Origin of the sequence: Oceanobacillus sp. Castelsardo, assembly GCF_001659985.1 — a bacterium.
In the GTDB taxonomy this organism is placed as follows: domain Bacteria; phylum Bacillota; class Bacilli; order Bacillales; family Amphibacillaceae; genus Oceanobacillus.
Window position 1 is genome coordinate 57,672 of the sequence record NZ_LYCS01000001.1, and the last position, 57,671, is coordinate 115,342.

The following is a 57,671-nucleotide window of genomic DNA, read 5'->3' on the forward strand; positions in this document are numbered from 1 at the left end:
AAAAAGAAGGATTTAATTTAACCTATTTTCCTTTTTTTGTTAAGGCAATATCGGATGCTTTAAAAAAGTACCCACAAATTAATAGTACATGGCAAAATGATAAAATTATTCAAAGGAAAGACATCAACCTTTCTATTGCAGTGGCTGTGGAGGAAGAATTATTTGTTCCTGTCATAAAAAATGCGGATGAAAAAAGTGTTAAAGGAATAGCCAAAAACATCCATGACTTAGCTAAGAAAGCTAGAAATCACAATCTATCAGTAAACGATATGGAAGGTGGAACTTTTACAATTAATAACACAGGAATTTTTGGTTCTGTTCAGTCGATGGGAATTATCAATTATCCACAATCCGCTATTCTACAAGTAGAGTCCATTGTGAAGCGTCCAGTGATTATAAATAATATGTTTGCTGCACGTGATATGGTTAATTTGTGCTTATCACTTGACCATCGCATTCTTGATGGTCTTGTTTGTGGAAAATTTCTAGCTTTTATTAAAGAGAGATTGGAAAATATGAATGAAGACAATATTAATATATACTAGATATATCTTCTTTACAGTCTAAATTTATTGAAATTAAACTTCAAAGTTGGTAATCTAAAAATATGAAACACTTTACTATTAAAGGAGTAGGATACGATATGGATTTTAATCTATTTATGAATGACATAGTTAATGCAGCACGAGAAGATATAATTGAAGCAGGTTATCAAGAACTAAAAACTCCTGAAGAAGTAGATGCTTCCCTAACCAAAGAAGGAACAACTTTAGTTATGATTAATTCTACATGTGGCTGTGCAGGCGGTGTCGCTCGTCCTGCAGCTAGAAATGCAATTCATTATGATAAAAGACCTGAACATTTGGTAACTGTTTTTGCTGGTCAGGATCCTGAGGCAACAGAAAAGGCGAGAGAGTACTTTGAAGGTTATCCACCATCTTCACCTTCATTTGCATTATTAAAAGATGGCAAGATTCTAAAAATGGTAGAACGTCATGATATTGAAGGTCACAGCCCAATGGAAGTTACGACTAAACTACAACAATTATTTGAGGAATATTGCGAAGAGGTTTAATTTTAACTGAGGCTGTTCTTACATAAGGCAGCCTCTTTTATCATGAAAAGAACCGACACAATTATTTTGGGTCGGTTTAGAAATTTACAAAGTATGCTAATCCCGCTGTTAAACTTGAAAGTACCATAGCAATAATCATAATATAAATAACGAATTTTTGTCGACTTTGACGTTTTGATTTTCTTTTGGGGGCACTTTTTTTTACGTTTGTTGCCAAGTTAAAAACCTCCTAAAGTTAATAAAGACTATAAATATTTTATCGTGAATTAAACTATTGGACAAGTATAAATGTTTTTGGTGGACATTTCGAAAAAAATATCTGAAAATAGATTATATAATTATAATTTCACAAATTATGGATGGGGGTATTGCATGTGGGTTTAGATAAAGAAAATTCAAATGCAAATGAAAGATGGGAGAAAGCTGTTTCTAAGGCAACTTCGCGATTTCCAGAAAGAAAAGAAACATTTACAACATCTTCAAATATAAAAGTGGATCGATTGTATCAACCAAAAGAAGAAGTAAATGAGGAATTAGGATATCCGGGAGAGTATCCTTTCACAAGAGGAATTCAACCAACGATGTATCGTAGTAGATTTTGGACGATGCGACAATATGCAGGATTCGGATCAGCTGAAGAAACAAATAAACGATTTCGTTACTTACTTGAACAGGGGCAGACAGGGCTGTCTGTTGCATTTGATTTACCGACACAAATAGGCTATGATTCTGACGATGTTATGTCGGAAGGGGAAGTTGGTAAAGTTGGGGTAGCCATCGATACATTAGAAGATATGGAAAAATTATTAGATGGAATTCCATTAGATAAAGTAAGTACTTCCATGACAATAAACGCACCTGCATCTGTTTTACTATGTATGTATCTTGCTGTGGGGGAGAAACAGGGAGTACCTTTTGAGAAAATTACTGGTACGATACAAAATGATATCTTAAAAGAATATATTGCTAGAGGAACTTACATTTTCCCACCAAAACCATCTATGCGATTAATTACGAATATTTTTGAATTCTGTAACCAATATGTACCGAAATTCAACACAATAAGTATCTCAGGATATCATATTAGGGAAGCTGGTTCCAATGCAGTTCAGGAAGTAGCATTTACCATTGCTAATGGTATGGCATATGTGGATGCTGCCATTGAATCAGGATTAAAAGTAGATGATTTTGCACCACGATTAGCATTCTTCTTTAATGCCCATAATAACTTTTTTGAAGAAGTAGCTAAGTTTCGGGCCGCAAGAAGAATTTGGGCAAAGATTATGAAAGAACATTATCAGGCAAAAAATCCAAAAAGCTGGAAACTAAGATTCCACACTCAAACAGGTGGTTCTACATTAACTGCACAGCAACCGGATAATAATATTGTACGGGTAGCGATGCAAGCGCTATCAGCTGTTTTAGGTGGAACACAAAGTTTGCATACAAATTCCCGAGATGAGGCCCTATCCTTACCAACAGAAGATTCGGCTAGAATTGCACTACGAACGCAGCAAATTATTGCTCATGAAAGCGGTGTAGCCGATACCATTGATCCATTAGCTGGGTCATACTATGTTGAAAATTTAACTGATGAAATAGAGAAAGAAGTAAATAACTATTTAGATAGAATAAAAGAAATAGGTGGAGCAGTACAAGCAGTAGAAGAAGGTTATATGCAAAGAGAAATTCAACATAATGCTTATGAAATTCAAAAGAATATTGAAAAAGAAGAAGAAATTATTGTTGGATTAAATAAATTTGCGTTGGATGAGGAAATCGAACCAGACCTTATGAAAGTGGATGAAGCATTAGAAAGAAATCAAATTGAATCTCTAACATCGATTAAAGAGAAGAGAAATAACGAAAAAGTAAATGAAGCCTTAGCTGCACTTAGAGAAAATGCAAAAGATGAACATTCTAATTTATTACCTTTCATTTTAGATGCAGTAAGAGTATATGCTTCTGTTGGAGAAATTTGTAACATATTACGCGAGGAGTTCGGTGAATATAAGGGAGTTTAAAAAGGGGGAAAAACAAATGGGGAAAAAAATACGTGTACTAGTTGCAAAACCAGGGCTTGATGGACATGATCGTGGCGCATTAGTAATCTCTCAAGCTTTAAGGGATCATGGGATGGAAGTTATTTATACAGGACTAAGACAGTCACCTTTACAAATTGCTCAAGCAGCAATTCAAGAAGATGTTGATGTAGTGGGTTTATCTTCTCTTTCAGGAGCTCATAGAACTTTATTTCCAAAAGTAGTGGAAGAATTAGAGCAGAGGGGTGCTGGCGACATCCCTGTTGTAGGGGGAGGAGTTATCCCGAGTGTGGACATTCCTTATCTTTTAGAAAAGGGTGTAAAACGGATATTTACTAGTGGTTCATCTACAGATTTGCTAGCTAATTACATAAAAGAATTAGTAGACCCACAGACTAAGCCTGTTATGGCACCTAAAAAGATAGCTCATATTGGGATAGCGGTAGAGAGCATTGAACAAGCATCTACCTTTTATCTTGATTCGCTTGGGCTACAATTAGAAGGCGTGGAAGAAGTTCAGAGTGAAGGTGTAAAAGTAGCGTTTATTAAAATAGGTGAAACTCGTTTTGAGTTATTAGAACCAATTAATGAAGAATCTCCTATTCGTAAATTCCTCGATAAAAAGGGAGAAGGATTACACCATATCGCATTAGAAGTAGATGATATACATGCTCGACTGGAACAGCTTAAAGTGAATGGAGTAGCATTAATTAATGAAGAGGCAAAATTAGGTGCACATAATAGTCAGATTGCTTTTATTCATCCTAATGCGGCAAGTAAGGTACTTTATGAATTATGTCAATATCCAGAGGGGAGTGAATCCTAATGGATATTTATGATAAAATTAATGAATTATATGACAAACGAAGGCAAGTAGAACTTGGCGGTGGAGATGAGCGTATTGAAAAGCAACATGCCAAGGGGAAAATGACTGCTAGAGAAAGAATTGAATATTTACTTGATAAAGGCACATTTGTTGAACTGTATCCTTTCATCGAAACACGTGCTTCTGATTTCGGTATGAATAATAACTCTGCTAAGGGTGAAGGTGTTGTTACTGGTTACGGTAAAGTAAATGGAAAACCTGTCTATTTATTTGCCCAAGATTTTACTGTTTACGGTGGAGCATTGGGGGAAATGCACGGTCAAAAGATTGCTGCAGCAATGGACTTAGCTGCAAAAAATGGGGTACCTTTTATCGGATTAAATGATTCTGGTGGAGCGCGTATTCAAGAAGGTGTTTCATCACTAGATGGATATGGTCAAGTATTTTACCGAAATACAATATATTCCGGTGTAATCCCACAAATTTCTGTCATTATGGGACCAAGTGCTGGTGGTGCTGTATATTCTCCTGCTATAACAGATTTTGTCATTATGGTAGAAAAAACGTCACAAATGTTTATTACTGGGCCAAAAGTTATTGAAACAGTAACAGGGGAAAAAATTTCCTCAGAAGACTTAGGTGGAGCATTCGTCCATAACGCGAAAAGTGGAAGTGCGCATTTTAAGACTCCATCCGAAGAAGAAGCATTAGAGTTAGTTAGGAAGTTGATTGACTATCTTCCTTCCAATTACAAAGAAAAACCTGAAAAGAAATCATACGAACAAACAGATGATGAATCTAGACCGGATTTGACGGATATTGTTCCATATAACGCTGTTCGACCTTATGATGTGAAAAAAGTAATTGAGCAAGTAGTCGATCAAGATAGTTTTTTAGAAGTTCAACAAGATTTTGCTAAAAATATTGTAGTTGGTTTTGCGCGTATTAAAGGGGAAATAGTCGGACTAGTATGTAATCAACCGAAATATTTAGCTGGCGGACTTGATATTGATTCAAGTGATAAAGCGGCAAGATTCATTCGATTCTGTGACTCATTTAATATTCCATTGATTACGTTTGAAGATGTAACTGGTTTTTTCCCTGGTGTAAAACAAGAACATGGAGGTATTATCCGTCACGGTGCAAAAATTCTTTACGCATATTCAGAAGCAACTGTTCCGAAAATCACGGTTATTACGCGTAAGGCATATGGAGGGGCGTATGTAGCTTTAAATAGTAAGTCTATTGGTGCTGATCTAGTCTTTGCTTGGCCAAACGCTGAAGTTGCAGTTATGGGACCTGAAGGGGCGGCAAATATTATCTTTGCAAAGGAAATTGCAGAAAGTGACGAACCGGAAAAAGTTAGACAGGAAAAAATAGATACATATAGGGAAAAATTTGCAAATCCTTATGTCGCTGCGGGTCTAGGAATGATTGACGATGTAATAGATCCTAGGGAAACTAGAATTAAGTTAATCCAGGCATTAGAAATGCTGAAAAATAAACAAGAAGAAAGACCAAACAAAAAACACGGAAATATTCCGTTATAATTTCATGAAAAGATATCTCTTTTTTGGGGATATCTTTTCATTTCTTGTAGTAAATGTAGTAACCTAATAATTAGGAGGTTATATATATGACAATAATGGTAAACGAAAAAAGATTAGTTGATGAATTTTTTGAATTAGTCAAGGTTGATTCCGAAACGAAAAACGAAGAAAAGATTGCTGAAGTGCTTAAGAAAAAGTTAACTGAATTAGGCGTAGAAGTATATGAGGATAATAGTAAAGAAACCACAGGCCATGGAGCCGGTAATTTAATTTGTACATTAGAAGGAAATAAAGAGGGGGTTGATCCAATTTATTTTACTTCTCATATGGATACAGTAGTACCTGGTGTGAACATAAAGCCATCCATTAAAGATGGATATATTGTTTCAGATAGTACCACTATACTTGGTGCAGATGATAAGGCTGGATTAGCTGCTATTTTAGAATCCATTAAACTTTTGAAAGAAAATAAAGTCTCACATGGGGATATTCAATTTATTATTACAGTTGGAGAAGAATCCGGATTAGTAGGCGCGAAGGCTATCGACAAAGAATTAATAAAAGCTAAATACGGTTATGCTTTAGATAGTAATGGAGAAGTTGGTGACATTATAGTAGCAGCTCCGACACAAGCAAAAATTTATACCATCATTAAAGGGAAAACCGCACATGCGGGCTTGGAACCCGAAAAAGGTGTTTCTGCCATAACGCTTGCTGCAAAAGCTATTTCGAAAATGCCACTAGGACGTATCGATGAGGAAACAACTGCCAATATTGGAAGATTTGAAGGTGGAAAACAAACGAATATCGTTGTGGATCACGTAGAAATCTTAGCAGAAGCTAGATCATTAAATCCAGAAAAAATGGAGAAACAAGTTGCTAAGATGAAAGAAGTGTTTGAGAAAACGGCAGAACAATATGGCGGATCAGCTGATGTAGATATACAAATCATGTATCCTGGCTTTAGTCAGGAAGCAGGCGATCAAGTAGTAGAAGTTGCAAGAAATGCAGCTAAAACAATTGGCCGTAATAGTCAATTGCATAAAAGTGGTGGGGGCAGTGATGCGAATATCATTGCTGGTTTCGGTATTCCTACTGTAAACCTTGCTGTTGGCTATGAAGAAATCCATACAACCAATGAGCGTATATCTGTAGAAAACTTGGTAAAAATAACGGAATTAGTAGTATCGATTATAAAAGAAGTTTCGAAAGATTAATCTTTCGAAGCTTCTTTTAAATTTGTAACAGCCAAATCGAGCTAATATACAGTATTGGCGAACTGAAAATACTTTTTCCTTCATCATGTTATTTGCATAAGGCTTGGCAATAACAAGTTTTCTAAGCAGTAAGGAAAGTATAAAATCTTTCCCGTCTGGGGCTCCGGTTACTCGCCCCACCGTAAAGATATGCATAAGTGCAACTAAGGCATCGCCAAAAGGCTTGTCGAATGCCAAGTTTTCTAATAAATTGTGCTATAATAAATGGGATTAAGCAAATAAGGATGTTATAACTATGTCAATTCCTAAACAGAGTAAAAGAAGAATAATATTCCATATAGATATGAATTGCTTTTATGCATCTGTGGAAATGGCTTTTAATCCAAAATTAAAAGGGAAACCACTTGCTATTGCGGGAAACCCAGAGGAAAGAAAAGGGATTATCGTAACGAGTAGTTATGAAGCAAGGGCAAAAGGGGTTAAAACGACAATGAATGTTTGGAAGGCGAAAAAACTTTGTCCTGAACTTATTGTCATGAAACCAAATTTTGAACGATATCGAAATGCATCCAAAGAATTATTTAAAATACTTTCTGAAATTACTCCATATGTACAACCTGTTTCTATTGATGAAGGATATATGGATGTAACAGGTATTTCTTGGAAAGGAACACCACCAGAATTAGCCGGGTATTTACAAAATAGAATTTTAAACGAGCTTGATCTACCATCAAGTATTGGGATTGCGCCAAATAAATTTCTAGCAAAAATGGCTTCAGATATGAAAAAACCTTTAGGAATTACAATACTAAGGAAACGAGAATTAGATAAAACATTATGGCCTTTACCTGTTCAAGAAATGTATGGTGTTGGTGAAAAAACTGCAAAGAAATTACAATCAATAGGAATTAATACGATTGGTGACTTAGCAAAAAAAGACACATATGAATTAAAACAAATTTTTGGTATAAATGGGGAAAGATTAAAAAACAGAGCAAATGGTATTGATTCAAGACCAGTTGATCCAGACGCTATATATGATTTTAAAAGTATAGGTAACTCGCAAACATTGCCGCAAGATACTACTGATGTAAAAGAAATAAATAAATTAATGAATTATTTAGCGGATAATGTTGAAAAGAGAATGAAAAGAAAAGATGCAGCCGGAAAAACGGTTCAACTAATGATTCGCTACTACGATCGTAAAACGATAACTAGGAGTAAGAAATTACAAAATTATATCGATTCTAAATCTGATATTTTATTTATTGCTAATGAGTTATTAGAAGAACATTGGAATCATGAGCCAATACGACTTATCGGAATTACTGTGCAAGATGTTGAAAATAAACAAAATATAGGTCAGCAATTAGATTTATTTACGTACGAAAGTGAAGCAAATAATGAAAAACTCCATCATACCATTCATCAATTAACTGAGAAATTCGGGAAGAATGTTTTTAAAACTTTAAAAGATAATGTTATAGAGGATGGTTTACAACAGCCGCGTACAAGTTTTCAGAAAGACTTTTTAGATGACTATAAAAGGTAAAAAAGTCCAACTTTTAGTTTGGACTTTTTTAGTGTGTTAATTTTTTTACAACAGAATTAGATATCTTTCCTTTTGGATAACGGAATGGTAAATCAAATTTAGTTGTTTGTTTTAATATCCCCTTTTGATGAGAAAAAGTATCAAAGCTATATTTTCCGTGATAAGTGCCCATACCACTAGTTCCTATACCACCAAATGGTAGATGTGGGTTCGCTAAATGGTAAAGTGTATCATTTATAGAACCACCACCAAATGGAACATATTCAATCACCTGCTGTTGTGTTTGTTTGTCTTCTCCAAAATAATATAATGCCAAAGGACTTTCTTTTGTTTTAATTTGGTATAAAGGGTCTTCTAAATTCGAAAAAGGTATCACAGGTAAAATCGGACCAAATATTTCATTTTGCATAACAGGATCGTTCCACGTAATTTTATCTAAAATAGTTGGTTCTATCATTAATGTATCCCTATCATAATTTCCACCATGTATGATTTCTCCGTTTGTTAAGAATGAAACTAAACGATTGAAGCTTTTTTCGTTAATGATTTTAGTATATTCATTACTTTTACTATAAAAAGCTCGTATATATCTTTTAGCAGCTTTTAAAAATTTAAATTTAACTTTTTCATGTACATATACATAGTCAGGTGCAACACAAGTTTGACCAGCATTTGTAAATTTCCCCCAAACAATTCTTTTTGCTGCTAAATTTACATTGGCATCTTTATCTACAATTGCAGGGCTTTTCCCACCTAATTCAAGTGTAATTGGGGTTAGGTGTTCACTTGCTGCTTTCATTACGATTTTCCCAACCTTAGAACTTCCTGTGAAAAAGATAGTGTCAAACTGATGTTTTAATAATTCTTCTGTTTCTTCTTTTCCACCTTCGATTACAGTGAAAAATGAACTATCAAAGTACTCTTCCACCATATTCGCAATTAAAGAGGAGGTCTCCATAGCTAATTCTGAAGGTTTTATAATAACACAGTTTCCAGCTGCGATGGCACCTATTGCTGGAGCCAAAGCCAACTGCAAAGGATAATTCCAAGGTGAAATAATCAATGCAACACCATATGGTTGATTAATAATATAACTTGAAGAACCTTTATGGGTGATAGGGCTCGTAACCTTTTTTGGCTCCATCCAACTTCTAAGATTTTTTATCGCAAAATCAATTTCAGAATAGAGAAAGCCTAATTCAGTAATGAGGGTCTCATGTTTTGATTTATTTAAATCGTTTTTTAATGCTAGATAGATATTTGCTTCATTTTTTTTGAGCATTTGTTTTAAGTTTTCTAATTGTTTTTTGCGAAATTCGTATGTTACGGTATTCCCATTTAAAAAATAGGTTCTTGCATTAGATATGATTATCTTCTCGGTTGTTTCCATAAAAATACTCCTCTTTTAATTGTTGATTACTATCCTTGAAAAATCGAATGCTATCTTGGTATTTGGAAAAACATCTTTTGCTTCATTCAATAGTTGAGTATCACTTTCTTTTTGATAGCGTGATGAAATATGTGTAAGAATTAATTTCTCTATTTCACCTTGTTTTGCAAGGATCGCAGCCTGTTTTGTTGTTGAGTGATAGTATTCATAGGCAAGGTCTGATTTTTCTTGATCGAAGGTAGCTTCATGAACCAAAACATTAGAGTGTTTCACAAATTCTATATGTTCCTCTCGATAACGGGTATCGCCAAGAATGCTTATAACTCTACCTCTTTTAGCAGATCCAATAAAATCAGCACAATTTATCACTGTTCCATCTTCTAGATTTACTTGAGGATTATTTTTTATCTGTTTATAAATCGGACCCGGCATAATTCCGATGTCTTTTAACTTATTAACGAGTAATTCCCCGGGTTTATCTTTTTCAGTAATCCGATATCCATAGCTATCGATTCCATGATCCAATTTTTTAGCATAAACCGTAAAGTCATCATTATCCAGTATTAAACCTTCTTTTATTTCTACAAAGGAAATAGGATAGGTAAGATGGGATGAACTAATTTTTAGGCTAGTTTCCACATATTCTTTAATTCCACTTGGGCCGTATATCGTTAATTCCGTATTGCCTCCTTGAAAGGAGCGGCTACTTAACAGGCCCGGTAATCCAAATATATGATCCCCATGAAGATGTGTAATAAAAATTTTATTTATTTTCCTTGGTTTTATAGATGTATGTAGAATTTGATGTTGAGTTGCTTCACCACAATCAAACAACCAAACACTATTAATTTCCTGTAGCAATGATAATACGATACTAGTTACGTTACGTTCTTTAGAAGGGACTCCTGCACCTGTCCCAAGAAATAGTAATTCCATTTTCTAATCTTCCTCCGACTTTATTTCCAACCACGTTTATATGGAATGGGAGCTTCTAGGTTCGATTTTAATTCATCTGCAGCAGTTTTTGCCCAATAAGGATTACGTAAAAGTGCTCGTCCAATAAAGATTAAATCAGATCTATTGTTTTGTAGTATTTCCTCTGCTTGTAAGCCAGATGTGATAAGACCGACAGCCCCGGTTGCAACATCTATCTCGTGTTTAATAATTTCTGCTCGTTTTACTTGATATCCCGGGAAAGTTGGGACACGGTTAGGAACGACGCCACCTGAACTACAGTCGATTAAGTCTACTCCTAATTCTTTTAATTTGTTTGTAAAATAAAGAATGTCCTCCAACGAATTTCCTTGAACGTCATATTCATCTGTAGAAATTCGCACAAATAATGGCCCATCCCATTCTAATTTTACACCTTGAATGATTTCTTTTAAAAATAAAAATCGTCCTTCTTTATTCCCACCAAACTTATCTGTTCGTTTGTTAGTTAATGGTGATAAAAACTCATTAACTAAATAACCATGAGCCCCATGTATTTCTATAATGTCAAAATTTGCCTCTTTTGCGCGCATAGCTGCTTGTTTAAAAGCTTGGATAGTATGCTCGATATCTTCTTTCGTCAGTTCAAGAGGCTTTCTATACTTTTCACTAAACGAAATTGGGGAAGGGGCATAATTAGGTATAGAATCTACTTCTGATTTTCTTCCTGCATGTGCTAATTGAATTCCCGATTTTGCCCCATAGGTATGGATCTGTTCATTTAATAGCTTAAATCCTTCGATATGTTCATCAGACCATATTCCTAAATCTTGATCAGTGATACGTCCCTCTGGAAGGACACCAGTAGCTTCTATCATGATTAATCCGACTTGCCCTACGGCTCTAGAAACATAATGTGTATAGTGGAACGGGGTAAGCATTCCGTCTTTATTATCGGAAGAGTACATGCACATTGGTGACATAACAATTCTGTTTTTTAGTGTTACATTCTTTATTTGAACGGGGGAAAATAATTTAGACATAGTCATCCTCCTATATTTTTTATTCTATAAGATAATGCTTTATCGGGTACATCTGTAAAAATACCGTCGCAACCCAAATGAAAACACTGTTTCATGGAAGGGTATTTATTAATGGTGTATACCCGAATTTTCATATCCTTTTTACGGCTTTCATTCATAAGTTTATCATTTAACAATTTATATTTAACATGGATGGCATTCGCACCTAAATCTTCAGCATAGGTTACGAGTTTATTATTTTGCTTAGAGGTTAAGTAGGCGACTTCTATCATTTGGTTGACTTCCTTCAGACGCTTTACACTCTCTGAGTTGAAAGTAGAAATAGTGGTGCGGTCTAGTAACTGGTGTTCTTTAACCATCTCGAATACTATCAATTCTAGATGCTTATAATCTATTTTATTATTTTTTAACTCAATATTTAAGTATAACGGCTTAAATTTTATCCAATTTAAAAGTTCCTCTAAAGAAAGGATTGGCGTATTCTTATATTTTCTTGAAAACCATGCTCCCGCATCAAGCTCCCGTATTTCTGCAAATGTAAAATCTTGAACAAACCCTGTTCCATTTGTAGTTCTTTTTACGTTTTCATCATGAATAAGAATTGGAATTCCATCTTTTGTAAGTTGAACATCTGTTTCTATTCCATCCGCTTTCATTTCATATGCTAAGTTAAAGGCTGGTAGTGTATTTTCTGGAGCATATTTACTTGCTCCTCGATGTGCGTATATTTTTGTCATTATTTTCATAACCCCTTTTAGTTAATTGTTCTTCCATTTTATGAATTATGTATGAAAAGCGGACCAAATAATTACTTTAAATATAAATAGTGATATAGTAAATAGGAAGGTGGGATAAATAATGAAACTAAAAATTACAAAACAAGCATTAAACAAGTTAAATGAAGTTAATACAGATAATATGAAATATTTACTACTTTTCTATGATCGTGATGACTGTGGTTGTGGTGTAAATGGTGTTCCAACTATTCGCTTAACGAACGAAAAAAGAGATTATTATGATATAGTAATAAATGATGATATGCCTACATTTGTACCAAACCAGCAAGCTGTGTTTTTTAATAAAGAGTTAAAATTGGAATATCGTAATGGGTTTTTCCAATTACTTAGTAAAGAAGAGACATTAAATGCTTTTATATCACTTCAAACAGTCTGTCCTATAAATAAATAGGTTGATACTTATTCGTATCAACCTATTTATTTTTTTCGCGTAGCCTGTATCATCTATGTTCTTTATACTGAATAGGTTTGGTAATAGCTTTTAATTCTTCATAGATATCATTAGGTAATTCACTTTCTATGTTTATATTTATGTTCTCATTTATTTGCTCGATGGAACTTGCACCGAATACCGTGGATGTTACTGCAGGGTGTTTTAGAACATATTTTAAAGCTAATTCATGCGCACTATATTGATTACCTGCTAATTTCGTTAGTTTTTTAGACATGTTTAGTAGTTCTTCATAAGTGTAATCAAGATAACCTTTATTTCCTTTTTTATTTATTTGCTCGGTTGATCGATTACTTAACATACCTTTAGCAAGTGGTCCCCTAGCCAGAACACTTATTTGATTTTTATGTAATAAATCAAGAGTATCTTCCTCTGGCCTACGATCAAATAAGTTATATTGTGTCATTACTGCATCGATAGAAGAATATTTAACGAATTCGCGGATAACGTTAGGACGAATAGATGAGATACCATACGCTCGAATAATCCCTTCTTTCTTTAATTGTTCAAATGCTTCAATCGTTTCGGAAAGTGGGTCTTCCAAGGTACCACCGTGCAACATGTAAAAATCGATGTAATCTGTTTTTAATCTTTTTAAGCTTTCTTTTACCTCTCTTAAAATATAATCTTTGGATGGATCCCAAAACCAATCCTTTGTTTCTTTATTAAAATGATTTCCTACTTTTGTTGTTAAAATAATATTTTCTCTTTGATTATGGATAATTTCACCAATCATTTCTTCATTCAAGCCGAAGTCGTATAAATCGGCTGTATCGATGTGGTTAATTCCTTTATCAATGGCCAAATCAATTATTTGTTTTGCTTCATTTATATCCGTTCCAAGTGACATGCCACCTAGGGTTAATTCTGAAATAAATAAATCAGATTTTCCCAATTGATTCTTCTTCATTTAATCCCTCCAAATAAACCCGCTAATCTTATATTAATATATTTAGTTGAAGGAAGAAAGGAAATGAATTCAACTTTAAAAAACCTACTATTAATCAAGACCTCTCCGTGTTAAAGCTAATATTTATTTAATATGTGGTCATTAGTATATAAATAATAAAATTTAGTATAAGGAATGGTTATGATAAAATAGAAGTAATGATGATTTAAAGGAGAAAATGCATGAAAAAGTTTGAAGAGAAAACAATAAAGTCTGAGAAGATTTTTGATGGAAAAATCGTTCAATTACAAGTAGATGAAGTTCAATTACCAAATGGTAAAACATCCCAACGTGAGATAATTAAACATCCCGGGGCAGTAGCAGTAATTGCAATCACAAAAGAAAATAAAATTGTATTTGTGGAACAATATCGTAAACCACTTGAAAAATCTTTAATTGAAATTCCTGCGGGTAAATTAGAGCCGGGAGAAAATCCGATGATTGCAGCGATTAGAGAACTAGAAGAAGAGACTGGATACTCAACAAATAGTTTATCATTTGTTACTTCCTTCTACACTTCACCAGGGTTTGCTAATGAATTACTTCACATTTACATTACGAATGATATTAAAAAATTAGATAACCCAAGACCGGCAGATGATGATGAATTCGTAGAGTTGGTAGAATTAACTTTAGATGAAGCGAAACAATATGTGGAAGAAGAGCGAATTCATGATGCAAAAACAGCATATGCTGTTTTATACTTACATGCATTAGAAAGAAGGTAAAGTTTTGAATTCCTATTTTGCGGATTTGCATATTCATATTGGAAGGGATATGTATAATAAACCGGTTAAAATTACCGGGGCAAAAAGTTTAACTTTGACTAATATTTTACAAGAATCCAGTAGAAATAAGGGGATAGATCTTGTAGGTGTTATTGATTGTCATGCCCCAAATGTACAGCAGGAGATTAAAGAGTTAATTAGTGAAGGAAAAGCAAGAGAACTTGAAGATGGTGGTATCCGTTTTGAAGAAGTAACGTTGTTAATGGGATCTGAAATTGAAATTTATGATGAGAACTGTAAAGGTCCGATACACGTATTATGTTTTTTTCCGAACTTAGAAAATATCTCTCTTTTTTCTGAGTGGCTTACAACTAAGATGAAAAACATTACATTAAGTTCCCAAAGATATTATGGAACTGCTAGAGAACTTCAATATAAAGTGAAAGAATTGGAAGGAATATTTATACCAGCTCATGTTTTTACCCCTTTTAAAAGTCTTTATGGGAAAGGGGTAAATCAATCTTTAACAGAGGTGTTCGATCCTGATTTAATTGATGGAATTGAATTAGGATTAAGTTCAGACACTTATATGGCAGACCATATAAAAGAACTTCATTCGTATACGTTTGTAACGAATTCAGATGCTCATTCTCTTCCTAAAATAGCTAGGGAATATCAAGAAATCATAATGGAAAACGCGACTTTTAAAGAGTTTCATTGGGCATTGAATGAAGTAAATGGGAGGAAAATCAAGCAAAATTACGGGATGGATCCTAGACTAGGTAAATATCATATGACAGTTTGTAATAACTGTTTTACAGAGCTAAACCCTGATAGTACAATATGTCCGAATTGCGAGTCGAAAAAAATTATTAAAGGGGTTTCTGACAGAATTCAAGAACTATCAAATGTTGAAGAATCTAATAGGGAACGACCGCCATATTTATATCAAGTGCCTCTAGAATATCTACCAAAATTAGGTCCAAAAACGTTTAAAAAATTATTAGACCGATTCGGTACGGAAATGAATGTTATTCATTACGCAAGTTTTGAAGATTTACTAGAGGTAGTACCTGAATCAATCGCGCAATCTATCATATCTATGAGAGAAGGTAAACTTCACGTAAAGGCTGGTGGTGGCGGTAAATATGGCACTGTCTCAAATGAATAGAATATAGAATTTATGAATAAAAAAGAGATTTTGGTATTTTTAATCGGAATTCTTCATAGTTTTTAATATAAGAGGTTGTATAAGTATCAACTTTGAAATGGAGGATTCCGATGAATAATAGAGCCGTATTAATTCAGCACATGAAAGACTACGCGACCATATATTTGTTTATGGTAATTTTATTTTTAACTGGTATAATTTTTGGTGCTATTATAGTAAACAGTATGAACTTTGTTCAAAAGCAAGATTTATTTTTTTACCTAGAACGATTTTTCCTTCAAATAATAGAAGGTCAATCCATAGAAAAAACGCTCATATTAAAAGAAAGCTTTTTTTATCATTTTAAATATTTAGTAATATTATTTTTACTAGGTTTATCGGTAATTGGACTTCCTATCGTATGGGTTCTTTTATATGTAAAAGGTCTTGTTGTAGGGTTTTCTGTTGGTTTTTTAGTAAATCAAATAGGTGTTAAGGGGTTAATCTTAGCTTCCTTATCCATCGCACCACAAAATTTAATTATTATTCCAGTTTATATTATCGCTGGTACACTTTCGATGATCTTTTCGCTAAAATTATTAAATAAATTATTTTCAAGAAGACCATCTGGACCGATATTCCAGCCGTTTGGTAAATATTTATTATCATTTACGCTTTTATTAGTAGTTGCTATCGTTGCTTCAGGGGTAGAGGCCTATGTGGCGAATGGCTCTATGGAATCATTTATAAAAAAGTTTTATGAAAAATGATTATTAAATTATAATTATTTTAAATATCTACTAATAATATTTTTGACACGCCTTTTCAGAGTGCATATAATAAAATAGATGGTAAGAGGGGAGCGACGAGTTATGGAACATCGGATTGAGCGAATAAAAAAACAGCTGCATTCTCAAAGTTATAAATTAACTCCACAAAGGGAAGCGACTGTCCGTGTTTTGCTTGAGCGTGAAGAGGACCATCTAAGTGCAGAAGATGTTTATTTATTAGTTAAAGAAAAAGCACCTGAAATTGGCTTAGCAACTGTTTATCGTACGTTAGAGCTACTATCAGAATTGAAAATTGTTGATAAGATTAATTTTGGTGATGGGGTTTCCCGATATGACCTAAGAAAAGAAGGGGCTAAACATTTTCATCATCATCTCGTCTGTGTCGAATGTGGGTCAGTAGAGGAAATAGAGAATGACTTATTAGAAGATGTAGAGAAAATTGTACAAAGAGATTGGGGATTTCAAGTTCAAGACCATCGTTTAACATTTCATGGAATATGTAAACAATGTCAAAAGTCAGCGGTAAAAACAACATAATAAGAAAAATGAAGCCTTTTTTTCGATAAGAAAGAGGGCTTTTGTTTTGGACAAGTATTAAGTATTACTAAAGCTTATTATTTTAATATTTGTAGAAAAAAAGATACATTAAAATTAAGTACTATTTAAAAATTTAGATATCTATATGTATATTATGATTTGAAATTGGCATATCTTTAAGTAGGAAGTAACTTTAAAAAGAGGGGATATGCCATATGAAACAATTGATATGGGATACGTTGAAAGTTTTTGTAATCTTTACTATATGTACTTGTCTGTTTTATTTTGGATTAAAGATGATGCATGCAGAATATGAAAATTATCATAAATATGATCAACCTGATGGACCTTCTGTAAAGGTTTTTAATTCAAATGAGGAGATTATAGAGAAAATGAATCTATTTTTTAGATTAGGGGAATAAAATATGTTAAATGATGCACTAGAAGATTATTTTCATTTTTTACAGATTGAAAGAGGGCTTTCTGAAAATACACTAAAGTCATATAGACGAGATTTAAAAGACTATACTAATTTTTTAATGAAGAAATTAGAGGTTAAATCCTGGAATAATGTTACTAGAATTGAAATTATTCATTTTCTATATGCTTTAAAAGATGGGGGCAAATCCACTTCCACTATCTCTAGACATATATCATCTATTCGTTCTTTTCATCAATTTTTAATGAGAGAAAAGATAGTTAACCAGGATGCTAGCTTACATATTGAAACGCCAAAAAAAGAAAGAAAACTTCCTGATGTTTTATCCCAAAAAGAAGTAGAACAACTACTTTCTATTGATACGAAAACCCCTTTAGCATATCGTAATAAAGCAATGTTTGAATTGATGTATGCAACAGGGCTTAGGGTTACTGAATTAGTTACTTTGAATATTAGTGATTTGCATTTAACAATGGGTTTTGTTCAATGCTTTGGTAAAGGATCAAAAGAAAGAATTGTACCTATTGGAGACGTAGCAATACACGCAATAGAACAATATTTGCAACATGGCAGAGGCAAATTATTAAAACAAAATTCTACTTCAACACTATTTTTAAATCAGCATGGAAGACCATTAACTAGACAAGGATTTTGGAAAATATTGAAGAAGATAGCTTTAGAAGTTGGTATAAATAAAGAAATAACCCCACATACATTAAGGCATTCTTTTGCTACGCATTTATTAGAAAATGGAGCGGATTTACGAATCGTTCAAGAGATGTTGGGTCATGAGGATATTTCCACTACACAAATCTATACTCATGTCACAAAAACTAGATTAAAAGATATGTATAAAACCTACCATCCCAGAGCGTAAAAATCTAGATCTTATACATATATAATTTGGAAAACGGGAATATAGTATTGGGAGGTATTTTAATGTCTAATTTTAATCGGATATTTCTATTAGTTATGGATTCAGTGGGTATCGGTGAAGCTCCAGATGCGGAAAAGTTTAATGATAAGGGTGCGGATACTTTAGGACATATTGCGGAAGCGATGAATGGACTTCATATGCCGAATATGGGTGAATTAGGATTGAGTAATATTCGTGAGATAGAGGGAATAGAAAAAGTGGAAAAACCTAAAGCTCACTTTACGAAAATGGAAGAAGCGTCAAATGGTAAGGATACTATGACTGGTCATTGGGAAATTATGGGGTTAAATATTAAACAACCTTTCCAAACATTTCCTGAAGGGTTTCCAATGGAACTTGTTCAATTATTGGAAGAAAAAACGGGAAGAAAAATTATTGGAAATAAACCCGCTTCTGGTACAAAAGTAATTGAAGAGCTTGGCGAGGAACATATGAAAACGGGTTCTTTAATTGTATATACTTCTGCAGATTCTGTGCTACAAATTGCTGCACACGAGGAAATTATTCCAATTGATGAACAATATCGAATCTGTCAAATTGCACGGGAACTGACTATGAATGAAAAATATATGGTTGGACGAGTTATCGCCCGTCCTTTTATTGGGAAACCTGGAGCATTTGAGCGAACGTCTAACCGTCATGATTATGCCCTTAAACCATTCGGTAGAACAGTAATGAATGAATTACAAGATAATGGGTTTGACGTTATTGCTCTTGGAAAAATCTCAGATATTTACGACGGAGAAGGGGTAACAGAGGCTATTCGGACGACAGATAACGATGATGGAATGACAAAACTCATCGAATCCTTAAAGAAAGATTTTAATGGGCTAAGTTTTCTTAATCTAGTCGATTTTGATGCTAGATATGGGCATAGGCGTGATCCGATAGGGTATGGTAAAGCTCTAGAGGACTATGATAAACGCTTGCCGGAAGTCTTTGCTTTAATGAAAGAGGATGATTTACTTATTATTACAGCCGACCATGGGAATGATCCTGTTCACCATGGTACTGACCATACAAGAGAATTTGTTCCATTACTTATTCACCATAAAAATATTAAGCAAGGAAAGGCATTACCTGTTCGGAAAACTTTTGCAGATATAGGTGCAACTGTAGCAGAAAACTTTCAAGTAAAAATGCCAGATTATGGAACAAGTTTTTTAAATGAAATTAAATAGAAGGGTCTGATATAGGATGAAAAATGTTATAAGTGAAGCTAGTTCATTTATTTTGAATAATACTACGAAAAGACCAATTATCGGACTAATCCTTGGTTCCGGTTTAGGTATTCTTGCCGATGAAATCAAAAATGCTATTTCTATACCTTATGAAGAAATCCCACATTTTCCAGTTTCAACAGTTGCAGGTCATAAAGGGCAATTAGTAATCGGAGAGCTAGAAGGAAAAGAAGTTATCGCTATGCAGGGGAGATTTCATTACTATGAAGGCTATTCTATAAAAGAGGTCACATTCCCTGTTCGTGTCATGAAGGAGTTAGGGGTGCAAACATTAATCGTTACAAATGCAGCTGGAGGAATAAATGCAAATTTTAAACCAGGAGATTTAATGGTAATAACGGACCACATTAATAATATGGGAAATAACCCTTTAATAGGTAAGAATGACGAAAATTTAGGTCCTCGTTTTCCTGATATGTCCGAGAGCTACCATCCGTCATTAATTAACCATGCGGAAACATGTGCAAATAAATTAAATTTAACCATTCAAAAAGGCGTGTATGTTGGTAATACGGGCCCTTCTTATGAAACACCTGCTGAAGTACGAATGCTAAGAACGTTAGGTGGGGATGCAGTTGGAATGTCTACTGTGCCAGAAGTAATTGTTGCTAACCATGCCGAAATAAAGGTTCTAGGTATTTCGTGCATCTCGAACATGGCTGCCGGAATTTTGGATCAGCCATTAACACATACAGAAGTGATAGAGACAACGGAAAATGTAAGAGAAGATTTTTTAAGATATGTTAAGAAGATAATTGAAACGCTACTACAATAAAGTTCACCCCCCAAACTGAATTTATGAAATAGAATCCCAAAAGTAGTGAAAAGAGTACAAAAGTATTTGTGCTCTTTTTTTGTATATTTCGATATGAAGATGGAAAAAATAAAAGTATATTGAGTTTGGAGGTAAAGCTATGAAAAAGTGTATTCTCATTATTAGTATGATTTTTTCTATATTCATATTAGGATCATCAGTCTTTGCAGAAGAAAAGTCAGAATCGGAAGAAGATAAAAGTGAATCCATAAATCTAGCTCCTGATGCAAAATCAGCTATCTTGATAGAAAGAGATACTGGGACTGTTTTATTCGACAAAAATGCTCATGATGTCCTTCCACCAGCTAGTATGACAAAGCTAATGACATTACTGCTAATTATGGAAGCAATAGATCAGGGGGACTTAAAAAAAGATGAGATGATTCGAGTAAGTGAACGAGCAGCATCTATGGGAGGTTCGCAAATATTCCTTGAAGCAGGAGAAGAAATGTCTGTCAATGACTTATTAAAAGGAATAGCAATTGCTTCCGGAAATGATGCTAGTGTTGCTATAGCTGAACGACTTGCAGGAAGTGAAGAAGCATTTGTAAAAAAGATGAATGAAAAAGTTAAAGAACTTGGTCTGAAAAATACGAAATTCCAAAATACGACTGGTTTACCGAGTGATGACCATTACAGCACCTCATATGATATGGCTATGATTGCAAAAGAATTATTAAAATATGAGGATATTACAGATTATACATCAATTTATGAAGATTATTTAAGAAAAGGAAAAGAAAATGAATTTTGGCTCGTGAATACGAATAAGCTAGTCAAATTTTATCCCGGGGTTGATGGATTAAAGACAGGTTATACAAACGAAGCAAAATACTGTTTAACCGCAACAGCAGAAAAGAATGATATGCGTGTCATTGCAGTTGTAATGGGTGCAAATACAACGAAAGAAAGAAATGCAACCATTTCAAGTATGCTTGACTTTGCGTTTAATCAATATGAAACGCAACAATTATTCAAAAAGGATCAGGTTGTTTCAAATCTAAATTTAATTAAAGCAGAAGAAAATGATATTGAAATTATTGTTCCTGAATCAGTAAGTACATTACATAAAAAAGGGGAATCTACAGAAGAAGTAAAGACAGAAATTAAATTAAAAGAAGATTTTGCTTTACCTATAAATAGAGGAGATGATGTAGGTACATTAACCGTTAAAAATGGAAATGAAATTATTTTAGAAGTTCCACTGACGGTAAATAATGATGTCACTAAAGCATCCTATTTAACTCTGTTAAAACGCACATTGCAAGAAATGGCGAAATATTAACAAAACCTTCTAACTTAGGCGAATAAGGACTTCTTTTGTCATAAAGCAGGAATTAGCCCTCGTCATCAAGAAGAAGAAATACAGAAGAGTGTAAGGAGGAGATTATTAGAATGGGGCTGCATTCAGTTTTTGATGTAAAAGAAGATGTATTAATTGTTAGACTATCGGGTGAATTAGACCACCATGAAGCAGAAAGCTTACGAGATAAGTGGAAGGATATGATGTATAAAAGTCCTATTAAACATGTCATTCTAAATTTAGAAAATGTTTCCTTTATGGATAGTTCAGGTTTAGGGGTTATTTTAGGTCGATATAAAGAGGTTTTACAATTAGGTGGAGAGATGGTCGTCTGTTCCATTTCTCCATCGGTTAAACGTTTGTTTGAAATGTCTGGATTATTTAAAATTATTCGTTTAGAAGAAAATGAAGCATTTGCGTTAGAAACTTTGGGGGTGGCTTCATGAGGAATGAAATGGTTGTTGAATTTTCTAGTAAAAGTGAAAATGAGGCATTTGCAAGGGTTACGGTTGGCGCTTTTATTTCGCAGTTAGACCCTACGATGGATGAATTAACAGAAATCAAAACGGTGGTTTCAGAAGCAGTAACGAATGCCATTATACACGGATATAACAATGAGCCTAATCAAAAAGTAATGATTAAATGTGTCATTGAAAATGACGAAATTGAGCTAACGGTGAAAGACTTTGGAATAGGAATTGGTGATATTGATCAAGCGAGACAACCTTTATATACTTCAAAACCTGAATTAGAACGGTCTGGAATGGGCTTTACTATTATTGAAAATTTCATGGACTCTGTTAAGGTCACTTCTTCAAAAACTGACGGGACTACACTTTACATGAGAAAGCAACTAGCAAAAATAAAGACGGTTTATAATTAGGATATGGGCCTATGAATGTAAATGTAAAAAAGACGAAGGGTGAAGAAACCTTAACGGATGAACAAGTAAAAGATTATATTTTACAGAGCCAACAAGGCAATAGGGAAGCAAGGGATATATTAGTAGAAAAAAATGTCCGGCTTGTTTGGTCAGTTGTTCAGCGTTTTATTAATAGGGGTTATGATCCAGATGATCTATTTCAAATAGGAAGTATCGGGTTAATAAAGTCAATTGATAAATTTGATCTTTCCTATGACGTTAAATTTTCGACCTATGCGGTACCGATGATTATTGGGGAAATTCAACGTTTTATTAGGGATGATGGCAGTATAAAGGTTAGTCGCTCTTTAAAGGAAATTGGGAATAAAATAAGGAGAAAGAAGGACGAATTAACGAAGCAACTAGGTAGGTCACCAACAGTGAATGAAATTGCAGAAGCTTTGGAAATAACACCAGAGGATGTTGTTCATGCACAAGAGGCATCTAAATCTCCGCATTCTATTCATGAAACCGTATTTGAAAATGATGGGGACCCTATTACACTATTAGACCAAATAGCAGACAATGATACAAAATGGTTTGATAAACTAACATTGCAAGAAGCAATTAAGAATTTAAATGAACGTGAACGACTTATTATTTATTTACGATATTATAAAGATCAAACCCAAACCGAAGTTGCAGAAAGGCTAGGTATCTCTCAAGTACAAGTATCTAGACTTGAGAAAAAGATATTAAAAGAAATGAAAGTAAATATGGATTTGTAGAAAAAGCTTTTAAAAACCATCACTATAATGTGGTGGTTTTTTTCTGTACATTGTTATGATAAAAAGTTTCTACTTGGCAATACTAAACATACAGTTCAGTTATTTAAGGATGGGATGACCTTGACGAACATAGTGTATTTACGGATGAAAAAAAATGCCAACTTCCCTAACTTATGTGAAATTTTCCTAAAAGACATAGCTCATGTTTCAACAGCTGACACTTCTTTAAAGAAAAAATTAGAGAATATACCAATTTATCGCCTAACAAAAAAGGATAAAAATTTGGTGGTTATCGATAGCATCTTAATTATAGAACATTTAACCAAAAATTATGAGGATATTGAGATTCAACTTGTAGGACCAAGTCAAACCATTGTTAGAGTGATTTCGTATAAAAAGTCTAATTCTATTTTCCTCATAGCATGTGTATGGCTTATATTGTTTATCGGAACTGCGATGACTATAGTGAATTTTCATTATGATGTTAGTATGCAGGAAGTGCAACAAAAGCTTCACCTTTTAATAACCGGTGAAGAAAATGAATTCCCATTGTGGATTCAAATACCATATTCCATCGGATTAGGCTTAGGAACCATCCTATTTTTTAATCACTGGTTTAATAAACGCTTTAATGAAGAACCAAGTCCACTGGAAGTTGAAATTTTTAACTACCAACAAGATCTCGATAATTATTTAAGTCATAAAGAAAATAGTTTTAATGTTAGAGAACCTTCTAATTAATTTTGTTCAAGTATTTATTGGGTTTAGTGGAGGTCTTGCGGTAGGTGGTGGATTCGTTGCCTTTATAACGGTATTAGGAGTTATCCCAAGGTTATTACAACTAACAAAATCTTATAAGCTAATCAAATTTTATACCGCTTGTGTGGTTCTTGGTTTAATGATGGGATCATACTTATCCTTTGCCAAAATTAATCTAAATCAATCCTTTATCATTTTAGTCGTATGGGGATTATTCCATGGAATATTCAATGGAATGCTTGCCGCTGCACTAACAGAGGTATTAAATGTTTTTCCGGCTATAATGAGAAGAATACGCATGGAAAATAGTCTCCTTATCCTATTAATGGCAATATTATTTGGTAAGATAGTTGGATCATTATTTCAGTGGACTATTTTGGTTAGGTTGTAATGAGAGTGGAGTGTGGATACAATGAAGAAAAAAAAAGATAAAGTTCCTGTATCGGCTAATATAATACGTAACCAAGAATACATGGAGAAAAGAGTAGGTCTCAATGTCTCTTTCGATGTTGGTTTTCGAGAAATCATTATATTAAAAAAGAAAGTTCAACTTTATTACGTTACAGGATTGTGTGATACGTCAGTAATACAGGAAATTTTGGAAATGATCATTGAAATTAATGATGATGAAAGTAATAAGAAAAAGTTACCGGAAATTATCGAGAACCGCTTAGTTCATCAACAGGTGGAAGCTGTAGAAACGATGGATGAGGTTGTCGATCAGATATTATCAGGATTAATTGCTTTTTTTGTAGATGGTGAAAAGCGAGCCTTTATCGTTGATGGTAGAACTTATCCAGGAAGAAGCCCAGAAGAACCAGACACGGAGAAAGTAATTCGGGGTTCAAGGGATGGGTTTACTGAAAATATTATCGAAAACACTGCCTTAACACGTAGAAGAATACGCGATGAACGTTTACGTCACGAGATGCTAAAAGTTGGGGAAAGGTCAAAAACAGATATATGTATTAGTTATGTTCAAGATATTGCGGATCAAGATTTGGTTGATTTAATCAAGGATAAAATTGAATCCATTGAAGTGGATGGAATATCTATGGCTGATAAAGCTATCGATGAATTTTTTATTGATCGCAAGTGGAATCATTATCCTTTAGTGCGGTATACGGAGAGGCCAGATGTTGCTGCAAGCCATTTATTAGAGGGGCATGTGATTATTATGGTAGATACTTCCCCAAGTGTCATTATTATACCAACAACGTTCTTCCATCACTTGCAGCACGCAGAAGAATATCGACAAACTCCAGCAGCTGGGACGTTTATACGATTTATTCGCTATTTAGCGGTATTTTTGTCTATGTATCTTTTGCCAATATGGTTACTGTTCGTCTTAGACCCTACGTTATTACCAAAGGAACTATCTTTTATTGGACCAAGTGAAGAAGGTAATATTCCAATATTAGTTCAAATCATTTTGGCAGAATTGGGTATTGAATTTTTAAGAATGGCTGCAATTCATACACCAACACCATTAGCAACTTCTATGGGGCTGATAGCGGCAGTATTAATTGGACAAATCGCAATCGATGTAGGAATGCTTAGCCCGGAAGTTATCCTTTATGTAGCAATAAGTGCGATAGGGTCATATGTTACTCCTAGCTATGAGCTTAGTATTGCGAATAAATTAACGGGACTATTCTTAATTTTAGGAGCAGGTTTCTTTGGCGTGAAAGGATTTGTTATTGCATTCTTAATCCATCTGTTGTATATGGTAAACCTGCAATCACTAAAAACACCTTACTTATGGCCGTTTCTACCTTTCAATGCAAAGGCAATGATTAATATCATCTTTAGAATTCCTGTTCCTTATGCTAATGAGAGGCCGAGAATTGTCCATCCTAAGAATAATTATAGACAACCAACGAAAAAGAGCTAACCCTATTGTTAGCTCTTTCGTTTTTTGTCTATATATGTTAAAGTATTTTTATATTTTTACGAATAATCGGGGGAATTAAACTTATGATTACGGAATATCATCCTTTTCCTATAAATGAAAATGGACATCTTGTAATAGGTGGTATAGATACAATCGAATTAGTAGAAAAATATGGAACACCCTTATATGTTTACGATGTCTCCATGATAAGAAAAAATGCAAGATCATTTGTGGAAACCTTTGAAAGATTAGGTGTGCAAGCAAAAGTTGCATATGCAAGTAAGGCTTTTTCGTCTATTGCCATGGTACAAGTAGCAAAGCAGGAAAAATTGTGTCTTGACGTAGTTTCTGAAGGAGAATTGCACACAGCTTTACTTGCGGATTTTCCGGTAGAAAAAATTCATTTACATGGAAATAATAAAAGCTTAGACGAAATTAGAATGGCAATAAAGTATGATATTGGCTGTATTGTTGTCGATAATTTTTATGATATAGAATTGATTGAACAAGTAACAAAGGAGTACGGTAAAAAAGTTAATGTATTAATACGTGTGACTCCAGGGGTCGAATCCCATACTCATGAATACATTATGACGGGAAATGAAGATTCAAAATTTGGATTTGACTTGCAAAATGGTCAAGCAGAAGAAGCATTTAAACGACTATTAAATCACGAAACCATTCAATTTAAAGGCCTCCACTGTCATATTGGTTCGCAAATATTTGAAACAGATGGATTTAAGGTTGCAGTAGATCTATTATTTGAAGAATTAGGTAAGTGGAAGGAACGCTATGATTATACACCTGAAGTTTTAAATTTAGGTGGGGGGTTTGGGATTAGATATACGAAGGAAGATCAGCCTTTACCGTATAATATTTATGTCGAGGAATTAGTAAAATCAGTAAAAGGCCAAGTAGATTTATTAAATATACCTATGCCAGAAATTTGGATTGAGCCTGGTAGAGCAATCGTTGGAAATACAGGTATTACACTTTATACCATTGGTTCCATGAAAGATATACCTGGTGTTCGTAAGTATGTATCAGTTAATGGTGGGATGACTGATAATATAAGACCCGCATTATACCAAGCAAAGTATGATGCAGTAATTGCTAATAAAGCAAATCGGCCTGTAATAGAAGAAGTGTCTATTGCGGGGAAAGCATGTGAATCGGGAGATATGTTAATTTGGGATTTATCTGTACCTAATTTAGAACATGGTGATGTATTGGCAGTGTTTTCAACAGGTGCGTATAATTATTCTATGGCCAGTCATTATAATAGAATTCCTAATGCAGCAGTAGTTTTCGTAGAGAATGGCGTAGATAAATTGGTTGTGAAACGCGAAACGTTTGAAGATGTTGTGAAAAATGATTTATCCTATCTATAATACGGGTGACAATTCTTTCCTATCAATAAAATTAATGATAGAATAAGCATTATTAATAAAGTTTGTTCAAAAAGTCCGGTTTAACAGTTTAACCTCCTTTTTGAACAAAGTCTAAAGGTGAAGGAGATTTTAAAATGGCTAAAAAAGGATATATTTTAATGGAAAATGGAAATAAAATTCAATTTGATCTATTTCCGGAAGAGGCACCTGGTACAGTAGCAAACTTTGAAAAACTAGCTAATGAAAACTTTTATGATGGTTTAACTTTCCACCGTGTCATTCCTGGTTTTGTTAGTCAAGGTGGTTGCCCTATTGGTAATGGAACTGGAAATGCTGGATATACGATTAAATGTGAAACAGATAATAACCCACATCGACACGAAGAAGGTTCATTATCAATGGCGCATGCTGGAAGAGACACTGGAAGTTGCCAATTCTTTATCGTACACGAACCTCAACCACATTTAGATGGAGTCCATACCGTATTTGGAAAAGTAACTTCTGGAATTGAACACGCTAAAGCAATGAAAAATGGAGATGTCATGAAAGAAGTTAAAGTTTTTACTGAATAATTTATTGTGATGAATTTAATCCAGGTATTATTCTTTTTAGTATTGATTATTGCACCATTAAGTACGTTTTTTCATGAAATTGGCCATGCTATCGCAGCAAGAACGCTTAAAGCTAGTGAGATTACGTTGAAAATGGGTATAGGCAAAAGAATATTAGCAATAACACTACTGGAATTAAACATCGAAATCTATTCTCTCTTTTTTATAGGTGGGCATACAGTAAGTAGTCGACACCCGTACTATAAAAAGGGAGAATTAATTTATATATCATTAATGGGTCCACTTTCAAATGGTATTATTGCGTTATTTTTATGTTTATATTTACGTAATGAGGTAAATTTATACATAGAGCTAAGTTTTTGGTTTAATATTTGGTTGTTTATTATGAATATAATCCCTATACGCTTGAATAATAAGTACACAGATGGTTATATAGTGTATAAATTAATAACTGAAGGGCAAAAATAGGTAGATACAAATTCTTTTTTACTTCTTAGGTTCATTTGACAAAAAGCATATTTAATGCAATAAATATATATATACTTTTCAATAGTCGTAATATGGCTTTAAGAAAAATAACTCTATTAGTCTTTATAAGAGGGGTCTTTATGTTAATTCGTTTTAAAAAGAATATGGAAAAAATTGCCATGGGATTATTGTCATTTATGCCAGATGTAAAAAATGATGTGAAAAAGTTACAGAATACAATTAAAGAATATGAAACCAATCCAAATTGGAACCTTTATTTATGGAAAGAGGACGATGATGTTCTAGGTGCAGCTGGTGTTCGGTTAGATAATGAGCGTATTATTATACAACATGTTTCAGTTAACCCATCCCATCGAAATCTAGGGATAGGTAAGAAAATGATAAATGAACTAATTAAACTTTATGAAGGAGAACATACTGTTTTACCTAGTGACGAGGTCCAAGAGTTCTATCTTAAATGTAAAGATAATCATATTCAAGGTGAAGAACAATAAAAGCCAGCCCATTGATGAGGGCTGGCTTAAAACTTGGTAGACATTCCTATTTGCTTAAGTTATCTAAGGCATTCGCCGGGATTTTGGCGAATGCCGAGGTTTTTTTATTATATTTTAGAACCAAGCGGCACCAACAATGATCAGAAGAATAAACAATACAACGATTAACGCGAAACCTCCGTTATATCCATGACTCATAAACAATTCCTCCTTTTTTCTTCTTCAATAAATGTTTTGTTTAACATTTATCTTACATTAATAACTTATGTTGGTATTTATCATGTGTATGGGCGAATATTACAAAAAACTTTAATTTGCAACTAAAGAGAGGTAAGAAATATGAATAACCAAGCCTACGAAGTAAAGTTAGATGTCTTTGAAGGGCCATTGGATTTATTGTTACATTTAATAAATAAATATGAAATCGACATCTATGATATCCCGATGGCTGAACTTACAAAACAATATTTGGATTATATACATACGATGAAATATTTAGAGTTAAATATTGCAAGTGAGTATTTAGTTATGGCCTCGACTCTTGTTGCAATTAAAAGCCAAATGTTATTACCAAAACAGGAAACAGTCAATGAAACGGATGAATACGTCGAAGATCCGAGAGAAGAATTAATGAATCGATTAATTGAATATCGAAAATATAAACAGGCTGCGGAAAAATTAAAAGAAAGAGAAGAAGAAGCAATTCATACGTATACAAGGCCACCTGTTTCCTTTAACGAACTAGTACAGGGTAAAACAACTATTTCAAAAGGGAATGTTTCAGTTTATGACATGATCAATGCGCTAGGTAAAATGTTTCAAAGAAAGAAATGGGATCAACCACTTGATACGAAAGTAAGTCGAGCGGAGATACCAATTGAACAACGAATGAAGGATATATTAAAAGTTGTAAAGCAATCTCATAATGGTATTGCTTTTGATCAATTATTTCCTTATCCTTCAAAAACACACGTTGTTATTACTTTCATTGCAATATTAGAATTAATGAAAGTTCATGAGGTTTATTGTAAACAAGAACAACATTTCGATACGTTATATGTATTTTCTATGGAGGAATGATTTTGGAAGTTACAGAATGGAAAGCGGTTGTTGAAGGTTTAATTTTTGCAAGTGGCGATGACGGAATAACGGTTAAACAATTGAAGAATATTTTAAATCTCACTAATGAAATGATTGCCCATTTAATTGAAGAATTGAAATATGATTATGAACGAATAGATCGAGGCATCATGATAATGGAATCAAAGGGGATACTTCATCTTACTACGAAACCGGAGCATAGTGAATTTTATAAAAAACTTATGGAAACACCAAATTCTAATCGTATGTCCCAGGCGGCGCTTGAGACTTTGGCCATTGTCGCCTATAGACAGCCGATTACCAAAGCTGAAATTGAAGAATTACGTGGAGTTAAAAGTGATCGTCCACTTCAATCTCTTGTAGCGAAATCGCTAATTGAAGAAATAGGAAGAAAAGACAGTGTAGGAAGACCTATTCTTTATGGAACGGGTAAAGATTTCCTTACTTATTTCGGATTAACCTCACTAGAGGAATTACCATCTCTCCCTGATGACGTTTCTGAATCAAATGAAGTGAATCAAGAAGCAGATCTGTTTTTTGAACATTTTAATGAGGAACTAAATAATAATGATTGATGAATCCATACATTAAATTTTGATGTATGGATTTTTGCTTATTTACGATTCAATAAATTTGAAAATCGCTCATATCAATTCAGTTGGTGCATAAAATGTATGGATACCATACACTTGGGAGGACAACGAAAAATGAAAATAAGAATTTTATTACTAACCGTAATATTCTTTGCTGCTAATTTGCTAATCTCTACAAATGGACAAGCAGCTTCTGCCGCACCGGGAGTATCAGCAAATAATGCTGTATTAATAGAACAATCTACTGGACGAGTATTATTTGAAAAAGAGGCTCATTCCCAGGAATCCATAGCTAGTATAACTAAAATTATGACAGCAATTATCGCAATCGAATCAGGAAAAATGGAAGAAAAGGCGACCGTAAGTAGAGATGCAATTTATACAGAGGGGTCCTCTATTTATTTAGAGCAAGGTGAAAGAATGACGCTTGAGGATTTAGTTTATGGATTAATGCTACGGTCTGGTAATGATGCTGCAGTGGCAATAGCAGAGCATGTCGGAGGTAGTTTAGAAGGATTCGTCTATCTTATGAATGAAAAGGCAAAATGGTTGGGAATGGCGAATACTCATTTTGATAATCCGCATGGTCTTGATTCAGATACTCATTATTCAAGTGCATATGATATGGCGATTTTAACGCAATATGCCATGAATAATGAGAAGTATAGAGAAATATCGGGTACCACTTCTTATAAATCAGATGGAAGAACATACAGTTGGATAAATAAAAATAAATTATTAACCCAGTATTATGAATATTGTACAGGTGGAAAAACTGGTTTTACAAAGAAAACAGGAAGAACACTTGTTTCAACGGCCAGTAAAGACGGCATGGATTTAATTGCGGTAACGCTAAATGCACCAGATGACTGGAAAGATCATATGTCCTTATTTGAGTGGGGGTTTGAAAATTTTGATATGAAAACATTAACAGAAGAAGGGGAAGTGAAATTTAATTTAATCGACCTTAATAAAAGTCAAATCGGCTATTTACGAGACAAAATTCATTTTCCATTATCTGATGATGAGGAGCACGAAGTAACATTTAAGAATTATATTTTAAAAGATGTGGATACATCATCAGAAAATAACGTAATCGGAAAAAAGGTATTTTTCTTAAATGATAAAGAAATTATGGAAACGCCAATTTATGCGGTTGAAGACTCCTATTCATCAGATGCAAATAAAAAGTCATTCATATCAGAAGTCCTCTCCGTTTATAAAAAAGTAACAGGGATGTAGATATATATGGTTAATCTAATATGGGCATTTATGGCAATTGTTGGTATTGTTTATGCGATGTTTAATGGAACGATGGAAGAAGTCAACAAAGCTCTATTTGAAAGTGCAGATGAAGCCGTAAAACTATCTATTGGGTTAATTAGTATTCTAGTGTTTTGGTTGGGGATTATGAAAATAGCAGAAGAAGCAGGTATATTAAGAGTGCTAGCAAGACTAATGCGTCCAATAGTAGTTAAAATATTCCCGGAAATTCCGAAAGATCATCCAGCAATGGGGTACATTTTATCCAACTTCACGGCGAATATATTTGGTCTAGGAAATGCGGCCACACCACTTGGAATAAAAGCAATGGAAGAGATGAAAAAACTAAGTGGAACAGATACTGCATCTCGCTCCATGATCACTTTTTTAGCCTTAAATACGGCAGGCTTAACCTTAATTCCATCTACAGTAATCGCAATTCGGATGCAATACAACTCCAGTTCACCAACTGAAATCGTTGGTACTACTATTATTGCTTCCGCTGCTGCATTAGCTAGTGCATTATTATTGGATCGGTTCTTTTATTATAGAAGCCTTAGGAGGAAGGAATAATGGGAATTATCACTACAGTAAGCACTTGGCTTATTCCTTGCTTTTTATTATTAGTACTAAGCATTGCACAGTGGAAAAAGCTTCCATCTTACGAACTATTTGTTGAAGGAGGAAAGGAAGGTGTCAAATTAGCATTTTCTTTACTTCCTTTTTTAGTTGGTATGTTAGTTGCTATCTCAATTTTAAGAAGTTCAGGAGCGTTAGAAGCGTCTATTGGTTTAATAGCTCCACTATTAACTGCAATAGGAATCCCTCCAGATATTGTCCCATTAGCACTAGTTAGGCCCATTTCCGGAAATGCTGCATTGGGAGTCACATCAGAATTAATTGCAACACATGGGCCGGATTCTTTTATAGGCAGACTTGCATCAACCATGCAAGGAAGTACGGACACCACATTGTATATTTTAACTGTGTATTTTGGTGCTGTAGGCATTAAAAAGATGAGATATGCCGTAAAAGTTGGACTCTTAGCTGATTTAGTTGGTATAATTGCATCAATCATAATTGTTACCCTTGTATTTGGGTAATACTAAAAAGTGGCGTTAACTTCTTGTTAGCGCTATTATTGTTTATGAAAATAATTATAAGAATGGTGATATGATGGCAAACAACTTGGAAAGACTGCAAAAAGTGATAGCTCAAAGTGGAGTTACTTCTAGAAGAAAAGCAGAACAACTAATTTTAGACGGAAAAGTAAAGGTAAACGATAAAGTGGTAACTACTTTAGGAACAAAAGTGTCTAATAGTGATAAGGTAGAAGTGGAAGGAATTCCACTGGAAAAAGAGTTACCAGTATATTTTCTTATGTATAAACCACGTGGAGTAATTTCCAGTGTTAAGGATGATAAAGGAAGAAAGGTAATTACAGATTTACTTGGTGAAGAAGTAGAGGAACGTGTATTTCCAATAGGAAGATTAGATTACGATACTTCTGGAATTATTTTACTAACCAACGATGGTGATTTTGCAAACTTACTTATGCATCCAAGACATCAAATTGATAAGGTTTATGTAGCTAAAGTGAAAGGCATACTCAAAAAAACGGATCTAACACACCTTAAAAAAGGGGTAAAATCTGACAAAGATTTACTTAAGGCTGTAGATTATAGAATTATATCAACAGATAAAAAGGCAGAGACTACGGTTATAGAACTAACACTTCATGAAGGGAAAAATAGACATGTAAGAAGGATGATGGAAGGGTTAGGGTTCCCAGTGGTGAAATTAAAGAGAGAAAGGTATGGATTTTTAAATTTAGATGGCTTAAAGCGTAGTGAATATCGTCCATTAACTCCTAAAGAGGTTAAACAAATGTATAACTTAGCAAATCAAAATTAAATTGTTGAATTATTGACAAATTTCATCTTCTTAAAAAATGGTATACTCATCTAAGGAGTGATTGAAATTGAGTTTGGAAAATAGGAAAAAGTCAAAAAAAATAAAAAAAAGGAATCGATTAATCTTTCGTTCGATTATTTTAGTAGTTTTAATCGGAGCTACTATTTTTGCAATTGTTTCTAATTCTAAAGCTGATAATTCTATTTATCGTGCAGGGGATTCAGCACCAGATTTTCAATTAAAACAAGTTAGTCACAATAATAATCTAGAAAACGTCCAATTAAGTAATTTAGAAGGGAAAGGGGTAATGTTGAATTTTTGGGGAACTTGGTGTAAACCCTGTGAAGCTGAAATGCCTTATATGGAGAAACTATACCCTGAATATCATGATAAAGGAATTGAGATCCTTGCAGTTAGTTTAGATAACACGGAATTAGTAATTAACCGCTTTATTGATAAGTATGATTTAACGTTTCCGGTATTACATGATACAACGGGTGAAATCAGAGATTTATACAAAGTAGGGCCAATTCCAAGTACCTTTTTTATCAGTCCGGATGGAGAAATTAAAGAAGTTGTAAATGGAGCACTTACACTAGAAAAGTTAGAGCGATCATTGCAAAGTATTTTACCGGAATAATTGATTTTATCCATACAACAACATGGGGGGTCAGTAATGAAACAAGTTAAATGTGAATGCGGTCACGTTAATCCATTGGGTACCGTACTTTGTGAATCCTGTGGAAAACCAATAGAAGAGAACCAACATATTGATGGTAACGAGGGGAAAAAACTATTAAATATGCGTTATGACGGTACAGCAAGACGATCCAAAACGTATAATAAATCGATTGTGGATCGAATTTGGAGTTTCTTTTCTTCTGTTAAAGTAGGGGTATGGCTAATTGTCTTAGCTTTAATTGCCTCTATGATTGGGACCATCTTCCCGCAAGAAATGTACATACCAGCAGATGCGCCAAATCGTGATCCAGCCGTATTCTACGAGAGTCAATATGGCGTATTGGGGCTTATATTCTATCAGCTAGGCTTACATAATTTATACTCATCATGGTGGTATATGTTACTAATTGCTTTAATTGGGGTTTCGTTAGTCATTTGTAGTTTAGATAGATTTATACCACTTTTTAGAGCATTAAGACATCAAAATCCAAAAAAACATCAATCTTTTTTAAGTAGACAGCGTTTATACAGTGAAACAGAATCATCAACTGATGACGAATTGAATATGGTTAAAAAACAATTAAAGATACGTCGTTACAACATTAAAGAGACTGAGGGCTATCTTTTGGCGGAAAAGGGTCGATTTTCTAGATGGGGTCCCTATGTCAATCATATTGGCTTAATTATTATCCTAATCGCCGCTATTTTACGTACTACACCTTTATTTTTTATGAATGAGTATGTTTGGGTACGAGAAGGGGAAATAGAAGTTTTACCTGGCTCAAATGGAGAGTATTATGTCGAAAATAAAGACTTTATTTTTGAAACTCATGATGAAAATGATGAAAGATTTAAAGAAGCTTTAAGTAAAGAAGGAATGGTTGCCAGCAACTATCAAACAGACGTGGTTGTATATAAGGCAGATAGATCTATTCCTGGTGAAGAACCAGAACTTGAGCCAATCGTAGAGGATTCAATCCAAATGAATAAGCCACTTAGTTTCGAGGGTTATGAATTAATTCAATCTTGGTATCAATTAAATGAATTTTCTTCGATGACTTTTAAAATTCATGAAACATCAGATGCAGACGAAAAATCATTGGGGTCTTTTACTGTTGATTTAAGAAATCCTCAACCTGAATTCGAACTTGATAATGGTTTTAAAGTTGTTTTGGATCAATACTATCCAGACTATTATTTAGATGATAATGGCATTCCAGCTTCTGAAACCAATTTCCCGCGAAATCCAGCTTTTGTATTTTCTATTTATAGTGAGGGAAATGATAAGCCAGAGGTAAGTTTTGTTGGAATTGGAAGAAACATAGATGGAACAGGAGAAAATAACTATAAGCTAGGCATTCAAGAATTTGAAATGCACGATGTTAGTGGCCTGACATTTAAATATGATCGATCCCTACCATTTTTTGGTATAGGTGCAGCTATTTTTATGATTGGTGTTATTCAAGGTATGTATTGGCAACATAGAAGAATATGGATCCATAAGAGAAAAGATGGTTCATTGGTAATGGCGGCTCATACAAATAAAAACTGGTTTGGCCTAAAGAAAGATATAGAAGTCGTTACCCAAAATACAAATATTAAAATGGTTGAAGATCAGCAGGAACTAGACGAAAAAGATAAATAATCTTTTTCGTAAAGAATCAAGGAGGTATTTTCCATGGATCTATTAAATATTAGTAGTACAGCATTATATACAGCTTTTATTTTGTATTTAATTGCTACATTTTTCTTTGGTGCTACTATTAAAGATAAACAAACAGATAATAATAAAAAGGGATTTTCAGGAAAAATCGCCATCACACTTACGATTATTGGATTTCTAGCACAGCTTGTTTACTTTACAACAAGATGGATTTCTAGTGGACATGCTCCAGTTAGTAATATGTTTGAGTTCCTAACTTTTCTAGGTATGGCTTTAGTATTCGCTTTTATAATTCTATATGCATATTACAAATTAAGTTTCTTAGGATTATTTGCTCTTCCTATCTCTATGATCATCATCGCTTACGCAAGTATGTTTCCAACTGATATATCACCATTAGTACCTTCGTTGCAAAGTCACTGGTTATATATTCATGTTACAACCGTTGCATTAGGTCAAGGTATACTAGGGATAAGTTTTGTAGTAGGTTTAATGTACTTGATAAAAGAGATTGATCAAACTGTGAAAAGTAAAGAAACAACATGGTTGGAAATAGTCATGTATATTTTATTTGTATTCATTGGATTTATTGTTATTACAACTTCTTTCAATTTAATGAACTATAATGCTACTTTTGAATATGGACCTGGAAATCGCACGGTAACAACAGATTATCATTTACCTGCTATTGCGGCTCCAACCAATAGTACATTAGTAACAGAAGACGTCATGCAACCATGGTTTGAAACACCAGAATGGTTCCAAGGGGAAGATGCGGGACGTAAATTTAATACATTAATTTGGTCTGTTATTACTGGAACCATTATTTATTTAATTACTAGATTGATCTTAAGAAAACGCGTTGGTGCAACTCTTCAACATTTATTAAAAAATATAAAAGCTGATTTATTAGATGAAATAGAGTATCGTTCGGTTGCGATTGGATTTCCAGTTTTTACACTTGGTGGTTTAATCTTCGCTGCGATTTGGGCGGAAATTGCTTGGGGAAGATTTTGGGGCTGGGATCCAAAGGAAGTTTGGGCATTTGTTACATGGTTATTTTATGCGGCATACTTACACCTGCGACTTTCAAGAGGTTGGCATGGTAAAAAATCTGCTTGGCTAGCTGTAATAGGCTTTGGAATTATTATGTTTAACTTAATTGTTGTAAATCTAGTTTTAGCTGGATTACATTCATATGCATAAAAAATAAAGAGGGACGAGGTTTTCATAACCTCGTCCACTTCTTTATACATTTTGGTCACTTTCGTTTATAATTAATATATGATAATCGGATGTATAGGGGGATTTTGATGTCACAAGAAACAAAAATTTTAATTGTGGATGATGAAGATAGAATTAGAAGATTAATTAGAATGTATCTTGAACGAGAGGATTATATAATAGAAGAAGCTGACAATGGTAAAGATGCTCTCGAAATGGCGTTAGAAAATAACTATCATGTTATTATTTTAGATATTATGATGCCCGAAATGGATGGAATAGAAGTTTGTCAGAAATTAAGAAAAGAAAAATCTACACCGGTAATCATGTTAACCGCTAAAGGGGAAGAAGCAAACCGAGTTCAAGGTTTTGAAGTAGGTGCAGATGACTATATTGTAAAACCATTTAGTCCACGTGAAGCAGTTCTACGTGTTAAAGCATTATTACGAAGAGTAAATGTGGCCTCTTTTAATGAACAAGAAGTCGTTTCGAAAGATTTATTAGTCTTTCCTCATATAACGATTGACTATGATGCTCATCGAGTAACTGCAGAAGAGCAGGAGGTTAGTTTAACACCGAAGGAATATGAATTACTATGCTTTTTAGCTAAATCCCCAGATAAAGTATTCAATCGAGAAGTTTTACTTAAAGAAGTATGGCAGTATGAATTTTTTGGGGATTTAAGGACAGTCGATACTCATGTGAAGCGGCTAAGAGAAAAATTGAGTAAGGTTTCTAAAGACGCTGCAAAAATGATTGTAACGGTATGGGGTGTCGGTTACAAATTTGAGGTTGATGATAAGTAATGTTTTGGCGTAGTGTAGTGGTCAAGCTAGCAATAACTATTTTACTGCTAGTTTGCTTTGTATTATTTATATTATCTATTTTTTTATTACAGTTTTTTGAGAACTTCCATCTTAATGAAGCTGAAACAAGTATGATGAAAACAGCAACAAAAATTTCTTATTTGGTAGACGAACAAGAAGATCATCAAGTTATTCAAGAGACTACAGACTTAGTAAAAGATCCCAATAATCGAGTAGTCATTATTTATCCGGATGGTGATTTTTGGGTTTCGGAAAGTAATGATGATCATCTGTATAGGTTAGAAGAGGATTGGATTAATAGCGATTCTGAATTAGTGGAAGTAATGACGAATTCAAAAGAATTAAAAAAACAAATTACATTACCCCATAGTGATGTGGATGCTATTATTGTTGGAAAACCTGTATTAAATAATGGCGGTGTTTTTGTTTATCAGTCTTTACAGGCAGTAGAGCAAACAAAGTTAGAAACTAGAAAAATTATTTATTTAGCAGCTGGTATCGCTCTTGTCTTAACTACATTTTTTGCTGTCTTTCTTTCTACTCGTATAACCTCGCCATTAATCAAGATGCGAGAAGCAGCACACGAGCTAACTAGGGGTGAATTTAATACGAAGGTACCTATTTTGACGCATGATGAAATTGGTGACTTAGCGATTGAATTCAATCGTATGGGTAGACAACTTAAGTTTCATATTAATGCTCTTAGACAAGAAAAGGAACAATTTTCTGGCATCGTAACATCCATGGCGGATGGTGTTGTTACATTAAACAGAAATGGGGATATGATTATCATTAATCCCCCAGCAGAGAAGTTTCTAGAAAACTGGTACTTTGAATATAATGTAAGTACAAATCTTTCTAATAAACCTCTTCCTACTGAATTAAAAGAAGTTTTGGAAGAGGTCATCGGTGGGGAGGACAAAGTACTACGTGAAATAATTATTCAAGGTAGAAACTATGTGATGCTTATGACACCTTTATATGATGGCTCACAGGTACGTGGAGCTGTAGCTGTTATTCGTGATATGACTGAAGAAAGGCGCTTAGACAAGTTAAGAAAAGACTTTATCGCGAATGTATCTCATGAACTAAGAACACCTATATCGATGCTTCAAGGATATAGTGAAGCGATTGTTGATGATATTGCAGAAAGTAAAGAAGAGAAAAATGAACTCGCTAAGATTATTCATGATGAATCATTAAGAATGGGTAGATTAGTAAATGAATTACTTGATTTAGCTCGAATGGAAGCTGGACATATTCAGCTCAATAAGGAAGAGGTTGAAATTCAAGCTTTCGTTGAAAGAATCTTAAAGAAATTTCATGGCATAGCAGCCGATAACCAGATAGAGTTACTATTTGAAAATAATATCACTAGTAATAATGCTCTATTAGATCCCGATCGTGTAGAGCAGGTTTTTACTAATCTAATTGATAATGCGATTCGCCATACAGAAGAAAATGGCTCTGTGAAAGTATCCGTAAAAAATAATGAAAATGAACTTAGTGTGTCTATTGAAGATAATGGTAGTGGAATACCTGAAGAAGATTTACCATTTGTTTTTGAAAGATTTTACAAAGCGGATAAATCAAGAACTAGAAACAAAGAGAAAAAAGGAACAGGGCTTGGATTGGCAATTGCTAAGAATATAGTAAATGCACATAGAGGATCGATAAGTGTTAGAAGTAAACTACATCAAGGTACAACATTTACTTTTAATATTCCAAAGAATAGTAAATCTTAATTTAAATCAATTATTTATTGTGTTAAAATTATATAGTCATGAGGGATTATATAATTTTTAAGGAAGTGGCAATAGTGGGAAAATATTCTATCATATTAGTTACTTTTTTCATCTTATTCATCTTTTCAGGATGTTCGGAGAGTAATGAAAATGAAAATAATGTAACAACCAAGACTTCAAATAGTACACATTCAGAAGAAGTTGCTGAAGATTTTGTGCGAATTACGGTTTCTAAAAATAATGGAACAGAATTCTTAACAGAAGAGGAAATTTCAATTGAGAGCGGAGAAAATTTACTTGAATTGATGCAAAATAATTTTTACACGGAGCAAGTAAATGGTCAAATCACTTCAATTGAAAGACAGAAGGCTAATGAGAAAGAAAATTTACTTTGGGTTATTACTGTAAATGATGAACCTCTTACTGTGATGCCAGCGGAATATAAGGTACAATCTGGTGATAAAATTATTTTTGACTTACATGAAGTAAAATAATGTTTTTAAAATACCAATCAGCGTTAATTCACTTTATATGAGTAAAGAGGCTGGGACATAACAAAAGTTTTTGACCTTAAAGACGAACAATGTGCTATCAAAGCGAATTTCCGGAGCGATTATTCGCTCAATCATGTTCGGATTTCATGTGGTTAATATACTTTTGTCCCAGCCTCTTTCAACCTGTTATCATATAATATATTTATTCTCCAAATTTTAAAGGATTCCCATCAAATGTTTTCTTAGAAATTTTAATAGAATCTGTAGGGCAACCTTCATAAGCGTCTAATACATCATCCACACATTTTTTTGGAACGCGTTTTGTACCTTTATTATCGTCGATTATAACGTACGAAATACCTTCATCATCATAATCAAATACTTCTGGTGCTGCCGCCCCACATGCTCCACAAGCGATACAAGTTTCTTGATTTACTATAGTAAATATCGACATTATAATCCTCCTAAAATAAAACAAAAACAACTATCTTTATTGTAAAATTAAATAAAATATTAATCAATCTTACTTATGAACATGCTATGGGAAGGGGGTTCCTTGATTGATATTCGAGCGGATATTACTAGATTGTTTTCAAAACATACAAGCTGAACGAAGCTCTTCAAGTATATATCACTTATTAAAAGGAAAGAGGTCGATTCAAACCGTACAAGATGCTCATATATATTCATTAGATCCATATTATGGCATCTATAAAAATATTTCAAAAGGGTATTATGATAAGAAAATTCAAGAATTAGTGAAAGGTGACTTATTAGAAAAAGTAGACGAAAAAGAAATGACACATAATATTTCCCATCAAGGATTAGTATGGAAAAACAATCAATCTTATTCTTTATTCTTTAAAGGGTTACTATATTATGATAAAACAGATGTTTTTATCGGGCGACTACTGTTGCTTGTCCAAACCTTAACGAATAGTAAAATGAACTTTTATTCCTTTATCCCAGTTGTGAATAATCCGCAAATAGAATTATGGGTGAGAAATATGTTTAGACAGGTGAAGGGTTCGGAATCAGTGATCTTACAAAAAATATATAGCGAATTAAAGCTTTGTTTATTCCAATTAACGGAGAAGGAAGCAAATATTTTCGTTGATCGACTAACAGGTTATCAATCTTATGGTATGAGTTTATTTCAATTGGCAAAGGAATATGAAATGACGGTAGATGATATACACCTAATCTTAATTAGTATCATTCATCGTATATTAAATACTTTGGAAGTTAACTCTACGAAATTTCCAGTTCTTTCAACTATGGTAGATAATCAATCATCTTTATCACAAATTACGAATTCGGCTAGTGAAACTTATAAATATTTTTTAAATGGATTAACCGTTGAGCAAATTTCAAATGTAAGACGTTTAAAAATAAATACTATCTACGATCATTTAGTAGAAATTGCTTTATATGATGATCAGTTTCCAATTGATCAGTACGTCAATGTTGAGGAACAAAATGAAATTCTTTGTGCGGTAAAAAGGGCGCATTCCCATCGCTTAAAAGATATTAAGGAACTAGTTAAAAACGAAATTAGCTACTTTCAAATCCGGTTAGTTTTAGCAGTTATGAATAAACAAAAAATAGGAGGAAATTAATTGGAATTAGATTTGGAACATGAATTACTAAAGCATTTCCACTTTTCTACTTTTCGACCCGGCCAAAAAGAGATTATACAGGATGTACTTAACGGGAAAGATGTGCTAGGAATCTTGCCAACTGGTTCGGGAAAATCGATATGTTATCAGTTGCCAGCCATCATAATGGATGGATTAACGATTGTTGTTTCACCTTTAATTTCTTTAATGATGGATCAAGTGAAGGAAATGAAAGCAAATCATTTCAAAAAAGTAATTGCAATCAATAGTTTCATGAATTTTGAAGAAAGAAGAGAAATTTATAGAAAGATCCATACATATAAACTTCTTTTTATTTCTCCAGAACTCCTGAATCAAACCTTCATTATTAAATTATTTCAAGGTGTAAAAGTTTCTCTTTTTGTTATAGATGAAGCACATTGTATTTCTCAGTGGGGACATGAATTCAGACCGGACTATTTAAAGTTAAGCTCAATTATTGAAAAATTAGGAACTCCTCCTACATTAGCATTAAGCGCTACAGCAACACCAGAGGTACAAACGGATATAATAACATCTTTAAATAAACCGAAAATGGTAAAACATATCTATCCAATGGATAAGCCCAATATTGCCTTTTGTGTAGAAAGAGTGGAGAATGATCAAGAAAAAAGTGAAATTCTGATTCCATTATTAAAAAAGTATAAAATACCTACATTAATCTATTTTTCAAGCAGATTAGCGGCAGAAAACTTTACTAGATACCTTTCCGAGAACTTACAAGATAGGAGAGTCGGTTTTTACCATGCCGGGATGGAACCGATGGATCGAGTTATGATTCAACAGCAATTTATGAATAATCAACTGGATATCGTTTGTTGTACAAGTGCTTTCGGAATGGGGATTAATAAAAGTAACATTAGACTTATCATTCATTATCATATACCGTTGCAATTGGAATCTTTTATTCAGGAAGTCGGAAGAGCTGGAAGAGATGGAAAATCAAGTGTTAGCTTATTACTTTTTTCTAAAAGTGATATGTTACTACCGAATAATTTAATAAAAAATGAATTACCCGATGAGAATATTTTATCTAATGTATTTCGATATCTTCGTGATTTATCTTTACAAGATATGGATTTACCTAACGATGATGTACAAATACAAAATCTTTTAAACCTAAACGAAACCCAATGGAGATTTTTACGATATCAGTTAGAGAAACACAATTTGATCAATGGTATTAAAATTATGGATTATAGTGAAATTTGGAAAGACATTTATCAATCTATATTCCATGTTGTAAAGAGCCGTGTTAAACTAAAGATAGGTAAACTAACTGAAATTAATAAATGGATTCACGAAGATAAGTGTTTAAGAGATACCTTATATCAAAGTTTTCAACCGGTACATAATGGAGCAGAGTTTCAATGTTGTAGTAACTGTGGATTTACGTGGTCAGAATGGAGTCCAGAACAACAGGAAATCGAAAGTAGTTCAGAGCTAAATTGGGAAAATAAACTAAAAAAGCTTCTATTACTAGATAATAGTAGGTAAAGTTAGTTGACTCTTAATATTAATCGCTTTAATGGTGGGGTGTAATGTACATGAATGTAAAAACAAAAGAAGACCAAGCATCAGAACTTAGAAGTCTGCTTGATGGTATGGAAAATGAAAAGAAATGGAAAAAAGAAGACCCTCAAAAAGCGATCATAGACGTGTTAAACTTGCCACCTAGAAAGGAATTTCATACGAATAAAAGTAGAGCCCGTTTTAAAATTGATAATCATTTAATTCGACTTATTATCGTCGTAATAATCGCGGCCCTTCTTATTGGCGCGTATTATTTTATAGGAGAAAACATATTTTAGTCAGGGGAAATATTCATTGAAGAAATGTTATTTATTTATCATTTTCATTTTTCCTATCTTTTTATTTTATATGATTTTTAGGGCACATCATGATAAAATAAATTACCTTACTATATTTGATGAAAAGCTCCCAAAGGAATTTGAAAATTATCGAATTTTTTATATATCGGATATACATCGACGGCGTGTGAGATATTCCACGCTGAACTCTATTTCCGAAAAAATAGATTCAGTTATAATCGGTGGGGATCTAACTGAAAGATTCGTACCGATGGAAAGAACTAGGAGAAATCTTCAATTATTGTTGAAATGGAAAAAACCACCTATTTTTATATGGGGTAATAATGATTATGAAGTCACCTCTTATAATTTAGAAACATTATTAGAAAATGGAAATGTAGATATATTAGCTAACAAATGTAAGAATATAAAAAAAGGAAATGCCATATTAAGTGTTATAGGTCTTGATTGTTCTACATATGCGGAATCAAGGATGGACTTGGCATTAAATGAAATGGAAGGAAATTATTCCATATTACTTTCACATATACCGATTCATTATTCAGAACTACCGGATGATGATAAAGCAAGAATAAATATTGTCTTATCCGCCCATACCCATGGGGGGCAAATTCGATTTTGGGGACTAGGGCCTTATGAGAAAGGCACTTTTGAAAAATTTGGAAATACCTCCATTTTAATTAGTGAAGGTTATGGATACTCCTTGCTTCCATTCCGATTTGGTACAAAAGCTGAGTGTCATGTCATTACCCTTAAACGTAAATAGAGGGTTAGTCCGTGACAAAGGAGTTGCACTATTTTAATGGAAGAATAATTAACGGTTTAGTTATAACAATTTTTCTTCCATTTTTAAGAAGTTTTTAAGGAAATCTTGCTCAGATAAAGTTCAATAATAAATCAATATGCATATAATAATGTAATTAATGGTTTTATTAGGAAATTTGGTTTTCGCAATTTGGCTTGATAAATGCCTTAAGTTTGCATTTATACAGATAGGAAACCTTTTACTTCCCTATCTACCAAAAAAGGAGGATACTGGTATGCGGGTGGAACGTTTGTCTGATGATCAATTTTCTATTTTCCTACATTTCGATGATCTAGTGGAACGGGGTTTTACGACAAAAGATTTATGGAATGATGCATCAAGTGTCCGAAGTTTATTCAGCGATGTAATGTACGAGGCTAGTTCAGAAATTGGATTTGAATTAGAGGGAATGCTACTTGTACAGGTTCAATTAATGCAAGCCCAGGGAATGCATGTTATTGTAACACAGGAAATAGAAGAGATGGATTGGGATGATGATTATATTGAAATGAAGGTTACTTTAGATGAAAGTAAAGAAATTTTATTTTCCTTTTCCGAATTCGAAGATGTAATCCAATCAACTTCATATTTATCTTCTAAATCTATTACTGGTGGCCAAGTTTATTATATGAATGATCGTTATTATATGCTCTTTAAAGAAGATGATGTATCAATTGAGACAAGGGAAGATGTCATTGCAATATTATCTGAGTATGCAACTCCTAGTATTGTAACTTCCTATAGATTATATGAATACGGTAAAATAATATATGAAAATAATGCTGTTCAACAAATTATAGATGTATTTTGGTAGGGCATAAAAGTATAAAATTCCTTATCCTGCATAATGAAACTATGGTATTCGCCTAATCTTTAGCGAATACCAAGTTTTCTAATTAATAATTGTTTGAAAGCGTGTTTACAGAGGAGTGCGTAACATGAAGATTGCTGTTCTTTACGGCGGAATTTCTGGGGAAAGGGAAGTCTCTCTCTCATCAGGAAATGGAATTATTAATGCATTAAAATCAAAAGGTCATGAAGTCATTGGAATTGATTTTCATCCGGATCGTCTGGAACAAATCATTCAGTTAAACGTTGACTTAGTCTTTATAGGTCTACATGGAAGATTTGGAGAAGACGGTAGAATTCAAAGTTTATTAGAAATGTTAAAAATCCCATATGTTGGTTCAGGAGTATTAGCCTCAGCTTTAGCTATGGATAAAGCAAAAGCTAAACAAATTTTCGATATGAACCAAATTCCAGTTGCTAAAAGTGAAACATACACGTTATTAGATAAGTATAGTAAGGAAGATATAGTAACTAGTATTAGGGAGACCTTTCAAATACCGTTTGTAATAAAACCAAATCAAGAAGGTTCAACTCTGGGGTTATCCATCATTAATGATGAAAGAGAAATTTACGATGCTGTTAACAAGGCGTTTAATAGTGATGATACCATTTTAGTAGAAGATTTCATTAAAGGAAAAGAATTAACAGTACCAGTAATGGGTTCCCCAGGTAATGAAAAGGCACTTCCTATTATTGAAATTATACCAAAAAATTCTTATTATGATTATGAATCGAAGTATGCACCGGGTGGTAGTGAACATATTGTACCTGCAAAAATTGATGAGGAGTTAACAAAACAAATTCAAAAATTCGCTGTTCAAGCTCATCAAGTATTAGGTTGCGAAACATATTCAAGAGTAGATTTTATCTTATCTGATGAGAATGTACCAGTTATTTTAGAGGTTAATACGTTACCTGGAATGACTCCAACGAGTCTTTTTCCTGATTCGGCTAAAGCGGTTGGTATATCCTACGAAGATATGGTTGAGCAATTTGTTAAGTTATCCTTATGATGTTAAATTATTTCAGTTGGAGATGGATTAAGCCCCCACTGAATACAATTTTTACTTTAATTGCATATTTATAGTGAACGTGTATACTAGTCATTAAATAGAATGTTTGCAAATTACTTTGGTGCATAATGTAGGAGGTAAATGCATGGTAGCCGAACAACCAGCAGACTCTAATTCAAATCAAGAAAACATGGATGTTTTATCGTCTACACGTACGGTGATTAAAACTGCATTAGAAAAACTAGGTTACCCGGAGGAAGTTTATTCGCTTCTCAAAGAGCCATTAAGGATGATGACTGTTCGAATTCCGGTAAGGATGGATGATGGAACAGTTAAAGTTTTTACTGGCTATCGAGCTCAACATAATGATGCTGTTGGACCTACAAAAGGTGGAATAAGGTTTCATCCAAAAGTAACGGAGAAAGAAATTAAGGCACTTGCTATATGGATGAGTTTAAAAGCTGGAATTGTTGATCTTCCATATGGTGGGGCAAAAGGTGGAATTGTTTGTGATCCAAGGGAAATGTCCTTTCGTGAATTAGAAGGTCTTAGTCGTGGATATGTACGAGCGATTAGTCAAATTGTAGGACCGACGAAGGATATTCCTGCTCCAGATGTGTTTACAAACTCACAAATTATGGCATGGATGATGGATGAATATAGTCGAATTGATGAGTTTAATAGTCCTGGATTTATAACTGGAAAGCCTGTTGTTTTGGGAGGATCTCATGGAAGAGAGACTGCAACTGCAAAAGGCGTAACAATAGTTCTTAAGGAAGCGGCTAATAAAAAAGGGTTAAAAGTGAAAGATGCTAGAGTAATTGTACAGGGGTTTGGTAACGCAGGTAGTTATCTTTCTAAATTTCTGCATGATTCTGGGGCGAAGGTTGTTGGTATATCAGATGCTTATGGGGCTCTTTATGATCCAAAAGGGCTAGATATTGATTATTTGCTTGATAGACGAGATAGTTTTGGTACTGTTACAAAGCTATTTAATAATACGATAACAAACAAAGAATTATTGGAGCAAGAGTGTGATATTCTAGTGCCAGCAGCAGTTGAAAATCAAATTACGAAAGAAAATGCGAAAAATATTAAAGCAAATATTGTTGTAGAGGCTGCAAATGGACCAACAACAATGGAAGCAACAAAGATTTTAACGGACAGTGGAATCTTACTTGTGCCTGATGTACTAGCCTCAGCCGGAGGAGTTACGGTATCTTATTTTGAGTGGGTTCAAAATAACCAAGGTTATTATTGGTCAGAACAAGAAATTGACCAAAAACTTAATGAAATCATGATAAAATCATTTAATACTATTTATAATACAGCGCAAACTAGGCGGGTAGATATGCGATTGGCAGCGTATATGGTCGGTGTTAGAAAAATGGCAGAGGCATCTAGATTCAGAGGCTGGGTGTAATCAAAAGTGCAGGTTAAGAACGTGACATCCTGGACTTCAATAACCCCTTTAACCAAAAAATCTGCCGTGTAAAACAGTATCTAAATAAAATATACTTTTGCCTTTAATTGTTATAAGGTGAAGGAAATTTTGCTGTAGCTGTAGTGATGGAGCTGGACAAAGCAAGAATAAGGACGAAAAAACTCTTATCATTTATAATAGGGTAAGAGTTTTTTTAATTTTATAAAGGAAGTGAAGAAATTGCATCACGAGGAGGTTATTATAGTAGGTGGAGGACCTTGTGGAATGGCATGTGCGATTGAATTACAAAATGCGGGTATAAATCCACTTATTATAGAAAAAGAAAATATTGTAAATACGATTTATCAATTCCCAACACATCAAACCTTTTTTAGTTCAAGTGAAAAATTGGAAATTGGTGATGTCCCATTTATTACCGAAAATAAAAAACCAGTTAGAAATCAGGCACTAGCATATTATAGAGAAGTTGCATTAAGGAAAAACCTGAGAATCCATTCATTTGAAAATGTACATAATGTTATTAGAACTGGGGATCATTCGTTTGTTGTTGAAACGAAGAGGATGGATGGAGAAGATAGAATTTATAAATCCAATCATGTAGTAGTTGCCACGGGGTATTATGACCAACCGAATTACATACACGTCCCTGGGGAAAATCTTCCTAAAGTTATGCACTATTTCAAGGAACCACATCCATACTTTGATAAAGATGTGGTTGTAATAGGAGGGAAGAACTCTGCTGTTGATGCTACGTTAGAGTTACATAAAGCTGGTGCTAGGGTAACGGTCCTTTACCGGGGAAATGAATATTCAACAAGTGTAAAACCATGGATATTACCAGAATTTGACTCATTAGTACGGAATGGGCGTGTAAATATGGTATTTAACTCGCAAATGACGGAAATAACAAATGACACGGTTACATATTCTGTGGATGATCAAGAATATACAATTAAAAATGATTTTGTTTTTGCTATGACAGGTTACCAACCTAATGTCACTTTTTTGGAGGATATAGGAGTACATGTAGATAAGAATACTGGAAAGCCAGATTATAATGAAACAACCTATGAAACGAATGTACCGGGATTGTATATAGCAGGTGTTGTAGCAAGTGGTTTCAACAATAATGAAATATTTATTGAAAATGGTCGCTTTCACGGTCAAGGTATTGCTAAATCCATAATTAGTAAAAAATAGCGGGAAATTTTTCCCGCTATTTTTTATTTGAAGATACAATAATGATTACTTCGTATGATTTTTATAATTAGTATTTTCATAACAGATACCTCATGTTAGGATAATAGTAGTGAATCGAAAAGAGGTTTAGATAAATGGTTGGGTTATTATCAGCTGGTTTAGCTCCAGCCTTTGCGATAATGTCATTTATATATTTAAAAGATCGGTTTACTGAACCCATTTCACTTATTGTAAAAATGTTTATTTCTGGTGCATTATTAGTTTTTCCTATTATGTTTATTCAATATGCTTTAGCTGCGGAAAATTTGACAAGTAGTAATTTTATACATTCTTTTTTCTTTGTTGCATTATTAGAGGAATTTTCTAAGTGGTTTTTATTTATCTATATGATTTATCATCATGAGGAATTCGATGACCATTATGATGGGATTGTATATGCTGTAGCTATTAGTTTAGGATTTGCTTCATTAGAAAATATTCTTTATTTATTAACGAATGGAATAGAGTATGCCTTTTTAAGGGCTTTCTTTCCCGTATCATCACATGCACTTTTTGGTGTGATAATGGGTTATTATTTTGGTAGGGCAAAAGTAACAGACTGTCATACTAATTGGAACCGTATTTTTGCTTTTGTTTTTCCATTTCTACTACACGGTATATACAATTACATACTAACTGGTATTAAAAGTAATTGGACTTATTATCTTATTCCATTTATGATTATTCTTTGGTTAGTTGCCTTACACCGTATGAAAGTAGCAAACCAAGCAACAACTTTATAGAAATTATAGCTTTACCTATCAATAGAAGGAACCTGATGTCTTCGTGTACATCAGGTTCCTTCTGTTTTTTTACCTCCTTTGAAAAACTACATATTTGAAGAATTTACTATTGGTGTATAAAAAGGGGAGTTTATCAAAAAATAGATATACAAAACTTGGTATCAGGAGGCAATGCAATGATCTATAAGCGAACAAGTCTACTAATTATAATTATGTTCACCTTGTTTGTAGTATTTGGAGCATCGAATGATTCAAAGACAGTTCACGCATTTAGTTCACAGGTTATTCAACAAGGGGCAGTTGGTGATGATGTTATTGAATTACAAGCAAGATTACAATATATAGGGTTTTATAATGGCAAAATTGATGGAGTTTTTGGTTGGGGGACTTATTGGGCATTGAGAAATTTTCAATATGAATTTGGTATGGAAATAGACGGTTTAGCTGGACAAACGACAAAAGATAAACTAGTTCAAGTTACAAATTATGATAAAGCATATGTAAAAAAACAGATAGAAAGTGGAAATAAATTTACTCATTATGGTGGGGTAGATAAAAATAAACAATCTAGTCCACCAAAATCAAATAATCAGAGTGGGGCAAAGCAACAACCATCGAATAATAATCAAGCATCCAATAGCAATCAACAAGGACAAGCTACAGGTGGGGGGCCTAATGTAACGGCAGTAAATGTACCCCAAGGATTCTCACAAAATGATATTCAATTAATGGCGAATGCGGTGTATGGAGAAGCAAGGGGAGAACCATACGAAGGACAAGTTGCAGTGGCTGCAGTTATTTTAAATCGACTAGAAAGTCCAACTTTCCCCAATACAGTTTCAGGTGTTATTTTCGAACCAAGAGCATTTACCGCCGTTGCTGATGGCCAAATATGGCTTACACCTAATGAAACAGCAAGGAAAGCGGTCTTGGATGCTATTAATGGGTGGGATCCAACAGGCAATGCGCAATATTATTTTAATCCAGATACAGCAACTTCAGCTTGGATTTGGTCTAGACCGCAAATTAAACAAATTGGAAAACATATATTCTGTAAATAGGAGGGTGAATTAAATGAAGAGATGGATATTGATAGCCTTATTAGCCGTAGTTGTCGCAGGAACAGCTTTTTGGGGTTATCAGGAACACCAAGAGAAGAATGCTATTCTGATTCAGGCGGAGAACAACTATCAAAGAGCCTTCCATAATCTTGCTTACCATGTTGATTTACTCCATGATGAGATTGGTACAGCATTAGCAATGAATTCAGATAAGCGATTATCGCCACAGATGGTAGAAATTTGGAGATTGACTTCAGAAGCTTCTTCAGATGTAAGTCAGTTACCTTTGGCACTTTTACCTTTTAATAAAACGGAGGAATTTCTTTCGCAAATAGGAGACTTTACTTATCGAACGGCTGTTAGAAACTTGGATGATTCTCCTTTAACTGATAAGGAAACAGACACTTTACAACAGCTATACAAACAATCTGCAGAAATTGAACAAGAATTAAGAAAGGTTCAGCACATAGCATTGGAAGAAAACTTGCGGTGGATGGATGTCCAGTTAGCATTAGCATCGGATGATGACCAAGGTGATAATACTGTAATAGATGGATTAAAAACAGTGGAGAAGACTGTAAAAGGATTTTCAGAAACAAATGTGGAATCATCTATTATCGGTACTTCAGCTGAGAACCACCAATACAATTATTTAAAAGGGAGTAAGGAAATAAGTGAGAATGAAGCGTTGCGAATTAGTAAGGATATATTAAAAGTAAAAGACCCATCAAAAATTAAGCTATCAGAAACAGGGGATGGAGCGGATGTTCCGTTATATACGGCAACTTATGTTAGTGATGATCGAAGAGGATATATGGATATTACTAAACAAGGTGGAAATCCAATCACACTATTAAAAAGTAGACCAGTTGGAGAAAAGAAGATAAGTTTAAATGAGGGAATGGAGAATGCCACAAAGTATATTAAGCAATTAGGATTTAAAAATATGGTTTTATTTCAAAGTAGTCAATATGATAATATAGGGGCGTTTACTTACTTATATAGTCAGGATGGAGTAAGGGTATATTCTGATGCGATTGAGGTCAAAGTAGCACTAGATAATGGTGAGATATTAGGATTAACTGCGCAAAATTATATGAAAAACCATAGGGAAAGAAGTATACCTAAGCCGGAAATTTCAAACTCTGAAGCAAAAGAAATGGTGAATCCAAATGTAGATATACAAGAGGAGTTTTTGGCTATAATTGACAATGACTTGGGAGAAGAAATTTTAGCGTATGAATTTTTAGGTGTTTACGGTGATGATACGTACCGAATATTTATCAATGCTTTAAATGGAAGAGAAGAAAAAGTTGAAAAACTTGGTGGAAGTGAAATAAATTATGCTATGAACTAAGGGAGAGGTTTAAAACCTTTCCCTTTTTATTATTTTTTGCAATAATAGGTATATAGTCTTATCTTTTCTGAGGATTAATTGAAGGAGTGGGTTTTATATGAAGATTGGTTCTTCCATAACCCTTGAAGTAAGAGAAGCAAAAAATAAAGTGATAAAGTATCGTTGTAAAATAATCGAAGAAACTGAACAATATTTAGTTGTTGATTACCCGATTAGTATTCATAATAATAAAACGACCTATTTAGCTGTAGGAACGAGGGTATCTATATCTTTTATTGATAATAAAGCGGTGTATCAATTTAATAGTAAAATACAATCAAGGATCAATTCAAAAATACCAGCCCTGGTTATACCATATCCAGAAAAAGAAGAAATACATAGGATTCAAAGAAGGAAATTTGTAAGGGTTGAAACAGCTGTTGATATCGCTATCCATAGTGTAAAGAATAAATTCCAGGCATTTACGGGGGTTACTTCCGATATTAGTGGTGGAGGACTTTCTTTTACCATTCAAGAGGATCGATTTCTTGAGATTAGTGACCATTTAAATTTATTTATTGTTCTTCCAATGGCCTCAGGTGACTTTGAGTATTTAACTTTAAATGGTGAGATTGTTTACCAAAAAAAATTGAAAAACACTTTACTAAGAACTTCGGTTAAATTTAATAATATTACTACGAAAGAACAACAAATAATTGTACGGTTTTGCTTTGAAAGGGAACGTGAGATTAGAAAAAAAGAATTGCAATAATATCTATTAATAAATAGACCATTTTTTTCAATGTATGTTATTATTCTATTTAGGAATGTTAAGCGTAGATTATAAGTTCAATTAATTCGGTGGAAGATGGGAGTTAATTCAACACCTACTGATTAGTTTTACAATATTTACAATGGATTGAATGAGAGGAATGAATGAAAAAAACATGATTGAAAAAAGAATTGCAGTTGCAATAGATGGTCCTGCTGCTGCTGGTAAAAGTACAGTGGCAAAAATAATTTCCGAAAAGCTATCGTATATTTACATTGATACTGGCGCAATGTATCGTGCATTGACATTAAAAGCGTTAAATAATAATTTAGATTTAAAAGACGAATCAAAAATAGAAGAAATTTTATTACATACTACGATAGAATTAAATCAAAAAGACAATAAACAAATCGTTCTACTTGATGGTGAAAATGTTACGGAAGAGATACGCAACCAAGAAGTAACAAACAATGTTTCTTATATCGCTAAAATATCTGCCGTTCGTGAGCAAATGGTTCTTAGACAGCAAAAACTTGCTGAACATCGGGGAGTAGTGATGGATGGAAGAGATATAGGTACCCATGTCTTACCAGATGCGGAAGTAAAAATATTTTTAATTGCAAGTGTGGAAGAAAGAGCAATCCGCAGGTACGAAGAAAATAAACGTCGTGGAATTTTAACTGATTTGGAAGAACTTAAAGAAGATATTAAAAGACGCGATGAAATGGATATGAATCGTAAAGTATCTCCTTTAATAAAGGCTAGTGATGCAGTGGAAGTAGATACAACCTCTTTAACTATTGATGAAGTTGTACAAGCAATATTAAATGTAGTTTATAACTATTTGAGAGAAGTTTAGTAAAGGGAGAGAACTTATGCTTTATACCATTGCTAAAAACATAGTGGCAATTATCTTATTTCCTTTATACCGTATTAAAATTATTGGAAAAGAAAATATTCCATCAACAGGATCAGTACTCATATGTTCAAACCATATATCGAATTTAGATCCTCCAGTTGTCGGAATCACATCATCTAGGGACATTCACTTTATGGCCAAGGGAGAATTGTTTGAGAACTTCTTGTTTGGGAAATTGTTAACCGGCATTAATGCATTTCCTGTCAAACGCGGATTGGCTGATAGAAATGCATTAAGAAGAGGTCTTGAAATATTAAAAAATGGCAATGCGGTTGGATTATTTCCTGAAGGTACACGTAGTAAGACTGGGGAAATTGGTGAACCATTAGCTGGTGCTGGTTTCTTTGCTCTAAGATCCGAAGCACAAGTTATACCGTGCGCTATCATTGGTCCTTACAAGAAATTTCAAAGATTAACAGTAATATATGGAAAACCTATGGATATGGAATATTATCGAACAAACAAAAAATCTGCAAAAGAAGTAGCTGACGCAATTATGATTGAAATAAAAAAAATAAAAGAAAATCATGAAAATCAAGTATCTTTACTTGACAAATAATTACAATTATTAGAAGTTATATAGAAAGAATAGGTTTTAATTTCATTTTGTTATTGTAATAGGAGGTTATGGATATGGGCGAAGAAAACAAAGAATTACTAGAATTGCATGTAGATGATACGGTTACAGGTAAGGTAGTTAAATTAGAAGAAAAACAAGTGCTTGTAGATATTGGTTACAAGACGGAGGGAATCCTTCCAATTAGTGAGTTATCTAATCTTCATGTAGAGGCAACAAGTGATGTTGTTAAAGAAGGGGACGAGCTAACAGTTAAAGTAAAAAAAGTGGAAGATGATGAGGTAATACTTTCTAAAAAAGCAGTAGACTCAGAACTTGCTTGGAATGATTTAGTTGATAAATACGAAAATGGAGAAGTATTTGAAACAGAAGTGAAAGACGTTGTTAAAGGCGGCCTAGTAGCAGATGTAGGTATTCGTGGTTTTATCCCTGCTTCCCTTGTAGAAACTTTCTATGTAGATGATTTTACGGATTATAAAGGTAAAAATTTAACAGTAAAAATTGTAGATTTAGATAAAGAAAAGAATCGAATTATATTATCACATCGCGCTGTTGTGGAAGCAGAAGAAAATGAGAAGAAAAGTTCATTACTTCAAACACTTGAACCTGGACAAGTAGTGGAAGGAACGGTTCAAAGGATTACTAACTTTGGCGCTTTTGTTGATCTTGGCGGAATTGATGGATTAGTACACATTTCTCAACTCGCTCATGAGCATGTTGAGAAAGCTTCTGACATTGTTTCTGAAGGGGACAATATTAAAGTTGAAATCTTATCTATTGATCGTGATAATGAGCGTATCTCACTATCCCATAAAAATACATTACCAGGACCATGGGCAAATATTGAGGAACATATTTCAATTGGAGATGCTTTAGAAGGAACAGTAAAAAGACTTGTAAATTTCGGAGCATTTGTTGAAGTTTTACCAGGTGTAGAAGGATTAGTTCATATTTCCCAAATTGCTAACCGCCACATTGGTACTCCTCAAGAGGTTTTAGAAGTTGGTGAAAAGGTTAAAGTAAAAGTACTTGACCTTAATGAGAGCGAAAAACGCATTTCGTTAAGTATAAAAGAACTTGAACAAGAGCAAGAAGAACAAGAGTACAAACAATATGAAAAAGATGAAGAACAATTTGGAATACATCTTGGAGATTTAATTGGCGATAAACTAAATAAATACAAGAATTAATAAAAAAGGCTTTTTCCAAAAAAGGAAAAAGCCTTTTTTATTAATTCTTCTGTAAAAAGTATAGAAAAACAATTTTTTGAAATTGTATAAATTTAACGTAATCTAGCAATAATGCGTAATAATAGGTGGTGATATGTAAAAAATGGAAGAAGGTATTTTGTTTTTCTGGACTAGTTGGTTATTATGGATCATTGTTACGTTTCTTATGAAAAAATCATTTAGACGTACCCTATTAGCTTATTGGACTTTATTAACAATTATAGGTTCATCTTTTTATTTCTATATTGGTCCTTTTGTATTTTCTTTAGCAATTTTCATACTTTTAGGTGGAACGATTATATTAATGTCTAAACAAACAAAAACGATTTACCATTTACTTTCCGCTTTTACAATAACGATTTGTTATTCCGCATTATTGCTTTGGGAAAAGATCTCTCCAATTTGGGTTATTTTACCGAGAGAAATTTTAATTTCTATTATCATTGGTTATTTAGTTACTATACTTAGTTATAACTTTAGAGGTCGGATAAGTATATGTCTGTTCGGTATGCTTACTGGGGAAATGATCTATAGTTTTATTTTATCAGGATACGGGTTTCAGGAAGTAGTAGGTGAAAAAGCATTTTTAGATACTTTAATATATGCCCTTTTATTATTGACTGTTTTAGACATACTACATAAAGGGAGAATTAAAGTAACAACCCTCATTACAAAATTATTAACAAAATTAGAGGTGGCGAAATGAGCGAATTTACTTATCCTATACTTTTTGGAATTTTAATAGGTACTATCCTAAGAATTGCAATGTTAAGAACAGATTATCGACAATATCCAACCTATCTTCATGGTAAAACGATTCATGTATCTTTAGGGTTTATAGCTGCAGCATTAGGTTCATTAGTTATACCTGCACTATTATCGAAGGAATATACAGCGGTAACTATTTTAACAGTTGCAGCAACACAATTTAGAGAAGTACGTAACATGGAAAGAAATACATTAAATGAAGTAGATAGCTATGAATTAGTTTCTAGAGGAAAGACGTATATTGAAGGGATTGCCATTTCTTTTGAAAGTAGGAATTATCTCGTTATCATTACTTCATTTATCGTGACCTTTGTATATGTATTTACGAATATTATCTTTGCTATCGTAGCAACTATTATATGTTTTATTCTGTCTAAAATTTTAATGAGTGGAAGCGTTATGAAAGAAATTGTAGATATTGAATATAAAGACTTACATTTTGATGGGGCTGGTTTATATGTCGATAATATTTATATTATGAATATCGGATTACCCGAAAGACAAAAAGAAATTAAGAAATATGGAATGGGTTTTGTTTTAACTCCTAAAGATATGAACACCATTACTACGGTATCAAATTTAGGACAAAGACAAGCTATTTTACATGATGTATCTATTGCTTTAGGTGTATTTCGTGATTCAGGAACGCCAGCACTTACTCCATTAATTAAGCGGGATTTAGATGATGGTAGATTGGGTGTGTTTGTACTTCCTCAAGTTAGAGATGTGGATAAGGCAATTGAAATTATTGGTCAAGTCCCTGTTTTAGAAAGTGCGATTAGAATGCCGTCTGAATCTAAATCTCATAATAAGGAGGTACCATCAAATGATGATTGAAAAAGCAATATTAGCCGTCATTACTTTAGATCAATCTAAAGTATCTGGTGGAGCGCCTATTTTTATATGT

The 57,671-nt window shown here is 33.5% G+C and carries 65 protein-coding genes (2 of these 65 cut by a window edge); 57 read left to right on the forward strand and 8 right to left on the reverse strand.

Translation table 11 applies throughout. From position 1 onward, the window contains the following. Together A9178_RS00320 and A9178_RS00325 are read left to right on the forward strand one after the other, a co-directional pair. Nucleotides 1-545, forward strand: partial view of a dihydrolipoamide acetyltransferase family protein gene (locus tag A9178_RS00320; protein WP_068671936.1) — the final stretch only. It extends 691 nt beyond the left edge of the window; only the last 545 of its 1,236 coding nucleotides appear in the window; its start codon lies beyond the left edge, outside the window; it ends in the stop codon at nucleotides 543-545. 62 nt (nucleotides 546-607) lie between these two features. Next, nucleotides 608-1,075 (forward strand): BrxA/BrxB family bacilliredoxin, encoded by a 468-nt coding sequence (locus tag A9178_RS00325; RefSeq protein WP_304439140.1) that lies wholly within the window; start codon nucleotides 608-610, stop codon nucleotides 1,073-1,075. Nucleotides 1,076-1,151: 76 nt separating this feature from the next. Here the strand turns inward: A9178_RS00325 and prli42 are convergent, their stop codons facing one another. Continuing rightward, nucleotides 1,152-1,292 carry a stressosome-associated protein Prli42 gene (gene prli42, locus A9178_RS18785; RefSeq protein ID WP_156520663.1) on the reverse strand — a complete coding sequence of 47 codons (141 nt, stop codon included), beginning with the start codon at nucleotides 1,290-1,292 and terminating at the stop codon, nucleotides 1,152-1,154. A gap of 157 nt (nucleotides 1,293-1,449) precedes the next feature. On the opposite strand from prli42, the gene A9178_RS00330 reads away from it, so the two are divergent. The 5 genes from A9178_RS00330 (at nucleotide 1,450) to A9178_RS00350 (ending at nucleotide 8,262) form a co-directional block, all read left to right on the forward strand. Continuing rightward, nucleotides 1,450-3,099, forward strand: a complete 1,650-nt coding sequence (locus A9178_RS00330; protein ID WP_231889767.1) for an acyl-CoA mutase large subunit family protein — start codon at nucleotides 1,450-1,452, stop codon at nucleotides 3,097-3,099. 16 nt (nucleotides 3,100-3,115) lie between these two features. After that, nucleotides 3,116-3,943: a methylmalonyl-CoA epimerase gene (gene mce, locus A9178_RS00335; RefSeq protein ID WP_068671939.1), complete on the forward strand. Its 828-nt coding sequence runs from the start codon at nucleotides 3,116-3,118 to the stop codon at nucleotides 3,941-3,943. Next, entirely contained in the window at nucleotides 3,943-5,493 is a 1,551-nt protein-coding gene (locus A9178_RS00340) for an acyl-CoA carboxylase subunit beta (RefSeq protein ID WP_068671940.1), read from the forward strand. Before mce ends, A9178_RS00340 begins: the two co-directional genes overlap by 1 nt. 95 nt (nucleotides 5,494-5,588) lie before the next feature. Further along, complete coding sequence (locus tag A9178_RS00345) at nucleotides 5,589-6,710, forward strand: M20/M25/M40 family metallo-hydrolase (protein WP_068672649.1); 1,122 nt, start codon at nucleotides 5,589-5,591, stop codon at nucleotides 6,708-6,710. 295 nt (nucleotides 6,711-7,005) lie between these two features. Further along, entirely contained in the window at nucleotides 7,006-8,262 is a 1,257-nt protein-coding gene (locus A9178_RS00350) for a DNA polymerase IV (protein ID WP_068671941.1), read from the forward strand. A gap of 28 nt (nucleotides 8,263-8,290) precedes the next feature. On the opposite strand, the gene A9178_RS00355 is transcribed toward A9178_RS00350, so the two are convergent. From A9178_RS00355 to A9178_RS00370, 4 genes are read right to left on the reverse strand one after another with little or no spacing between them, the layout of a single operon-like run. Beyond that, the gene (locus A9178_RS00355) at nucleotides 8,291-9,652 is read right to left on the reverse strand and encodes an aldehyde dehydrogenase (protein WP_068671942.1); all 1,362 of its coding nucleotides are present in this window, start codon (nucleotides 9,650-9,652) and stop codon (nucleotides 8,291-8,293) included. Nucleotides 9,653-9,667: 15 nt separating this feature from the next. Further along, nucleotides 9,668-10,588 (reverse strand): ribonuclease Z, encoded by a 921-nt coding sequence (gene rnz, locus A9178_RS00360; protein ID WP_068671943.1) that lies wholly within the window; start codon nucleotides 10,586-10,588, stop codon nucleotides 9,668-9,670. Nucleotides 10,589-10,608: 20 nt separating this feature from the next. After that, nucleotides 10,609-11,634, reverse strand: a complete 1,026-nt coding sequence (gene namA / locus A9178_RS00365) for an NADPH dehydrogenase NamA (RefSeq protein ID WP_068671944.1) — start codon at nucleotides 11,632-11,634, stop codon at nucleotides 10,609-10,611. Then, on the reverse strand, nucleotides 11,631-12,365 hold the full coding sequence (locus A9178_RS00370) for a glycerophosphodiester phosphodiesterase (protein ID WP_068671945.1): 735 nt from the start codon (nucleotides 12,363-12,365) through the stop codon (nucleotides 11,631-11,633). Before A9178_RS00370 ends, namA begins: the two co-directional genes overlap by 4 nt. A 121-nt stretch (nucleotides 12,366-12,486) precedes the next feature. Here A9178_RS00370 and A9178_RS00375 point away from each other — a divergent pair, with 121 nt between their 5' ends. Next, the gene (locus A9178_RS00375; RefSeq protein WP_068671946.1) at nucleotides 12,487-12,816 is read left to right on the forward strand and encodes an iron-sulfur cluster biosynthesis family protein; all 330 of its coding nucleotides are present in this window, start codon (nucleotides 12,487-12,489) and stop codon (nucleotides 12,814-12,816) included. 49 nt (nucleotides 12,817-12,865) lie between these two features. On the opposite strand, the gene A9178_RS00380 is transcribed toward A9178_RS00375, so the two are convergent. Beyond that, complete coding sequence (locus A9178_RS00380) at nucleotides 12,866-13,786, reverse strand: aldo/keto reductase (RefSeq protein ID WP_068671947.1); 921 nt, start codon at nucleotides 13,784-13,786, stop codon at nucleotides 12,866-12,868. Nucleotides 13,787-14,007: 221 nt separating this feature from the next. Between A9178_RS00380 and A9178_RS00385 the strand changes: the two genes are divergently transcribed. The 19 genes from A9178_RS00385 (at nucleotide 14,008) to A9178_RS00475 (ending at nucleotide 29,014) form a co-directional block, all read left to right on the forward strand. Then, complete coding sequence (locus A9178_RS00385) at nucleotides 14,008-14,553, forward strand: NUDIX hydrolase (RefSeq protein WP_068671948.1); 546 nt, start codon at nucleotides 14,008-14,010, stop codon at nucleotides 14,551-14,553. Between the two features lie 4 nt (nucleotides 14,554-14,557). Further along, nucleotides 14,558-15,724 (forward strand): endonuclease Q family protein, encoded by a 1,167-nt coding sequence (locus A9178_RS00390; RefSeq protein WP_068671949.1) that lies wholly within the window; start codon nucleotides 14,558-14,560, stop codon nucleotides 15,722-15,724. Nucleotides 15,725-15,834: 110 nt separating this feature from the next. Beyond that, entirely contained in the window at nucleotides 15,835-16,473 is a 639-nt protein-coding gene (gene spoIIM / locus A9178_RS00395) for a stage II sporulation protein M (RefSeq protein ID WP_068671950.1), read from the forward strand. Between the two features lie 102 nt (nucleotides 16,474-16,575). Then, on the forward strand, nucleotides 16,576-17,031 hold the full coding sequence (gene fur, locus A9178_RS00400; RefSeq protein WP_068671951.1) for a ferric iron uptake transcriptional regulator: 456 nt from the start codon (nucleotides 16,576-16,578) through the stop codon (nucleotides 17,029-17,031). Between the two features lie 215 nt (nucleotides 17,032-17,246). Then, on the forward strand, nucleotides 17,247-17,453 hold the full coding sequence (locus A9178_RS00405) for a YqzK family protein (RefSeq protein WP_068671952.1): 207 nt from the start codon (nucleotides 17,247-17,249) through the stop codon (nucleotides 17,451-17,453). Nucleotides 17,454-17,456: 3 nt separating this feature from the next. After that, nucleotides 17,457-18,347 (forward strand): site-specific tyrosine recombinase XerD, encoded by an 891-nt coding sequence (xerD, locus tag A9178_RS00410; RefSeq protein ID WP_068671953.1) that lies wholly within the window; start codon nucleotides 17,457-17,459, stop codon nucleotides 18,345-18,347. A gap of 62 nt (nucleotides 18,348-18,409) precedes the next feature. Next, nucleotides 18,410-19,588 (forward strand): phosphopentomutase, encoded by a 1,179-nt coding sequence (gene deoB / locus A9178_RS00415; RefSeq protein WP_068671954.1) that lies wholly within the window; start codon nucleotides 18,410-18,412, stop codon nucleotides 19,586-19,588. Between the two features lie 16 nt (nucleotides 19,589-19,604). After that, nucleotides 19,605-20,423, forward strand: a complete 819-nt coding sequence (locus A9178_RS00420; protein WP_068671955.1) for a purine-nucleoside phosphorylase — start codon at nucleotides 19,605-19,607, stop codon at nucleotides 20,421-20,423. A 139-nt stretch (nucleotides 20,424-20,562) separates the two neighbouring features. Further along, on the forward strand, nucleotides 20,563-21,747 hold the full coding sequence (locus A9178_RS00425) for a D-alanyl-D-alanine carboxypeptidase family protein (RefSeq protein WP_068671956.1): 1,185 nt from the start codon (nucleotides 20,563-20,565) through the stop codon (nucleotides 21,745-21,747). A 110-nt stretch (nucleotides 21,748-21,857) separates the two neighbouring features. Further along, on the forward strand, nucleotides 21,858-22,211 hold the full coding sequence (spoIIAA, locus tag A9178_RS00430; protein WP_068671957.1) for an anti-sigma F factor antagonist: 354 nt from the start codon (nucleotides 21,858-21,860) through the stop codon (nucleotides 22,209-22,211). Beyond that, nucleotides 22,208-22,648 (forward strand): anti-sigma F factor, encoded by a 441-nt coding sequence (gene spoIIAB, locus A9178_RS00435; protein WP_068671958.1) that lies wholly within the window; start codon nucleotides 22,208-22,210, stop codon nucleotides 22,646-22,648. Before spoIIAA ends, spoIIAB begins: the two co-directional genes overlap by 4 nt. Before the next feature lie 11 nt (nucleotides 22,649-22,659). Next, nucleotides 22,660-23,415, forward strand: a complete 756-nt coding sequence (sigF, locus tag A9178_RS00440; RefSeq protein ID WP_068671959.1) for an RNA polymerase sporulation sigma factor SigF — start codon at nucleotides 22,660-22,662, stop codon at nucleotides 23,413-23,415. Nucleotides 23,416-23,535: 120 nt separating this feature from the next. Next, entirely contained in the window at nucleotides 23,536-24,156 is a 621-nt protein-coding gene (locus A9178_RS00445; RefSeq protein ID WP_156520664.1) for a stage V sporulation protein AA, read from the forward strand. After that, nucleotides 24,134-24,565, forward strand: a complete 432-nt coding sequence (locus tag A9178_RS00450) for a stage V sporulation protein AB (protein ID WP_068671961.1) — start codon at nucleotides 24,134-24,136, stop codon at nucleotides 24,563-24,565. Before A9178_RS00445 ends, A9178_RS00450 begins: the two co-directional genes overlap by 23 nt. Before the next feature lie 21 nt (nucleotides 24,566-24,586). Beyond that, nucleotides 24,587-26,068, forward strand: a complete 1,482-nt coding sequence (locus A9178_RS00455; protein ID WP_068671962.1) for a spore germination protein — start codon at nucleotides 24,587-24,589, stop codon at nucleotides 26,066-26,068. 83 nt (nucleotides 26,069-26,151) lie between these two features. Continuing rightward, complete coding sequence (lysA, locus tag A9178_RS00460; protein WP_068671963.1) at nucleotides 26,152-27,459, forward strand: diaminopimelate decarboxylase; 1,308 nt, start codon at nucleotides 26,152-26,154, stop codon at nucleotides 27,457-27,459. A 134-nt stretch (nucleotides 27,460-27,593) separates the two neighbouring features. Continuing rightward, nucleotides 27,594-28,031, forward strand: coding sequence for a peptidylprolyl isomerase (locus tag A9178_RS00465; RefSeq protein WP_068671964.1), 438 nt, complete (start codon nucleotides 27,594-27,596; stop codon nucleotides 28,029-28,031). Between the two features lie 9 nt (nucleotides 28,032-28,040). Continuing rightward, nucleotides 28,041-28,499: a site-2 protease family protein gene (locus A9178_RS00470; RefSeq protein ID WP_068671965.1), complete on the forward strand. Its 459-nt coding sequence runs from the start codon at nucleotides 28,041-28,043 to the stop codon at nucleotides 28,497-28,499. Nucleotides 28,500-28,639: 140 nt separating this feature from the next. Beyond that, the gene (locus A9178_RS00475; protein ID WP_068671966.1) at nucleotides 28,640-29,014 is read left to right on the forward strand and encodes a GNAT family N-acetyltransferase; all 375 of its coding nucleotides are present in this window, start codon (nucleotides 28,640-28,642) and stop codon (nucleotides 29,012-29,014) included. Nucleotides 29,015-29,128: 114 nt separating this feature from the next. Here the strand turns inward: A9178_RS00475 and A9178_RS00480 are convergent, their stop codons facing one another. Then, nucleotides 29,129-29,212 (reverse strand): YjcZ family sporulation protein, encoded by an 84-nt coding sequence (locus A9178_RS00480; RefSeq protein ID WP_068671967.1) that lies wholly within the window; start codon nucleotides 29,210-29,212, stop codon nucleotides 29,129-29,131. A 141-nt stretch (nucleotides 29,213-29,353) separates the two neighbouring features. On the opposite strand from A9178_RS00480, the gene A9178_RS00485 reads away from it, so the two are divergent. From A9178_RS00485 to A9178_RS00540, 12 genes are all read left to right on the forward strand, one after another. Continuing rightward, entirely contained in the window at nucleotides 29,354-30,094 is a 741-nt protein-coding gene (locus A9178_RS00485) for a segregation/condensation protein A (protein WP_068671968.1), read from the forward strand. A gap of 2 nt (nucleotides 30,095-30,096) precedes the next feature. Continuing rightward, entirely contained in the window at nucleotides 30,097-30,690 is a 594-nt protein-coding gene (scpB, locus tag A9178_RS00490; protein WP_068671969.1) for an SMC-Scp complex subunit ScpB, read from the forward strand. A 132-nt stretch (nucleotides 30,691-30,822) separates the two neighbouring features. Then, nucleotides 30,823-31,950, forward strand: a complete 1,128-nt coding sequence (locus A9178_RS00495) for a D-alanyl-D-alanine carboxypeptidase family protein (RefSeq protein WP_068671970.1) — start codon at nucleotides 30,823-30,825, stop codon at nucleotides 31,948-31,950. Between the two features lie 6 nt (nucleotides 31,951-31,956). Then, a complete protein-coding gene (locus A9178_RS00500; protein ID WP_068671971.1) occupies nucleotides 31,957-32,544 on the forward strand; it encodes a nucleoside recognition domain-containing protein in 588 nt (195 codons plus the stop codon). Beyond that, nucleotides 32,544-33,074, forward strand: a complete 531-nt coding sequence (locus A9178_RS00505) for a spore maturation protein (protein WP_068671972.1) — start codon at nucleotides 32,544-32,546, stop codon at nucleotides 33,072-33,074. Before A9178_RS00500 ends, A9178_RS00505 begins: the two co-directional genes overlap by 1 nt. A gap of 73 nt (nucleotides 33,075-33,147) precedes the next feature. After that, nucleotides 33,148-33,885 carry a pseudouridine synthase gene (locus A9178_RS00510; RefSeq protein ID WP_068671973.1) on the forward strand — a complete coding sequence of 246 codons (738 nt, stop codon included), beginning with the start codon at nucleotides 33,148-33,150 and terminating at the stop codon, nucleotides 33,883-33,885. Between the two features lie 67 nt (nucleotides 33,886-33,952). After that, on the forward strand, nucleotides 33,953-34,525 hold the full coding sequence (resA, locus tag A9178_RS00515; RefSeq protein ID WP_068671974.1) for a thiol-disulfide oxidoreductase ResA: 573 nt from the start codon (nucleotides 33,953-33,955) through the stop codon (nucleotides 34,523-34,525). A gap of 36 nt (nucleotides 34,526-34,561) precedes the next feature. Further along, the gene (gene resB / locus A9178_RS00520; RefSeq protein ID WP_068671975.1) at nucleotides 34,562-36,211 is read left to right on the forward strand and encodes a cytochrome c biogenesis protein ResB; all 1,650 of its coding nucleotides are present in this window, start codon (nucleotides 34,562-34,564) and stop codon (nucleotides 36,209-36,211) included. Between the two features lie 33 nt (nucleotides 36,212-36,244). Further along, nucleotides 36,245-37,435: a c-type cytochrome biogenesis protein CcsB gene (gene ccsB / locus A9178_RS00525; protein WP_068671976.1), complete on the forward strand. Its 1,191-nt coding sequence runs from the start codon at nucleotides 36,245-36,247 to the stop codon at nucleotides 37,433-37,435. 107 nt (nucleotides 37,436-37,542) lie between these two features. Then, entirely contained in the window at nucleotides 37,543-38,259 is a 717-nt protein-coding gene (locus A9178_RS00530) for a response regulator transcription factor (protein WP_068671977.1), read from the forward strand. After that, on the forward strand, nucleotides 38,259-40,025 hold the full coding sequence (locus tag A9178_RS00535; protein WP_068671978.1) for an ATP-binding protein: 1,767 nt from the start codon (nucleotides 38,259-38,261) through the stop codon (nucleotides 40,023-40,025). The genes A9178_RS00530 and A9178_RS00535 overlap by 1 nt, the downstream gene beginning before the upstream one ends. 74 nt (nucleotides 40,026-40,099) lie before the next feature. Next, nucleotides 40,100-40,519 (forward strand): DUF4430 domain-containing protein, encoded by a 420-nt coding sequence (locus tag A9178_RS00540; protein ID WP_068671979.1) that lies wholly within the window; start codon nucleotides 40,100-40,102, stop codon nucleotides 40,517-40,519. Between the two features lie 202 nt (nucleotides 40,520-40,721). Here A9178_RS00540 and A9178_RS00545 read toward each other — a convergent pair whose 3' ends face one another. Beyond that, nucleotides 40,722-40,973 carry a ferredoxin gene (locus A9178_RS00545; protein ID WP_068671980.1) on the reverse strand — a complete coding sequence of 84 codons (252 nt, stop codon included), beginning with the start codon at nucleotides 40,971-40,973 and terminating at the stop codon, nucleotides 40,722-40,724. Nucleotides 40,974-41,079: 106 nt separating this feature from the next. Here A9178_RS00545 and A9178_RS00550 point away from each other — a divergent pair, with 106 nt between their 5' ends. The 18 genes from A9178_RS00550 to A9178_RS00635 form a co-directional block, all read left to right on the forward strand. Then, complete coding sequence (locus tag A9178_RS00550) at nucleotides 41,080-42,138, forward strand: YpbB family protein (protein ID WP_068671981.1); 1,059 nt, start codon at nucleotides 41,080-41,082, stop codon at nucleotides 42,136-42,138. Further along, nucleotides 42,139-43,674 carry a RecQ family ATP-dependent DNA helicase gene (locus A9178_RS00555; protein ID WP_068671982.1) on the forward strand — a complete coding sequence of 512 codons (1,536 nt, stop codon included), beginning with the start codon at nucleotides 42,139-42,141 and terminating at the stop codon, nucleotides 43,672-43,674. Nucleotides 43,675-43,724: 50 nt separating this feature from the next. Next, complete coding sequence (locus A9178_RS00560) at nucleotides 43,725-43,988, forward strand: hypothetical protein (protein ID WP_156520665.1); 264 nt, start codon at nucleotides 43,725-43,727, stop codon at nucleotides 43,986-43,988. Between the two features lie 16 nt (nucleotides 43,989-44,004). Continuing rightward, the gene (locus tag A9178_RS00565; RefSeq protein WP_082918032.1) at nucleotides 44,005-44,775 is read left to right on the forward strand and encodes a metallophosphoesterase; all 771 of its coding nucleotides are present in this window, start codon (nucleotides 44,005-44,007) and stop codon (nucleotides 44,773-44,775) included. Between the two features lie 274 nt (nucleotides 44,776-45,049). After that, the gene (locus tag A9178_RS00570; RefSeq protein WP_068671984.1) at nucleotides 45,050-45,628 is read left to right on the forward strand and encodes a genetic competence negative regulator; all 579 of its coding nucleotides are present in this window, start codon (nucleotides 45,050-45,052) and stop codon (nucleotides 45,626-45,628) included. A 124-nt stretch (nucleotides 45,629-45,752) separates the two neighbouring features. Next, entirely contained in the window at nucleotides 45,753-46,676 is a 924-nt protein-coding gene (locus A9178_RS00575) for a D-alanine--D-alanine ligase (protein ID WP_068671985.1), read from the forward strand. 145 nt (nucleotides 46,677-46,821) lie between these two features. After that, nucleotides 46,822-48,099, forward strand: coding sequence for a Glu/Leu/Phe/Val family dehydrogenase (locus A9178_RS00580; protein ID WP_068671986.1), 1,278 nt, complete (start codon nucleotides 46,822-46,824; stop codon nucleotides 48,097-48,099). Between the two features lie 240 nt (nucleotides 48,100-48,339). Beyond that, nucleotides 48,340-49,320 (forward strand): YpdA family putative bacillithiol disulfide reductase, encoded by a 981-nt coding sequence (locus tag A9178_RS00585; protein WP_082918033.1) that lies wholly within the window; start codon nucleotides 48,340-48,342, stop codon nucleotides 49,318-49,320. 134 nt (nucleotides 49,321-49,454) lie between these two features. Beyond that, the gene (prsW, locus tag A9178_RS00590) at nucleotides 49,455-50,102 is read left to right on the forward strand and encodes a glutamic-type intramembrane protease PrsW (protein ID WP_068671987.1); all 648 of its coding nucleotides are present in this window, start codon (nucleotides 49,455-49,457) and stop codon (nucleotides 50,100-50,102) included. Nucleotides 50,103-50,278: 176 nt separating this feature from the next. Then, nucleotides 50,279-51,163 (forward strand): spore cortex-lytic enzyme, encoded by an 885-nt coding sequence (sleB, locus tag A9178_RS00595; protein ID WP_068671988.1) that lies wholly within the window; start codon nucleotides 50,279-50,281, stop codon nucleotides 51,161-51,163. Between the two features lie 13 nt (nucleotides 51,164-51,176). Continuing rightward, a complete protein-coding gene (gene ypeB / locus A9178_RS00600; protein ID WP_068671989.1) occupies nucleotides 51,177-52,520 on the forward strand; it encodes a germination protein YpeB in 1,344 nt (447 codons plus the stop codon). 97 nt (nucleotides 52,521-52,617) lie between these two features. Next, complete coding sequence (locus A9178_RS00605; RefSeq protein WP_068671990.1) at nucleotides 52,618-53,271, forward strand: flagellar brake protein; 654 nt, start codon at nucleotides 52,618-52,620, stop codon at nucleotides 53,269-53,271. A 178-nt stretch (nucleotides 53,272-53,449) separates the two neighbouring features. Further along, the gene (gene cmk / locus A9178_RS00610) at nucleotides 53,450-54,130 is read left to right on the forward strand and encodes a (d)CMP kinase (protein WP_068672652.1); all 681 of its coding nucleotides are present in this window, start codon (nucleotides 53,450-53,452) and stop codon (nucleotides 54,128-54,130) included. Between the two features lie 16 nt (nucleotides 54,131-54,146). Next, a complete protein-coding gene (locus A9178_RS00615) occupies nucleotides 54,147-54,749 on the forward strand; it encodes a lysophospholipid acyltransferase family protein (protein ID WP_068671991.1) in 603 nt (200 codons plus the stop codon). Between the two features lie 74 nt (nucleotides 54,750-54,823). Beyond that, nucleotides 54,824-55,957: a 30S ribosomal protein S1 gene (gene rpsA, locus A9178_RS00620; protein ID WP_068671992.1), complete on the forward strand. Its 1,134-nt coding sequence runs from the start codon at nucleotides 54,824-54,826 to the stop codon at nucleotides 55,955-55,957. Between the two features lie 142 nt (nucleotides 55,958-56,099). After that, nucleotides 56,100-56,702, forward strand: a complete 603-nt coding sequence (locus A9178_RS00625) for a YphA family membrane protein (RefSeq protein WP_068671993.1) — start codon at nucleotides 56,100-56,102, stop codon at nucleotides 56,700-56,702. Further along, nucleotides 56,699-57,601 (forward strand): YIEGIA family protein, encoded by a 903-nt coding sequence (locus A9178_RS00630; protein ID WP_068671994.1) that lies wholly within the window; start codon nucleotides 56,699-56,701, stop codon nucleotides 57,599-57,601. The genes A9178_RS00625 and A9178_RS00630 overlap by 4 nt, the downstream gene beginning before the upstream one ends. Next, nucleotides 57,591-57,671, forward strand: partial view of a capping complex subunit for YIEGIA gene (locus A9178_RS00635; protein ID WP_068671995.1) — the beginning only. The gene runs 105 nt beyond the window's last position; the window shows 81 of its 186 coding nt (coding positions 1-81); it begins with the start codon at nucleotides 57,591-57,593; the stop codon falls past the right edge of the window. Before A9178_RS00630 ends, A9178_RS00635 begins: the two co-directional genes overlap by 11 nt.

What these genes read in the sequence shown, in the direction of transcription:
- A9178_RS00545 (WP_068671980.1), bottom strand. Translation starts at nt 40,973, where the DNA reads ATGTCGATATTTACTATAGTAAATCAAGAAACTTGTATCGCTTGTGGA.
- A9178_RS00560 (WP_156520665.1), top strand. Translation starts at nt 43,725, where the DNA reads ATGAATGTAAAAACAAAAGAAGACCAAGCATCAGAACTTAGAAGTCTG.
- A9178_RS00380 (WP_068671947.1), bottom strand. Translation starts at nt 13,786, where the DNA reads ATGAAGAAGAATCAATTGGGAAAATCTGATTTATTTATTTCAGAATTA.
- A9178_RS00485 (WP_068671968.1), top strand. Translation starts at nt 29,354, where the DNA reads ATGAATAACCAAGCCTACGAAGTAAAGTTAGATGTCTTTGAAGGGCCA.
- A9178_RS00345 (WP_068672649.1), top strand. Translation starts at nt 5,589, where the DNA reads ATGGTAAACGAAAAAAGATTAGTTGATGAATTTTTTGAATTAGTCAAG.
- A9178_RS00370 (WP_068671945.1), bottom strand. Translation starts at nt 12,365, where the DNA reads ATGACAAAAATATACGCACATCGAGGAGCAAGTAAATATGCTCCAGAA.
- A9178_RS00470 (WP_068671965.1), top strand. Translation starts at nt 28,041, where the DNA reads ATGAATTTAATCCAGGTATTATTCTTTTTAGTATTGATTATTGCACCA.
- rnz (WP_068671943.1), bottom strand. Translation starts at nt 10,588, where the DNA reads ATGGAATTACTATTTCTTGGGACAGGTGCAGGAGTCCCTTCTAAAGAA.
- sleB (WP_068671988.1), top strand. Translation starts at nt 50,279, where the DNA reads ATGATCTATAAGCGAACAAGTCTACTAATTATAATTATGTTCACCTTG.
- A9178_RS00480 (WP_068671967.1), bottom strand. Translation starts at nt 29,212, where the DNA reads ATGAGTCATGGATATAACGGAGGTTTCGCGTTAATCGTTGTATTGTTT.
- A9178_RS00500 (WP_068671971.1), top strand. Translation starts at nt 31,957, where the DNA reads ATGGTTAATCTAATATGGGCATTTATGGCAATTGTTGGTATTGTTTAT.
- A9178_RS00535 (WP_068671978.1), top strand. Translation starts at nt 38,259, where the DNA reads ATGTTTTGGCGTAGTGTAGTGGTCAAGCTAGCAATAACTATTTTACTG.
- A9178_RS00575 (WP_068671985.1), top strand. Translation starts at nt 45,753, where the DNA reads ATGAAGATTGCTGTTCTTTACGGCGGAATTTCTGGGGAAAGGGAAGTC.
- namA (WP_068671944.1), bottom strand. Translation starts at nt 11,634, where the DNA reads ATGACTATGTCTAAATTATTTTCCCCCGTTCAAATAAAGAATGTAACA.
- prsW (WP_068671987.1), top strand. Translation starts at nt 49,455, where the DNA reads ATGGTTGGGTTATTATCAGCTGGTTTAGCTCCAGCCTTTGCGATAATG.
- A9178_RS00350 (WP_068671941.1), top strand. Translation starts at nt 7,006, where the DNA reads ATGTCAATTCCTAAACAGAGTAAAAGAAGAATAATATTCCATATAGAT.
- spoIIAB (WP_068671958.1), top strand. Translation starts at nt 22,208, where the DNA reads ATGAGGAATGAAATGGTTGTTGAATTTTCTAGTAAAAGTGAAAATGAG.
- xerD (WP_068671953.1), top strand. Translation starts at nt 17,457, where the DNA reads ATGTTAAATGATGCACTAGAAGATTATTTTCATTTTTTACAGATTGAA.
- A9178_RS00375 (WP_068671946.1), top strand. Translation starts at nt 12,487, where the DNA reads ATGAAACTAAAAATTACAAAACAAGCATTAAACAAGTTAAATGAAGTT.
- A9178_RS00570 (WP_068671984.1), top strand. Translation starts at nt 45,050, where the DNA reads ATGCGGGTGGAACGTTTGTCTGATGATCAATTTTCTATTTTCCTACAT.
- lysA (WP_068671963.1), top strand. Translation starts at nt 26,152, where the DNA reads ATGATTACGGAATATCATCCTTTTCCTATAAATGAAAATGGACATCTT.
- A9178_RS00425 (WP_068671956.1), top strand. Translation starts at nt 20,563, where the DNA reads ATGAAAAAGTGTATTCTCATTATTAGTATGATTTTTTCTATATTCATA.
- A9178_RS00340 (WP_068671940.1), top strand. Translation starts at nt 3,943, where the DNA reads ATGGATATTTATGATAAAATTAATGAATTATATGACAAACGAAGGCAA.
- A9178_RS00475 (WP_068671966.1), top strand. Translation starts at nt 28,640, where the DNA reads ATGTTAATTCGTTTTAAAAAGAATATGGAAAAAATTGCCATGGGATTA.
- A9178_RS00385 (WP_068671948.1), top strand. Translation starts at nt 14,008, where the DNA reads ATGAAAAAGTTTGAAGAGAAAACAATAAAGTCTGAGAAGATTTTTGAT.
- A9178_RS00605 (WP_068671990.1), top strand. Translation starts at nt 52,618, where the DNA reads ATGAAGATTGGTTCTTCCATAACCCTTGAAGTAAGAGAAGCAAAAAAT.
- fur (WP_068671951.1), top strand. Translation starts at nt 16,576, where the DNA reads ATGGAACATCGGATTGAGCGAATAAAAAAACAGCTGCATTCTCAAAGT.
- A9178_RS00325 (WP_304439140.1), top strand. Translation starts at nt 608, where the DNA reads ATGAAACACTTTACTATTAAAGGAGTAGGATACGATATGGATTTTAAT.
- A9178_RS00465 (WP_068671964.1), top strand. Translation starts at nt 27,594, where the DNA reads ATGGCTAAAAAAGGATATATTTTAATGGAAAATGGAAATAAAATTCAA.
- A9178_RS00450 (WP_068671961.1), top strand. Translation starts at nt 24,134, where the DNA reads ATGTTAGAGAACCTTCTAATTAATTTTGTTCAAGTATTTATTGGGTTT.
- ypeB (WP_068671989.1), top strand. Translation starts at nt 51,177, where the DNA reads ATGAAGAGATGGATATTGATAGCCTTATTAGCCGTAGTTGTCGCAGGA.
- A9178_RS00630 (WP_068671994.1), top strand. Translation starts at nt 56,699, where the DNA reads ATGAGCGAATTTACTTATCCTATACTTTTTGGAATTTTAATAGGTACT.
- A9178_RS00580 (WP_068671986.1), top strand. Translation starts at nt 46,822, where the DNA reads ATGGTAGCCGAACAACCAGCAGACTCTAATTCAAATCAAGAAAACATG.
- A9178_RS00510 (WP_068671973.1), top strand. Translation starts at nt 33,148, where the DNA reads ATGGCAAACAACTTGGAAAGACTGCAAAAAGTGATAGCTCAAAGTGGA.
- A9178_RS00355 (WP_068671942.1), bottom strand. Translation starts at nt 9,652, where the DNA reads ATGGAAACAACCGAGAAGATAATCATATCTAATGCAAGAACCTATTTT.
- ccsB (WP_068671976.1), top strand. Translation starts at nt 36,245, where the DNA reads ATGGATCTATTAAATATTAGTAGTACAGCATTATATACAGCTTTTATT.
- resB (WP_068671975.1), top strand. Translation starts at nt 34,562, where the DNA reads ATGAAACAAGTTAAATGTGAATGCGGTCACGTTAATCCATTGGGTACC.
- A9178_RS00420 (WP_068671955.1), top strand. Translation starts at nt 19,605, where the DNA reads ATGAAAAATGTTATAAGTGAAGCTAGTTCATTTATTTTGAATAATACT.
- A9178_RS00625 (WP_068671993.1), top strand. Translation starts at nt 56,100, where the DNA reads ATGGAAGAAGGTATTTTGTTTTTCTGGACTAGTTGGTTATTATGGATC.
- mce (WP_068671939.1), top strand. Translation starts at nt 3,116, where the DNA reads ATGGGGAAAAAAATACGTGTACTAGTTGCAAAACCAGGGCTTGATGGA.
- deoB (WP_068671954.1), top strand. Translation starts at nt 18,410, where the DNA reads ATGTCTAATTTTAATCGGATATTTCTATTAGTTATGGATTCAGTGGGT.
- A9178_RS00505 (WP_068671972.1), top strand. Translation starts at nt 32,544, where the DNA reads ATGGGAATTATCACTACAGTAAGCACTTGGCTTATTCCTTGCTTTTTA.
- spoIIAA (WP_068671957.1), top strand. Translation starts at nt 21,858, where the DNA reads ATGGGGCTGCATTCAGTTTTTGATGTAAAAGAAGATGTATTAATTGTT.
- A9178_RS00530 (WP_068671977.1), top strand. Translation starts at nt 37,543, where the DNA reads ATGTCACAAGAAACAAAAATTTTAATTGTGGATGATGAAGATAGAATT.
- A9178_RS00405 (WP_068671952.1), top strand. Translation starts at nt 17,247, where the DNA reads ATGAAACAATTGATATGGGATACGTTGAAAGTTTTTGTAATCTTTACT.
- A9178_RS00455 (WP_068671962.1), top strand. Translation starts at nt 24,587, where the DNA reads ATGAAGAAAAAAAAAGATAAAGTTCCTGTATCGGCTAATATAATACGT.
- A9178_RS00615 (WP_068671991.1), top strand. Translation starts at nt 54,147, where the DNA reads ATGCTTTATACCATTGCTAAAAACATAGTGGCAATTATCTTATTTCCT.
- sigF (WP_068671959.1), top strand. Translation starts at nt 22,660, where the DNA reads ATGAATGTAAATGTAAAAAAGACGAAGGGTGAAGAAACCTTAACGGAT.
- A9178_RS00495 (WP_068671970.1), top strand. Translation starts at nt 30,823, where the DNA reads ATGAAAATAAGAATTTTATTACTAACCGTAATATTCTTTGCTGCTAAT.
- spoIIM (WP_068671950.1), top strand. Translation starts at nt 15,835, where the DNA reads ATGAATAATAGAGCCGTATTAATTCAGCACATGAAAGACTACGCGACC.
- rpsA (WP_068671992.1), top strand. Translation starts at nt 54,824, where the DNA reads ATGGGCGAAGAAAACAAAGAATTACTAGAATTGCATGTAGATGATACG.